The sequence below is a fragment of the Marinobacter zhejiangensis genome (assembly GCF_900114775.1).
GTDB lineage: Bacteria > Pseudomonadota > Gammaproteobacteria > Pseudomonadales > Oleiphilaceae > Marinobacter > Marinobacter zhejiangensis.
The window spans coordinates 742,103-797,317 of the sequence record NZ_FOUE01000002.1; the positions used below are offsets into that span (position 1 = coordinate 742,103).

Annotated in this window: 63 protein-coding genes (2 of these 63 only partly in view); 20 read left to right on the plus strand and 43 right to left on the minus strand. The window is 52.3% G+C overall.

The window, feature by feature from the left end; all coding sequences use genetic code 11:
* The 3 genes from BMZ67_RS08750 to BMZ67_RS08760 all read right to left on the minus strand — a co-directional run.
* Window positions 1–218: the 5' end (the start) of an endonuclease V gene (locus BMZ67_RS08750; RefSeq protein ID WP_092021695.1), read on the minus strand. Its footprint begins 307 nt before the window's first position; only the first 218 of its 525 coding nucleotides appear in the window; its start codon is at window positions 216–218; its stop codon lies off the left edge, out of view.
* Window positions 219–335: 117 nt separating this feature from the next.
* Window positions 336–671, minus strand: a complete 336-nt coding sequence (locus tag BMZ67_RS08755) for a 3-methyl-2-oxobutanoate hydroxymethyltransferase (protein ID WP_342713250.1) — start codon at window positions 669–671, stop codon at window positions 336–338.
* A gap of 37 nt (window positions 672–708) precedes the next feature.
* The gene (locus BMZ67_RS08760; RefSeq protein WP_092021697.1) at window positions 709–1,827 is read right to left on the minus strand and encodes an FAD-dependent monooxygenase; all 1,119 of its coding nucleotides are present in this window, start codon (window positions 1,825–1,827) and stop codon (window positions 709–711) included.
* Window positions 1,828–1,931: 104 nt separating this feature from the next.
* Here BMZ67_RS08760 and BMZ67_RS08765 point away from each other — a divergent pair, with 104 nt between their 5' ends.
* Complete coding sequence (locus BMZ67_RS08765) at window positions 1,932–2,813, plus strand: LysR family transcriptional regulator (RefSeq protein WP_092021698.1); 882 nt, start codon at window positions 1,932–1,934, stop codon at window positions 2,811–2,813.
* A 59-nt stretch (window positions 2,814–2,872) separates the two neighbouring features.
* Here BMZ67_RS08765 and BMZ67_RS08770 read toward each other — a convergent pair whose 3' ends face one another.
* The 10 genes from BMZ67_RS08770 to BMZ67_RS08810 all read right to left on the minus strand — a co-directional run bounded on the left by BMZ67_RS08770 (window position 2,873) and on the right by BMZ67_RS08810 (window position 9,460).
* The gene (locus tag BMZ67_RS08770) at window positions 2,873–3,250 is read right to left on the minus strand and encodes a nuclear transport factor 2 family protein (protein ID WP_092021699.1); all 378 of its coding nucleotides are present in this window, start codon (window positions 3,248–3,250) and stop codon (window positions 2,873–2,875) included.
* A 90-nt stretch (window positions 3,251–3,340) separates the two neighbouring features.
* Complete coding sequence (locus BMZ67_RS08775) at window positions 3,341–3,847, minus strand: GNAT family N-acetyltransferase (protein WP_092021700.1); 507 nt, start codon at window positions 3,845–3,847, stop codon at window positions 3,341–3,343.
* Window positions 3,848–3,927: 80 nt separating this feature from the next.
* Window positions 3,928–4,632, minus strand: coding sequence for a hypothetical protein (locus BMZ67_RS08780; RefSeq protein ID WP_217642473.1), 705 nt, complete (start codon window positions 4,630–4,632; stop codon window positions 3,928–3,930).
* A 239-nt stretch (window positions 4,633–4,871) separates the two neighbouring features.
* Window positions 4,872–5,285, minus strand: coding sequence for a hypothetical protein (locus BMZ67_RS08785; protein WP_139214345.1), 414 nt, complete (start codon window positions 5,283–5,285; stop codon window positions 4,872–4,874).
* The gene (locus tag BMZ67_RS08790) at window positions 5,263–5,604 is read right to left on the minus strand and encodes a hypothetical protein (protein ID WP_092021702.1); all 342 of its coding nucleotides are present in this window, start codon (window positions 5,602–5,604) and stop codon (window positions 5,263–5,265) included. Before BMZ67_RS08790 ends, BMZ67_RS08785 begins: the two co-directional genes overlap by 23 nt.
* A 76-nt stretch (window positions 5,605–5,680) precedes the next feature.
* Window positions 5,681–6,079 (minus strand): hypothetical protein, encoded by a 399-nt coding sequence (locus BMZ67_RS08795; RefSeq protein ID WP_092021703.1) that lies wholly within the window; start codon window positions 6,077–6,079, stop codon window positions 5,681–5,683.
* A gap of 65 nt (window positions 6,080–6,144) precedes the next feature.
* Window positions 6,145–6,651 carry a hypothetical protein gene (locus BMZ67_RS08800; RefSeq protein ID WP_139214346.1) on the minus strand — a complete coding sequence of 169 codons (507 nt, stop codon included), beginning with the start codon at window positions 6,649–6,651 and terminating at the stop codon, window positions 6,145–6,147.
* 264 nt (window positions 6,652–6,915) lie between these two features.
* Window positions 6,916–7,719 (minus strand): hypothetical protein, encoded by an 804-nt coding sequence (locus tag BMZ67_RS18495; RefSeq protein WP_139214347.1) that lies wholly within the window; start codon window positions 7,717–7,719, stop codon window positions 6,916–6,918.
* A gap of 101 nt (window positions 7,720–7,820) precedes the next feature.
* The gene (locus BMZ67_RS08805; RefSeq protein WP_092021705.1) at window positions 7,821–8,816 is read right to left on the minus strand and encodes a DUF4917 family protein; all 996 of its coding nucleotides are present in this window, start codon (window positions 8,814–8,816) and stop codon (window positions 7,821–7,823) included.
* A gap of 32 nt (window positions 8,817–8,848) precedes the next feature.
* Window positions 8,849–9,460, minus strand: coding sequence for a DUF1643 domain-containing protein (locus tag BMZ67_RS08810; protein WP_092021707.1), 612 nt, complete (start codon window positions 9,458–9,460; stop codon window positions 8,849–8,851).
* Window positions 9,461–10,032: 572 nt separating this feature from the next.
* Here BMZ67_RS08810 and BMZ67_RS08815 point away from each other — a divergent pair.
* Together BMZ67_RS08815 and BMZ67_RS08820 are read left to right on the plus strand one after the other, a co-directional pair.
* The gene (locus tag BMZ67_RS08815; protein ID WP_139214348.1) at window positions 10,033–10,632 is read left to right on the plus strand and encodes an imm11 family protein; all 600 of its coding nucleotides are present in this window, start codon (window positions 10,033–10,035) and stop codon (window positions 10,630–10,632) included.
* Between the two features lie 9 nt (window positions 10,633–10,641).
* Window positions 10,642–11,127, plus strand: a complete 486-nt coding sequence (locus tag BMZ67_RS08820; RefSeq protein WP_092021711.1) for a hypothetical protein — start codon at window positions 10,642–10,644, stop codon at window positions 11,125–11,127.
* 83 nt (window positions 11,128–11,210) lie between these two features.
* Here the strand turns inward: BMZ67_RS08820 and BMZ67_RS08825 are convergent, their stop codons facing one another.
* The gene (locus tag BMZ67_RS08825) at window positions 11,211–11,726 is read right to left on the minus strand and encodes a P-loop NTPase family protein (RefSeq protein ID WP_092021713.1); all 516 of its coding nucleotides are present in this window, start codon (window positions 11,724–11,726) and stop codon (window positions 11,211–11,213) included.
* Window positions 11,727–12,124: 398 nt separating this feature from the next.
* Between BMZ67_RS08825 and BMZ67_RS08835 the strand changes: the two genes are divergently transcribed.
* Window positions 12,125–13,099 (plus strand): tetratricopeptide repeat protein, encoded by a 975-nt coding sequence (locus tag BMZ67_RS08835; RefSeq protein WP_092021717.1) that lies wholly within the window; start codon window positions 12,125–12,127, stop codon window positions 13,097–13,099.
* 30 nt (window positions 13,100–13,129) lie between these two features.
* Here BMZ67_RS08835 and BMZ67_RS08840 read toward each other — a convergent pair whose 3' ends face one another.
* The 3 genes from BMZ67_RS08840 to BMZ67_RS08850 form a co-directional block, all read right to left on the minus strand.
* Window positions 13,130–13,447 carry a hypothetical protein gene (locus BMZ67_RS08840; RefSeq protein WP_092021719.1) on the minus strand — a complete coding sequence of 106 codons (318 nt, stop codon included), beginning with the start codon at window positions 13,445–13,447 and terminating at the stop codon, window positions 13,130–13,132.
* 2 nt (window positions 13,448–13,449) lie between these two features.
* Window positions 13,450–14,091 (minus strand): hypothetical protein, encoded by a 642-nt coding sequence (locus tag BMZ67_RS08845; protein ID WP_139214349.1) that lies wholly within the window; start codon window positions 14,089–14,091, stop codon window positions 13,450–13,452.
* 225 nt (window positions 14,092–14,316) lie between these two features.
* Window positions 14,317–15,306 (minus strand): hypothetical protein, encoded by a 990-nt coding sequence (locus BMZ67_RS08850; protein WP_092021723.1) that lies wholly within the window; start codon window positions 15,304–15,306, stop codon window positions 14,317–14,319.
* Between the two features lie 278 nt (window positions 15,307–15,584).
* Here BMZ67_RS08850 and BMZ67_RS08855 point away from each other — a divergent pair, with 278 nt between their 5' ends.
* Complete coding sequence (locus BMZ67_RS08855) at window positions 15,585–15,851, plus strand: Imm17 family immunity protein (RefSeq protein WP_092021725.1); 267 nt, start codon at window positions 15,585–15,587, stop codon at window positions 15,849–15,851.
* A 530-nt stretch (window positions 15,852–16,381) separates the two neighbouring features.
* Here the strand turns inward: BMZ67_RS08855 and BMZ67_RS08865 are convergent.
* From BMZ67_RS08865 to BMZ67_RS08900, 9 genes are all read right to left on the minus strand, one after another.
* Window positions 16,382–16,714 carry a hypothetical protein gene (locus BMZ67_RS08865; RefSeq protein WP_092021729.1) on the minus strand — a complete coding sequence of 111 codons (333 nt, stop codon included), beginning with the start codon at window positions 16,712–16,714 and terminating at the stop codon, window positions 16,382–16,384.
* On the minus strand, window positions 16,701–17,180 hold the full coding sequence (locus BMZ67_RS08870) for a hypothetical protein (protein WP_092021731.1): 480 nt from the start codon (window positions 17,178–17,180) through the stop codon (window positions 16,701–16,703). The genes BMZ67_RS08865 and BMZ67_RS08870 overlap by 14 nt, the downstream gene beginning before the upstream one ends.
* Before the next feature lie 129 nt (window positions 17,181–17,309).
* Window positions 17,310–17,798 (minus strand): hypothetical protein, encoded by a 489-nt coding sequence (locus BMZ67_RS08875; RefSeq protein ID WP_092021733.1) that lies wholly within the window; start codon window positions 17,796–17,798, stop codon window positions 17,310–17,312.
* A 64-nt stretch (window positions 17,799–17,862) separates the two neighbouring features.
* A complete protein-coding gene (locus BMZ67_RS08880) occupies window positions 17,863–18,582 on the minus strand; it encodes a YwqG family protein (protein WP_092021735.1) in 720 nt (239 codons plus the stop codon).
* Window positions 18,583–18,637: 55 nt separating this feature from the next.
* Window positions 18,638–19,096: a hypothetical protein gene (locus tag BMZ67_RS18500; RefSeq protein ID WP_139214350.1), complete on the minus strand. Its 459-nt coding sequence runs from the start codon at window positions 19,094–19,096 to the stop codon at window positions 18,638–18,640.
* 42 nt (window positions 19,097–19,138) lie between these two features.
* Window positions 19,139–19,819 (minus strand): class I SAM-dependent methyltransferase, encoded by a 681-nt coding sequence (locus BMZ67_RS08885; RefSeq protein WP_092021737.1) that lies wholly within the window; start codon window positions 19,817–19,819, stop codon window positions 19,139–19,141.
* A gap of 288 nt (window positions 19,820–20,107) precedes the next feature.
* Window positions 20,108–20,572 (minus strand): GNAT family N-acetyltransferase, encoded by a 465-nt coding sequence (locus BMZ67_RS08890; protein WP_092021739.1) that lies wholly within the window; start codon window positions 20,570–20,572, stop codon window positions 20,108–20,110.
* A gap of 8 nt (window positions 20,573–20,580) precedes the next feature.
* Window positions 20,581–20,880 carry a type II toxin-antitoxin system RelE/ParE family toxin gene (locus BMZ67_RS08895; RefSeq protein ID WP_092021741.1) on the minus strand — a complete coding sequence of 100 codons (300 nt, stop codon included), beginning with the start codon at window positions 20,878–20,880 and terminating at the stop codon, window positions 20,581–20,583.
* Entirely contained in the window at window positions 20,881–21,150 is a 270-nt protein-coding gene (locus BMZ67_RS08900) for a type II toxin-antitoxin system Phd/YefM family antitoxin (protein ID WP_092021742.1), read from the minus strand.
* 549 nt (window positions 21,151–21,699) lie between these two features.
* Here BMZ67_RS08900 and BMZ67_RS18680 point away from each other — a divergent pair.
* On the plus strand, window positions 21,700–22,260 hold the full coding sequence (locus tag BMZ67_RS18680; protein ID WP_245749937.1) for a transposase: 561 nt from the start codon (window positions 21,700–21,702) through the stop codon (window positions 22,258–22,260).
* A gap of 37 nt (window positions 22,261–22,297) precedes the next feature.
* On the opposite strand, the gene BMZ67_RS18505 is transcribed toward BMZ67_RS18680, so the two are convergent.
* The 12 genes from BMZ67_RS18505 to BMZ67_RS08955 all read right to left on the minus strand — a co-directional run bounded on the left by BMZ67_RS18505 (window position 22,298) and on the right by BMZ67_RS08955 (window position 36,159).
* Window positions 22,298–24,016 carry an RNA-directed DNA polymerase gene (locus BMZ67_RS18505; RefSeq protein WP_139214351.1) on the minus strand — a complete coding sequence of 573 codons (1,719 nt, stop codon included), beginning with the start codon at window positions 24,014–24,016 and terminating at the stop codon, window positions 22,298–22,300.
* Complete coding sequence (locus BMZ67_RS08910) at window positions 24,013–24,969, minus strand: hypothetical protein (protein ID WP_139214352.1); 957 nt, start codon at window positions 24,967–24,969, stop codon at window positions 24,013–24,015. Before BMZ67_RS08910 ends, BMZ67_RS18505 begins: the two co-directional genes overlap by 4 nt.
* 144 nt (window positions 24,970–25,113) lie before the next feature.
* Window positions 25,114–25,758: a hypothetical protein gene (locus BMZ67_RS08915; protein ID WP_092021745.1), complete on the minus strand. Its 645-nt coding sequence runs from the start codon at window positions 25,756–25,758 to the stop codon at window positions 25,114–25,116.
* Between the two features lie 130 nt (window positions 25,759–25,888).
* Entirely contained in the window at window positions 25,889–26,935 is a 1,047-nt protein-coding gene (locus tag BMZ67_RS08920; protein ID WP_092021747.1) for a DUF3800 domain-containing protein, read from the minus strand.
* 132 nt (window positions 26,936–27,067) lie between these two features.
* Entirely contained in the window at window positions 27,068–27,829 is a 762-nt protein-coding gene (locus tag BMZ67_RS08925) for a hypothetical protein (RefSeq protein ID WP_092021749.1), read from the minus strand.
* Between the two features lie 123 nt (window positions 27,830–27,952).
* Window positions 27,953–28,435 (minus strand): hypothetical protein, encoded by a 483-nt coding sequence (locus tag BMZ67_RS18510; RefSeq protein ID WP_139214353.1) that lies wholly within the window; start codon window positions 28,433–28,435, stop codon window positions 27,953–27,955.
* An 84-nt stretch (window positions 28,436–28,519) separates the two neighbouring features.
* The gene (locus tag BMZ67_RS08930; protein WP_092021751.1) at window positions 28,520–29,590 is read right to left on the minus strand and encodes a hypothetical protein; all 1,071 of its coding nucleotides are present in this window, start codon (window positions 29,588–29,590) and stop codon (window positions 28,520–28,522) included.
* A 280-nt stretch (window positions 29,591–29,870) separates the two neighbouring features.
* Window positions 29,871–30,569: a TSCPD domain-containing protein gene (locus tag BMZ67_RS08935; protein WP_092021753.1), complete on the minus strand. Its 699-nt coding sequence runs from the start codon at window positions 30,567–30,569 to the stop codon at window positions 29,871–29,873.
* Between the two features lie 28 nt (window positions 30,570–30,597).
* Window positions 30,598–32,736 carry an adenosylcobalamin-dependent ribonucleoside-diphosphate reductase gene (locus BMZ67_RS08940; protein ID WP_092021755.1) on the minus strand — a complete coding sequence of 713 codons (2,139 nt, stop codon included), beginning with the start codon at window positions 32,734–32,736 and terminating at the stop codon, window positions 30,598–30,600.
* A gap of 626 nt (window positions 32,737–33,362) precedes the next feature.
* Window positions 33,363–34,157: an ABC transporter ATP-binding protein gene (locus BMZ67_RS08945; protein WP_092021757.1), complete on the minus strand. Its 795-nt coding sequence runs from the start codon at window positions 34,155–34,157 to the stop codon at window positions 33,363–33,365.
* 12 nt (window positions 34,158–34,169) lie between these two features.
* Window positions 34,170–35,072, minus strand: coding sequence for an ABC transporter permease (locus BMZ67_RS08950; protein ID WP_092021759.1), 903 nt, complete (start codon window positions 35,070–35,072; stop codon window positions 34,170–34,172).
* A 115-nt stretch (window positions 35,073–35,187) separates the two neighbouring features.
* Complete coding sequence (locus tag BMZ67_RS08955) at window positions 35,188–36,159, minus strand: ABC transporter substrate-binding protein (RefSeq protein ID WP_092021761.1); 972 nt, start codon at window positions 36,157–36,159, stop codon at window positions 35,188–35,190.
* A gap of 408 nt (window positions 36,160–36,567) precedes the next feature.
* Between BMZ67_RS08955 and BMZ67_RS08960 the strand changes: the two genes are divergently transcribed.
* Both BMZ67_RS08960 and BMZ67_RS08965 read left to right on the plus strand, forming a co-directional pair.
* Window positions 36,568–38,235, plus strand: a complete 1,668-nt coding sequence (locus BMZ67_RS08960; protein WP_092021763.1) for an AMP-binding protein — start codon at window positions 36,568–36,570, stop codon at window positions 38,233–38,235.
* Window positions 38,236–38,361: 126 nt separating this feature from the next.
* Complete coding sequence (locus BMZ67_RS08965) at window positions 38,362–38,841, plus strand: YiiD C-terminal domain-containing protein (RefSeq protein ID WP_092021764.1); 480 nt, start codon at window positions 38,362–38,364, stop codon at window positions 38,839–38,841.
* Here BMZ67_RS08965 and BMZ67_RS08970 read toward each other — a convergent pair whose 3' ends face one another.
* Both BMZ67_RS08970 and BMZ67_RS08975 read right to left on the minus strand, forming a co-directional pair.
* Window positions 38,842–40,533: an ABC transporter permease gene (locus tag BMZ67_RS08970; RefSeq protein WP_092021765.1), complete on the minus strand. Its 1,692-nt coding sequence runs from the start codon at window positions 40,531–40,533 to the stop codon at window positions 38,842–38,844. It lies immediately after the preceding gene.
* 116 nt (window positions 40,534–40,649) lie between these two features.
* Window positions 40,650–41,669, minus strand: coding sequence for a Fe(3+) ABC transporter substrate-binding protein (locus BMZ67_RS08975; RefSeq protein ID WP_092021766.1), 1,020 nt, complete (start codon window positions 41,667–41,669; stop codon window positions 40,650–40,652).
* A gap of 194 nt (window positions 41,670–41,863) precedes the next feature.
* Between BMZ67_RS08975 and BMZ67_RS08980 the strand changes: the two genes are divergently transcribed.
* From BMZ67_RS08980 to BMZ67_RS08990, 3 genes are all read left to right on the plus strand, one after another.
* The gene (locus BMZ67_RS08980; protein ID WP_092021767.1) at window positions 41,864–42,136 is read left to right on the plus strand and encodes a PilZ domain-containing protein; all 273 of its coding nucleotides are present in this window, start codon (window positions 41,864–41,866) and stop codon (window positions 42,134–42,136) included.
* A 49-nt stretch (window positions 42,137–42,185) separates the two neighbouring features.
* On the plus strand, window positions 42,186–42,782 hold the full coding sequence (locus BMZ67_RS08985; protein ID WP_092021768.1) for a hypothetical protein: 597 nt from the start codon (window positions 42,186–42,188) through the stop codon (window positions 42,780–42,782).
* A 192-nt stretch (window positions 42,783–42,974) separates the two neighbouring features.
* Window positions 42,975–44,279, plus strand: coding sequence for an HD-GYP domain-containing protein (locus tag BMZ67_RS08990; RefSeq protein WP_092021769.1), 1,305 nt, complete (start codon window positions 42,975–42,977; stop codon window positions 44,277–44,279).
* A gap of 24 nt (window positions 44,280–44,303) precedes the next feature.
* Here BMZ67_RS08990 and BMZ67_RS08995 read toward each other — a convergent pair whose 3' ends face one another.
* Window positions 44,304–45,425: an organic solvent ABC transporter permease gene (locus tag BMZ67_RS08995; protein ID WP_092021770.1), complete on the minus strand. Its 1,122-nt coding sequence runs from the start codon at window positions 45,423–45,425 to the stop codon at window positions 44,304–44,306.
* Window positions 45,426–45,675: 250 nt separating this feature from the next.
* Between BMZ67_RS08995 and BMZ67_RS09000 the strand changes: the two genes are divergently transcribed.
* From BMZ67_RS09000 to queF, 3 genes are read left to right on the plus strand one after another with little or no spacing between them, the layout of a single operon-like run.
* Window positions 45,676–46,641, plus strand: a complete 966-nt coding sequence (locus BMZ67_RS09000) for an ABC transporter ATP-binding protein (protein ID WP_092021771.1) — start codon at window positions 45,676–45,678, stop codon at window positions 46,639–46,641.
* Window positions 46,638–47,411 (plus strand): ABC transporter permease, encoded by a 774-nt coding sequence (locus BMZ67_RS09005; protein WP_092021772.1) that lies wholly within the window; start codon window positions 46,638–46,640, stop codon window positions 47,409–47,411. The genes BMZ67_RS09000 and BMZ67_RS09005 overlap by 4 nt, the downstream gene beginning before the upstream one ends.
* 46 nt (window positions 47,412–47,457) lie before the next feature.
* Window positions 47,458–48,276 carry an NADPH-dependent 7-cyano-7-deazaguanine reductase QueF gene (gene queF / locus BMZ67_RS09010; RefSeq protein WP_092021773.1) on the plus strand — a complete coding sequence of 273 codons (819 nt, stop codon included), beginning with the start codon at window positions 47,458–47,460 and terminating at the stop codon, window positions 48,274–48,276.
* A 20-nt stretch (window positions 48,277–48,296) separates the two neighbouring features.
* On the opposite strand, the gene BMZ67_RS09015 is transcribed toward queF, so the two are convergent.
* Both BMZ67_RS09015 and BMZ67_RS09020 read right to left on the minus strand, forming a co-directional pair.
* Window positions 48,297–49,706 (minus strand): adenylate/guanylate cyclase domain-containing protein, encoded by a 1,410-nt coding sequence (locus BMZ67_RS09015; protein ID WP_092021774.1) that lies wholly within the window; start codon window positions 49,704–49,706, stop codon window positions 48,297–48,299.
* Window position 49,707: 1 nt separating this feature from the next.
* Complete coding sequence (locus BMZ67_RS09020) at window positions 49,708–50,019, minus strand: Mpo1-like protein (protein ID WP_092021775.1); 312 nt, start codon at window positions 50,017–50,019, stop codon at window positions 49,708–49,710.
* Window positions 50,020–50,178: 159 nt separating this feature from the next.
* Between BMZ67_RS09020 and BMZ67_RS09025 the strand changes: the two genes are divergently transcribed.
* From BMZ67_RS09025 to BMZ67_RS09050, 6 genes are all read left to right on the plus strand, one after another.
* Window positions 50,179–50,733 carry a nitroreductase family protein gene (locus BMZ67_RS09025; protein ID WP_092021776.1) on the plus strand — a complete coding sequence of 185 codons (555 nt, stop codon included), beginning with the start codon at window positions 50,179–50,181 and terminating at the stop codon, window positions 50,731–50,733.
* A gap of 206 nt (window positions 50,734–50,939) precedes the next feature.
* Complete coding sequence (flgB, locus tag BMZ67_RS09030) at window positions 50,940–51,335, plus strand: flagellar basal body rod protein FlgB (RefSeq protein ID WP_092021777.1); 396 nt, start codon at window positions 50,940–50,942, stop codon at window positions 51,333–51,335.
* Between the two features lie 34 nt (window positions 51,336–51,369).
* Window positions 51,370–51,807 carry a flagellar basal body rod protein FlgC gene (flgC, locus tag BMZ67_RS09035; RefSeq protein WP_092021778.1) on the plus strand — a complete coding sequence of 146 codons (438 nt, stop codon included), beginning with the start codon at window positions 51,370–51,372 and terminating at the stop codon, window positions 51,805–51,807.
* Window positions 51,808–51,826: 19 nt separating this feature from the next.
* Entirely contained in the window at window positions 51,827–52,498 is a 672-nt protein-coding gene (locus tag BMZ67_RS09040; protein ID WP_092021779.1) for a flagellar hook assembly protein FlgD, read from the plus strand.
* 27 nt (window positions 52,499–52,525) lie between these two features.
* Entirely contained in the window at window positions 52,526–54,403 is a 1,878-nt protein-coding gene (locus BMZ67_RS09045; RefSeq protein ID WP_092021780.1) for a flagellar hook protein FlgE, read from the plus strand.
* Between the two features lie 140 nt (window positions 54,404–54,543).
* Window positions 54,544–55,215 carry the 5' portion of a flagellar basal body rod protein FlgF gene (locus BMZ67_RS09050; protein ID WP_092021781.1) on the plus strand. Its footprint extends 81 nt past the window's final position, so the window shows 672 of its 753 coding nt (coding positions 1–672); the start codon lies at window positions 54,544–54,546; its stop codon lies off the right edge, out of view.

Here is a 55,215-nt window from a genome sequence, read left to right on the forward strand (position 1 = left end):
TCTATGACGATACACGCAGGCGTTAGCTTGTGCTCATCGATCAGCCTCAGGATGCAGGGCAGTTCTCGCTTGTAAAAGTTGCCAGGTACGTATTCTTCGACATCGTGCAATGTTGATACGTATTCCGCGATTGGTGTTTGTGCCTCCCAATCGCTGAACAAAACGCCACCAATAAAGGCGGATTGTTCACTATATTGGACATCAATCGCCAGTATCATGCACACAGCCCTTTATAAAACCCGTTATAAAACCCATCGTCATCTTCTCGCCCTGTGCGATAGGCTCGCTAGTTTCGGGAGCAGGCAAAAGCAGGGCTTGCCCCCGAGACTGTGACCTCAACGTTTGTTCCTTCCTGTAAACTGGATGATATTACTAGGAAATTTCATCGACTCCACCTCTTCAGAAAAACCCGTTGCAACATTCAAAACGGTCTTGCTGACCCAAGCATACTGCTTTGAAAACGGAGGCCAGTAGTCACCGAGCCCCAGTGCGTCATTAATCACCAGAACCTGTCCATCACAGTCTGGACCAGCACCGATCCCAATCGTTGGAATCGACAAAGCCCTGGTAATGTCACCGGCCAGTGCATAAGGAATGTGTTCAAGCACCACCATGAATACGCCAGCCTCTTGTATCGTTTGGGCATCCGTCCCGTAGGGCAGCAAACCCAAAGCAATAAGGACTCGGTCACGCTGTCATCAGCTCCATTTAAACCACCTCTAACCCCAGCATCCAGAATTGGCTTAATTGCTCGGGCGAGATACCTGTAGCTGGGGGCTGAGGTTCAGGGTGGTGTCCAAAAATCCTTTGTGCAACCTGCCTGCCAACCGCTTGAGCCGCAGAAGTCTTGTCAATGCGCTGCTGATAGAACTCCGTCAGGGCATCCTCGATGGTTCCCTGTTCACCCAACAGCCGGTCAAGGTGCCAGGCATCTTCCAGCGCCTGACATGCACCCTGGCCTGAGGTTGGCAAGGGGGCATGGGCTGCATCCCCAATAATAAGAACATTGTCCCGATGCCAATAGGGCAGGGCATCAAGGTCGTGAACGAAAATGCGGTTGAGAGAGGCGGTATCGTAGGTTTTCAGCACTTTCTTTACCGGGTCTGGCCAGCCCTGAAAGCGCTGATGCATTTCATCATACCAGGTGGATAGGGGGCGTTCTCTATCGATAGGCGCGTTCCATGCTCCGGCCCAAAAACACACGCCGGCTTTGGCCGGGACAATCCCAAAGCGCTCGCCGGGGCCTCGAAAATCATGAATGGCGTGATCCAAAGTGTCATCCACCCGTTCACTGATACCAATAATATTAATAAACCCCTGGTAGCGGGGGCGTACCCCGCTTGGAAACAACGTCTGACGTACCACCGAGTTCATTCGACCATCTGCGCCGACCACCAACTCGAAGTCCTGTTTCAATTCGCTGATGTCCTGCGCCGTCATTGGGCAACCAAAGTGTATTTTGACGCCCAGATCATCTAACGCGCTGGCCAGTAGGTTCATCAGGTCACGGCGCAATACGGTCACGCTGGGGAAACCGCTCAGGGCATTCACCTTACTGATATCAAACTCACCCTGCAGGGTGCCAAAGTGATCGAACTGGCGCATAGCTTGGGGCGTGCCCCCAATGCGCTCTACCTCTGTCTGTAACTCCATCTGTCGCAACACAAAAAGGGCGTTTGGCCATAAGGTCACCCCGGCGCCAATGGACGAGATCCGGTTGCCACGTTCGTACAGACTCACCTGATAGCCTCGTTTGGTGGCGAGTATCGCCAATGCTATCCCTGCAACGCCTGCACCGACGATGGCTATTCGATGGGGGTTATTCATCTGCTCTACCTCTTTCGCTGGCTTTGGTAGAGATTGTTTCAAGGCCATTATCTGGGATAAACAGGGTAGTATTGTATTGTTAATCCCATTCAGTGAGAGAAATCGTGATTGAAAACATCGAGCTTCAGTGGTTACGCAGCTTCCAGGCTGTGTATGAACAACTAAGCTTTAAGCGGGCAGCCGAGCAACTCCAGTTGCCAACATCCAATGTCAGTCGTCATGTGGCGCTACTGGAGCAGCAACTCAATTTGCGGCTATTGGAACGCACCACCCGCAAGATGATCCCAACCGCGGCAGGCAAGCAGCTATTCCAGTCCATCACGCCACTCACGCGAGCCATGGACGACACGCTGGAAGACGTGGCGCGGCACGGTGATTCGCTGTCTGGTCACCTTAAGATTGTCATGCCGGATCTGCCGTTCCTGGCGGAACTCGTCGCAGACTTTTGCTCCCAGAATCCACAGATACAACTGAGCTGTGATACCCAATTGAATCCAACGGAAGGTTTGTTAGACGGGTTCGACGTGGTGTTGCAGTTTGGCCGGGGGCCTTTGGAGGATTCTGGTTGGGTCGCCAGGGAAATCCTGCGCTGGCCAAGTTGTGTGGTTGGCGCACCACACCTCCTTGAGCATCAGCCAATGCCCCGCACTCTGGAGGAACTGAGCAACGCTCCCTGCATAACGAGCTTATCGGTACTGCAAGGCATGCCTTGGCGATTTAAACAGCATCAAACCATCCAGGTACAATCGAGCTACAAGGTCAACAGCGGCAATCTGGCGAAGGCCGCCGCGTTGAAAGGGCTTGGTTTTGCCGTCTTGCCCATTCATGCCTGCCAGGCCGAGATCGACAACGGAACACTCGTCAAGATTGACGTTAACTGCGAGCCAGAAGACCTGGTCCTATATGCGCTTTACTCGGGCAGAAGATACCCCCTGGAGAAAGTGAAAGCGTTTTTGGAGCATCTGATGGCGGGGCTGGTTGCCTAAATCCAGCCCGGTTCTTGTCATTAGCCAGGGTAAAATGCAGTGTCGGCTCAGAGTGCTTTCTAGGCAACGATGCCCGAGTGCGCCGCGATTACCTGCCATTGGCCTGAATCTTTTGACCAAACACGTGTAAACGCAAAGCGCCCACCTGCAGGGTGCCCCGAATACGTGCCCTCAATGTCAGCTTTCACGGACACAACCGCGGTGTTCTGGCCACTGACCAGGATTCTTTGGCCAGACAACTCGATTGAAGTAAGGCGGAGCAAACCCGCTTTATGGGCTTCCAGATCCATACACTTATCAACCCGCTGCCCGAGGTGGTTTGTGAAGATCAGGTTCTCGGCTAAAGCTTGATCCAGACGGGCTATGTCCGATGAAAGCATTGCCCTTCGGAGGTTGTCCTCTTGTTCCCTTATCTCAGATTCGAGAATCTCGCTCATAAAATCGTCCCTCAGTTAAATGCCAAGTGAAAAGTAATGGCCGGACGTGGGCTCGATTTCAATAACCGTTCTGATAATGCCACCGCCTTGTCAACCCTTTGCAGAAAAGGCTGCATGGTAAGTGACCGTTCCTTGAGGCGAACGTCCCTGTAATAACAAGGCTTGAAAATACTCCGGTGGGACACCTGGAAGCACCAAGCCCTCTGCAGGCTTGAAGCCAAAACGATGATAGTAGTCAGGGGCCCCAAGCAATACACAACCGTTGGCGTTTACGTTCTTTAGCTCTTGAATGGCAGCGATCATAAGCTTCGAGCCAATCCCTTGTCCCTGATGCGTGGGCAGGACCGAGATGGGGCCGAGGCCATACCAACGATCGGCATCGTCTGAAATGGCAACCGGAGAAAGCGCCACATGACCAACAATCTGGCCTTCCTCTTCAGCGACAAGGGAAACCGATAATGCCCTCGATTCACGAAGCGCCTTAACAATAAACTGCTCCGTATGGTCGGTGTGCGGTGCTTCAAGAAATGCAGCAACCGTCACCTCATGGATGCTTTGAACGTCGCCTGGTTGTTCCTTGCGGATATTAATACTCAACCGGATATCTCCCTGAGGGTTAATGCGTGCGGCATGCCAGCCTCCGTGTGGGGCCAAAGGCGCTGGGTGGCTTTGCTAGTTTACTTGAACACTCTGCTTACTTCTGAACGCAACGCGTCTTTAGCCCCTGATGTTAATGGACGGCCGTGGGCAGCGACGAGCTTGTTAAAATCCAGGGAGAGTAGTTTGAGGAAATCAGACTTCATCGAACCCCCTCTCGGCGTTACCCGCTTCAGCCATGGCGGCCCGATGTTAATGCCAATTTTGAAGCCAAGAAGTTTGAACGCAAATTTTGTGATCCTGGTGAAATAGCTCCAATCACCGTGATATTGCACGCTGTCAGTGGTAATCAGCAGTTTCTGACCTTTCAGCAGCAAAGCGGCTTCAGGGAACCTGGCCGACTCGAAGATGAAAAACTCGGAGTTCGGCACAGGGCTTTCGGTGGCGGAGGAAATTATCACGGTGGGCGTCGGCTCTTTATAGGTGCCTTGGCCCTCCTGTGCCCAGAACTCACACTTATACCGGTCGAGGTAAAAGGCATCGTCCAGCCCATGAAAATCGCCCAGCCTGAGTAGGTATTTAACGTTACCCAGTCTATCAAGATTAGAAAGGCTACCCTCGTCCAGGCGAACAGGGTTGACCAAGGTCAGCTCATTTCCATTCTGGAGAATGATCATGTTCCGATTCATTCGCATCCCAGGCCCCATCTTGATACTTCCATGTGCCAGATAAACACCAGGGTAGAGCATCTCAATCGGGTCATGGGGATAAGCTGGTGGGTACATTACTCCTCCTTGAGTAAGCTAACGTTCGCAACGACCGCTCGCAATTTATTGCGAGTTGTTTTGCTTGCGCTTGCTAGATTTAAATAGATTGACTACGAGAATAACGACTACACCATAAGTGAATATGGCCCAGCCAAATAAGTTTATCCGATTATCTGTTTCGTTAACTCGGTAATATAACGCCGAAAATAGGGGAAATTGAAGCGCACCGTAAATCTCCCGCTGCCTGCTTTAATTTCTTAGGCGATGTTTGGGTATGGGTTGTTTTCATTAGAGTTATGCCATATGGAATTCTCGGCTCTTAATAGCTCGCCCGAGTACTTGATTTTGAGTTGATTTACTGCATCAACGCCTAAATCGATACCACCTTTGCTTATAGAGTCGCCACAAAAGAGAAAGAGATACAAGGCAGATAGCTCTTCCAGTCGTACCGACTTCGACTCCACCTCAAACTCAAGAGGATTGCCAATTTCTGCGTATATCTCAACCTTTGGCTCATCGCCTTCTCTGTCTTTAAAGTACAAATCTCTCCATTCCCGACTAAAAACAGGATACGCATCTCCTTCTGAGTCTACGTTTCTTCCTTGACCAAAAAGTAAATCGAAAAATACTCGAAAGTCTGGCCTAGGTTTATCTACTATTACTTTCATCATGCTTTACACCTAATGCCTCACTATGCGTGGATTCCATCTCAATTAAGGCTTCTTTAGCTCGGAAAACCACGGTTTTATATTTTGATCTCTGTAAATTTTCGATAAGAAGCTTTTCTACCTCGGATCTTCCTTCACCCAAGAGGTATGTCAGATGCTCAAGTCGATTTTCTGGCCAGTCTTCCCATTGCTGTAATACATTGCTCATTATCAGCTCTGGGTCGCGGTCGATGATAGTCCGAGCATCACCGCAAAGTACATCGCTCCAGTAGTCATCATCTAGGTAATCTAAGAGCCGGATTAGTTCTTCGATGGTATTCATGGTTTAAACGCATCGCGCCCGCATTTGCGGCTGGTTTGGAGGGCAGCGGAAGTCCAAAGTCCGACAACAGCGCTTGTTATGAATTTTTTCTAGCGCCACCATTGCCAGCTACCTCAACCATTTTTTGATAAATATCTTCTCTCTCCAGATTGGCTTTTGCCACCAAAGGTTTGAGCTTACTGAGAACTTTGCACGCATAAGACCACGAAACATCTCTTTTGCTCTCAGATGTCTTTGGGCTTTCTATGCCGGTAACCGGGCTTTTATAGAAGTCAGGCTTGTAAGTAGTGAGAACTGGACTCTTATAGCCTACGAACTCAAGATCAATGAATTTCCCATCTTCTACTATGGCTTTATGGTCGACGGGAAAGTCTAGGCAATATTTTCGACCTCTATACCCCTCGTACTGAGCGACTAATGTGCCGCCATCTCGGCAAACATCAAACCCTATAACGTTCTTGATGAGTATGATCATGTGCTATTCATAGCGCCAAGGTAAGCCGCCGGTGCGAAGCGCAGCGGAGTACCGGTCGACTTCACCTACTGGTTAACATTGGATTTCTCTGTACGGGTATCAAGCTTTGCCTTTTCCCCGTACACCGATTGATACTCCACTATCAGATCAAAGCGATCCAGCTCTTCCTCAATCCCTGACAAATCCTCCCCATCAGACAGACCAAGAGCTAGAATAAGAATCTCTCTTCTTTCTCCTGCCGGCATGGCATAGTCGTCACCCAGCGTTGCAACCGTGCTGTTGAACTGTCTTTGGCCGAGAACTTCTTTTAAGGCTCCATCTAAATCTTGAACTCGTTTGCCATCGAGTAGGATCTCGAACGAATTGATAAAGGCCGGGCCAACGCCGTTATTCATGATTTCGAAGACAAGAACTCCATGACCAGGCTGACGGGAGCGATGAGTAAAACGCGTAAGATGGGGCTTTAGAGAAAGCCTGTTATGTGCTCTTGATAGGTATGCTTGATAAGAGGTTAGACCGAGAGCGCATAATGCGATGATTTCCGATGCGTTTTCTCCCAACAATTGCCACACGGCGGGGAATCTCCTATTTCTTCACGGATGTTAACGAGGCTGTAGAAAAACCCTCGCCCCTTTTTGCGATGGCGCTCCTACGCAAAATCTGGATGTATTTCCGATGTTGAGTACTCCAGATTTTAAGAATCGGCGCTATTTATAGCTTGTTTTTTGATCAGCTTCGGATCGGGAAAATCTCCTGACCTTTTTCTACAGCCTCAACGCCTCAATAATGGGCCGACTGAAAGGAGGTCCAGCCGTGAGGCGACATTGATTGATTTGTTAGGTGCTCTCACTCAGATTCTCGGCAAACAGGTATATTATTTCTGCCGATTTTTCTTTTGCAAACTCCAACTCCCATAATTCTCCTATGGTTTTTACCATATGAGCCACAAAAGAGGCCACATATGAGAGAACTAGACATGCAAAAGCGTGTTGCAAGCCACTGCCTTTAATTCGAGTATGAACAATGGTGCTAACGGCAGAAGGAGTCGAATGCGTATTGGTAGATAGTAATTTATAAACGCCATTAAATGTATTTATATCAATACCTCTATGCTCACATATTTCTGTTTGATTTAGATCTGAGCATTTTCTACCCTTTAAGATCTGTCGCTGAACTTCAGGCAAGAGAGCACTAAATTTTGGATGCTCCTTAATTCGGACCCTCAGATCTTCACAGCTCTTTTTAAGAATCCCCAAATCATTTTCATCAGCGCCAATGAAATTACCTATTTGTATAGTAGATTTATAATCGTGGTAGTCATAAAGAGAAAAACGAAAATCTGTTGATTCGCTATCTATAGACTCTACGCAATAATACCAGTGTAAATTTGATGCTTCTATTAAGCTTCTAGAAATTGAGCAGAATGACGGAAAATCAAAGATATCTTCAACTTTGGTAAATCTAGAGCCTGGAAGAACTTTCAAAAGAGAAATGCACTCAGGTACCACTTTAGCTAAATAGTATGTCGATACCTTTCTTTTCCTATCCTCAGTTTGAACGCCATCAAACTGCTGAGACAAGTCATAAGCGATTTCTGTTATGAAATCAAAATCATCTATAAGATCTTGAAGATCACTCATACTCTAAGTGCACCTAACGCCCTAATAACGGGCCGCAACGCAGGCGCGAAGCGCCGGAGTGGAGGTCCGAGCCAGCTTGCTGGCTGGACTTCCCCCACTTGTTACGCATTATTCCAGCAGTCTGCGCTCGCACTGTCGTAGAAGAAAACTCTACAGTCTTCGCCACAGACCTGTTTGACCAATTCATTAACCCAGTTGCAGTATCCTTGATCGTTATCGCGAACTGAAAAGGCCACTTTTCGAGGTTTTGACCGAGCAATCTGTTCTAGGATGTGCTGATCTTGCTCGCCGGCTCCCCAACCATAAAAAACAACAGAATTTGAAAAAGATGTAAGAACTTCTCTGTAAACGGTATTTAGGTAGAAGCTAGTTTTAATGGATTTCTTTTTTTGGTCCATTGTGCCTTCACTTACGAAGAGTGGCACGTAGCTACCAGCAGCCCATTTGTCCAGTATGCTCTCCAGCAAGCCGCTCCCAGAAGATGCGATTTTCCTCTCATTCTCTAGCTTATCCCTAGCGAGAATTAGGTTTCCATGGGGATAAAAAACCAATGAGCTATCTCTGTCATCCCCATATGGCTCTCTAAACCTACTCCAGTCATCATCAAAGCTCCTGCCATGGAAACAGTCTTTAAATCGGTGTCCATTTCTTAGTTTATTGCCGTGCATCATCGCCCAATAAACAATGAGGTCATAATTCAGCGAAACTATGGTTTTGAAACACTTCATAAAACTGGCAATAGCTGGAAGATGATCTTCAACTTCTCCGTACTCAGGATGAATATCCCTCACTGCATCAATCAAACAATCTCGAACGTGACGGTAGGCTTGTTCCGTTTTGTCATCCTCTATACCAAGTGCTGCGTTGACGTTGGTCGATTGCCAAACGATTCTCAGAACCAACTCAAAATCGCTGGTGCGGAAAAATTCAAAGAGGCTTTCCACATCCTCGCTGAAAAGACCATTTTCGATTGCATGCTCTTTCAAAGACCGATATCTGAATCGCTCATCGACCGCAATGCTTGCACCATTCCCCAGCAAAAGGTTATCGCCGAATTGATCAGAGATTTCTGACCAAGGGAGTATCTCAAACGACAAACCATGATCTCCTTGTATTTATGCGTAACGCCTCAAACAGCGGCGGCGTTAGCCGTCCGACTGATTTGACTTGTTACATGCTGAACCCACTCAAGTTGTTTCGCATAGACTCTCGGTAATGGGTGATAGTAAGAATATTTAGTGTTTGGTTTCAAAATTCCGAGAGGGCTGCTAATACGCAAGGTGTCTATAGCTTGTTTGGCCAAAGGAATCAAAGATTGGTTTACACCCCAGCCAAAAATAACCGGAACGCCATTAACGAATAGTTGTGCTAAATCAGATTTACGATTGGGCGAAAAGATAGAATGCTCTACTGTACTGCTTTCTTCGGACTTCAAGAAACGATACAACTCATTTGAATCCGGCGTACGGAGGTCTGACAAATTTAGAATTCTGGCGTAGTTAAATGCTGACGCATCCATGACTTTCATAATTTGTTGTTGTGTAGTGTCTGGCTCCGCCTCTGATGCTACTGAGTTATTATCGATTCCGTCCAATGGGTAAGAAGAACCAGGATTCATCATTACAACCATGAGATCAGGCTCATTGAGTTCTACGCCAACTCGCGCGATGTCTAGATACTTACGTAACTTATATCCATTGGACTCGTAAAAGAGGCCTTTAACTTCGAATTTAGTGCTCAACTTGATTCCTTTGAGGCATGTAACAGCGTATTAGATAGAACGCTTCATTATTCCAAAATGCGACGTCTCTATTATTACGCGTCGTTATTACGAAAAAATAGAATCCATGCCCAAAACCAGCCAAACTTTCAATAAGTTGCGATCTCGGTTCGCCGATTTTTGTAATATCACCGCGTATTAACGGCGCGGTCAAGCGATTACGTCTCAACCAACATAAAAGGCCCGGGTAGGCGAGGTCTCGCGCTCTTCGTATGACTTGCTGCATCCGCTGGCTTTCAAAGGGCCAGGTAGGACACGTGACCCTTCATGAAGGCTGTCTAACTGCCGTTGGTGGCGTTTCACTACTCATACCCGCCTGCAATCGTCTGGAAGCATGGAATTACACACCAGCATCTGATGGAAAAGTTGCCCGATTGGTTTCTACAAGCAATTGAACGTTCGGGAATTTACAGGGAAGATAACGCAGAACTGAGTCGAAAATAGCCCCGGGAAGTCGGCTCATGGAGTGAGGGGAAAGGGATTCCACTGTTGAGATTGAAATCGGCTAAAGAGTTCAACACGCGATGAGTAACATGAAGTTAGATAAAAACGTTAGGCTCGCGACACTTTCTGAAGACTTTTCGTCGTCTGATGCCATGTTTACTGACGTTGACGAGCGAGAGTATTTGTACTCAACAAACGAATACACACCGTGCTCGTCGTTAAACCCCTTGCTCTGGGAAGACCTGGATATTGATGTTGAAGATATACCCGACATGGTGGACAAGGGTGACAGGGTTGTTAACCGAGAGATCGCCGAACTGATCATGTCCTTCGACCCTTACGGTGTGGAGTTTTACCCTGTCGAGCTGAAAGGGGAAAACGGGGTTCTGAAGAATCGTTATCTCTTATCCGTAAAGAACATCATTGATGCTGTAGATTATTCGCGCAGCAGGATCATAGAGAATCCAAAGCCGCACCGGCCGCCTATCGTTTCACGCCTGGCAATATGCCCCGAGAAGCTTGAGCGAATTCCATTGAACAAACGATTGGTTTTCAGGGTTAGAGAATCAAACACCATTTTCTTCGATGGTCGTATCGCGGAAAAGTTTTTGGAAGGCCTGCTCGATGGGCGTCACTTCTTATGTGAAGCAACGCCGTTTGATACCTCTGAATTAGCACCTGTCAGGTAAGCGGAAAATATGGAATACCATATCTTGTCGAAAGGCCATTTAAGCGCCTTTGAATTGAAACCAACACCTGAGCCAACTGTATCAGCAGAACCTGACTTGCTGCTTGAGATGACGTTTTCTCCAAAACTGTTCATTGCTCCCGGCATCGCGGAAGAAATGGAGCAACTGGTTACATTTGGGGTCGAGTGGCTGGATGCCCGGGTTGACTGTTCTCCCAGTCAGCCCCCTGATGAACAACTTAAGGTATACGAAAACTATCGTATGCCCTATATCCATCAGGCTTACCGGCTCACCGATCAGGAAAAGCAGCACGGAAGACTTAACTGGATGGATGCAGAAAATACGGAGTTTGATTTCTCCAGGTTAGACTCCATCCCGCTGGAAGAAAGGCTGATATTCAAGCTGGAAGAAGACTACGGGCTGGTGTTTATTCACCAAAGTGTCATAGACCTGCTCAAAAAACACGTGAACGACGTTTGGGTTCGAGACGTTTAAGTAACGCTCTGAGAAGGGGCTAAGAATGGGGCAGGGCAAATTAACCCCGGCCCCTTAAATGTCTAGCCTTCAACGGCCTGCCTCTAATCGATGGTTTGACGCACAAAGTTATCCAGTTCAGAAACTGAACTAACGATGTACACCGACTTCTCGGCCGATAGCCTGTCCAGGCGGTCAATAATGCGCCCGTTCCAGAATTTCGGGCATTGCCGTAGCACCTTATAGCTTTCCAAAGTGCCTTTCAGAACAGAGCTCCCATCCGGCCATCCCTCAGGTTTGACGAAAAGCCCTTTTAACAGGCGCTTGGTCACGAACCAATAGCTCGTCCAATAGGGGAGGTCGATGTAGACCAGCGTGTCGGCGGCTTGCAGGCGTTGGTTGAATGAATCGATGGGGCCAAACCCATCAATGATCCAGCTATCCGACGACAGGATGTCCCCATGAGCCTCGTCATAAGACTGACGATCCACCAGCTCGCCATTCTTTTTATAGACGATCGAATCCAGCTGGTGCAGCGGGATGCCTGTTGCTGATGCCAGCGCTTTACTCAACGTGGATTTCCCGCTTCCTGGTTTACCAAAAACGGCGATCTTCCTCATGCTGTCTCCTTACTGTGGATTATTCCCATGAGGCAGAAACAGAAAACCCACCTCAAGGGTGGGTTTGGCAACTCAAAAGCACATCACATAGCCCACCATTCCTAAGGAATGATGGTAATTCGTGCTGTCTGCTGTTGAGTGTTCATTTTCATCTCACGATCGTTGACGATTGGGGAGTGGTTGTCAATCGGTAAGGCTATGCTCAAGCTAGTAGGTCGTCATATCGACGTCGCTGCCAAACGCCTCTTCAGCCTGCTGTTGCTGTTGCACCAGCCACTCTTTGTGTTGCTGTTCGTCTTCAATTCTGAATTGCCGTTTCTGCACAGATTTACCAAATTTGAGCCAATGGGCGGCATTGGCTCCTGTGATGGAATTGTGCAAACGGTGGAGAACCAATCATGCTGTACAAAGCCCTGTCCCTGATCCTGCTGATTATCGTGAGCCCCCAGCTTTTCGCTGGACAAAACTGGCAACCCTACCCGGAAGACCTTCAGTCCTTCCGCTACTCAGAACAGAACCTTGCTGAGCACTGGCCGGACCTGACCGACGGATTTCGTGGCCCACTGCCCACGGCTGAGAGTGTACGGGCAGATGCTGAACGTTGGCCTGAGCTATACGACTTCACCCAGAATCATCTCAGAACAACAGCCCGCTCCCACCCGGTACTGGCGCCCCTGTCAGAAGGTGAGTTGAGCCATTCCTTTGATGCCTACGCCAGAGAACTGCGCCGGGCCTGGGCGCTTCTGTTTAACGGTCAGTTCCAGGAGGCACGGGACCTGGGGCTGGCTCTGGGGCCGGCTGGCTACTTCCCGGGGCTCTATGCCCAGGCGCTTTACGCAACGCTGGTCGAAAGCGATGAGCATGTGCGAACACAGCTGCTCAACGAAGTCGTCACCCTGACGGAGGACATCATGCCCATGGCGCCTGACCATCCGATGATCCGGTTTGGTAACGCCTACGGTAAGGCACGAATACTGGAGAACCTGTCTGCCACTGAGGCCATGGGAACCGGTTATACCTCGGAAGTCATCGACACCCTGGAAGCACTGCTGGCAGACGATCCCGACAACATCTATGCCGTCACCCTGTTTGGTGGTGTTCAGTCCGGCATTATCGAAAAAGCCGGAAGCCTGGTTGCCCGAATGACCTACGGCGCAAAAGAATCTTCGATGGACGAGCTGTTTAACCGGGCGATGCGGTTATCGCCGGATTATCCGGGCGTGTACTACGAGTACGCCCGGGCAAAGCTGAAAACCGACGAGGAGCAAGAGGCACTGGACTTGTTGAACAAGACCCGGGGCATGACGCCCATCAGCGCCGAAGAGGTCCTCTTGCTGCGGGCTTCCAATCGCCTCCGGGAATCGCTGGAGTAAGAGGGTGTCGGGGGTTGCCTGGTTTTCCTCCTAGCAAGGGAGGAAGAAATACACCAACGCCAGGGACAGGCCGGCGACCCACACGAGCATCATACCGACAAACCCAAGAGCGATTACAGACGCGCGGGATAACCCGCGCATGCTGCGGGTGCGGCGGACGACGTATGAGAAAAGCAGCCCACCGACGATAATGCCCAATGCAACAAGCTGCCAGCCGAGCCCGTTGACCAGAGGGTCTTTCTGGCCGAACTCCACAGGGCATTGGGTGGTCGCGTAGGCGGGTGTGGATAATGCCAACAGCACGGCAAGAAGCGCACCGCCTCTTGCACGACCCTTTAGAATGACCATGTCTAAACCCCGGCCCCGGGTTTTTTCAGGCTCCACTCAATCAGCTTGGCCCTGACCAGCCGTTGCGAAAACTGCTGGGGATCAAGGACCCAGCTCGTGGCGATTTCCCGGACGTTTGCTTCATCCGGATACCATCCCTGTGTAGACAAACCATGGATAAGGCAGCGGTTGGCAGCTTGTACCTCCGCCTCGGTTGGTTCACCTGCCGAGATGTGGCATTGTTCATATTCTCGAATGTCGTCATGGTACACCGCGTATTTGCGGGTTATCTGGCCGTCTTCCGTAATGAACCAAAAATTGTAGATGCCTCCTTGATGGTCGCCAAAGCCATACGTTTTCCCGAACTTCTGGCTTAAGCGAGCGGCGAATCCTGCAAGGTTGCTTAGGCATTCTTCCAGCATTTCCATCGTATCCCTGAGACCATACTGCCGGAATGGCAAGCCCCAACCACCAACGTAGGTAAGCCCACCAAGATCCGCGACAACCAGGTGTGACGTTTTCCAGATAAGCCTCAGATCGTCCTCAGACTCCATGTCGGAGATGGACGTGATATCCGCTTCTTCTTTCAGGTGGTCAACGATTCCATCCAGATCGGTGCTTTCTACGACCAACCAAATCATATTGCGATACATCGAAACGTTCATTTCTATTCCCTTAAACACCTGACAAGTAAAATTCCATTAGCTAGATGGGGGTGAGACATCTGAGGCCCGTTCTCGAATGCGCACTTTATCTTTTCGAGTGGGATAGGGCAAAACGGGCTGGGATATAAAAAGGCCCGGGCGCTTTCGCATCCGGGCTTTCTATTCAGTGCAGCAGTTTGATCGGTTCGGTACCTGGGGGGCAGGCTCTCAACTTGCCACTCCCTCTCAAAGGGCCAGGCAGGATACATGCACCTTCATGTATGAGTTCTGATTGCCCTGATGTTCGTTCTTCAACATGAACTGCCACCCGTTGGGAACGGGATAGGAGCTGAACACTTTTACGGTTTGCCTGCCATTGGTGGCGTTCCACCACTGATAGCCGCCTGCGATCGCCTTGAAGCCGACAGGGCATGTCAACGATGGTGAGGCGTAGTCGTAGTGGTAGATGGTGAACGTTTCATAGTCGATACAGATACCCAGGAATTCCTCAACGCATTGAGTGTAGCTGTCCGTTGTGTTCCTCAATGAGATCACATCACTGATCACCATAATTATCTGGTTTCCGGCTCCATCGGTGGTTCCGCAGACCAGGCTGCCGTCGTTATTGACGCTCTGGACGCTGGTGCCCTCAGGGCATTGCCCGGTGATGTCGTTCTGCTTGGTCGCATCGAGCTCATCAATCTCATTTTCAATCATCGTGATCAGGGATTTGTTATCCGAAATCTCAGAAATCGCGGACACCAGCCCCGCGTCAAGGGCCGCTATGTCACCCAGAATCTGGGTCTTCTCGGACTCCAGAGTGGCAATGTCCTGGGCGTTGTCGCCCGTGGCGTTCATCAGGTAAACAATGTCCTGGTTAACCTGGGAAAGCTGCGCAAGTAGAGTGCCGATGGCGGTGCCTTGAGCCTCCAGTTCGAGAACCATTCGTTCAAGGTTTGATTGAAGTTCCAGGTCCTTTTGTTGCAGCTGGCCAATTTCTGCGTTCAGCGCATCAATCTGGCCTTGCAGGTCCAGGTTAAGCCCCGTCACATCGTCCCGCAGTGTTTCGAACTGGCGTTCCAGGCTTGCGATATCTGATTGAACTTCAATGATCTGCCCCTGCAGCTCAATGAACGGTTTTCCCATAGGGGAAGGGTTATTACCCGCCAGGGCGTTAGCACTACAAAGGCCAAAACCAACCACCAGACCGGCGGCGAAGCGTATGTGGTTATTCACGATAATCTCTCCAGTTATTATTTTTGAGATTTGTAGGGATGTCAGCGTCGCTGAAACTTAACCCTAGCAGCCGATCAAAAAACTCGCGAATGGTCGGTTTATTTATCCGTGTCGAGCCCTTTCTGGTTTCTCTGTAATGGTATTCCGATAATGAGAAAAGAATTCCGGGGAAGGCAGGTTAAGCCGTTTACTTCTGCACGAGGAAGTAAAAACGGGTTAGAGTATTCCTTAATGCCGCCTACGCATTTTTAGGCATCTCTTTTGGCTGTGAGTTAAAAATGGATGATATAAGCGTTTTTTTTGAGTCTTTGTTTGAGAGTATCCGTAATGATGGCACTTTGGCTGGCTCTGTAATTGCTGGTTTGGGCGTGCTCTTGTTGGTGGCTGTTATTGTTGATTCGGACTGGGTGCTTGAGGGCGGTAACGGATTTTTTAACATAGCGACCATCAGCCGTATGTTTGGAAGGACCGTCGCCAGGGTACTGATGGGGCTGTTGGCGATGGCTATTATTTTTGCTGGCTGCTTGATTGCGGTTGCATACTAAGCCTGGGCAGAGTGGGGGATGGTCCGGGTTTTAGTGATTGGTGACGCCGTCGTTCGATTTTAAGTTTCTGCTAGTCACTCGCCCTCAGAAAGGGAAGCGGGAACGGTAAAGGCTACTCCCATGCTTTCAGCGGCTACTTGCAAAATGGGCAAAACAGGTCCGGCATGAAGTCTAATGGGTCGATGTCAGGGCTTGGTAAAACCACCGTAAAATCGCCATGAACGTCACAGTTCATTTCCTGGAAGCCTCCTTGCGCAGATACCTTACTGATCTCCAAATCTTCCCACCCACACCAGGAACAGCACTTAATCTCTGAATCTGCCTGCGAAGCGATCAACAGTTCCCAGTTACATTCACCGCAGTGAATGCGATGGACTGGGCGAGCTTCCTTCTTCATCGTAACCTTGGGACGAACGATCATCTTAAGTCCTTAGCGTTTAAAATCGGCTATGCATCTGAATCATAAAACAACTCTTTAAACGAGCCGTATAAAGGCTTGGCGAGTCTTTCAGCCTTCTCCCGTCAGTTTGTTAACCCTGTTGCCCTTGCAGCCTTAAGCCGTCGGCTTCTGACACGTAAACGATACTCCCCACCGGTATTTGTGCTTTGTCGGCTTCAGGGAAACTAATGACGATCCGCCACCTGCAGTCAATACCCGCCTTTACGTCACGAATATTGAAATGCCAGGTGCCGACGTGAGCCTGATGAACAGACTCAGTGCCGTCAGGAGCTATTACCTTCATGGTGGTGTGAAAATCATTCCACCTCCCGGTTCCGGCAACAGATAAACTGGGAACAACGGTAAGCCCAATGTTCCCTAACTGGAAATGATCCTCAACGTTCAGTAATTCAAAGCTGTACATGCTCAGGAGTGCTTGGTGCATTATCAGGCTGCTTGTGCTGTTCTCGGCCTTGACGGGTTAGAGCGCGGGCTCTTTTCATGCCGGCAATGACCAAAGGCAGCACCCCAACAAAAATCAATGTTGAAACAGTGGTTGTTAGGGTGACGCTTAATAAATTATCGCCAGACAACTGGTTTGTGACGGCGAAATCAATATAAAGATAATAGATTGTCAGAGGTATGATCACTGCCGCGCCGGCTGTTGCCAAGGCCATACCATTTTTATGGTTTAGCCTGACAATGATCAATGCAGGAACGATCGCCGTGAGAATTTCGACGATGATGGAGTAAAACAGGTGAAATAACCAAGGGTAGTCGCTGAACACTCCTTCACTCGGTATTGAAACCTCATTTCCAACGTAACCGGTCAATCCCAGGCCAATAAAGCAATAGGCTAATCCAAGTATAAACGTTATCGACGCTACCATCTTTCAACATTCCTTTAATGATTTTAGTCCGTGTATTTCGAGGTCAGGTCTTGTTGTCAGGCCGGGGAGGGCAACAGTCAGGGTCTGCGCCTGATATGAGCCTAAAATTCGTGGGTCCTTAACGACGTGTTAGTCATGTGACGGCATAGAAACAAGCATGTCCAGCACAGATTCCGCATAGTTAACACCACCATCCTGGGCCGGCTGGTTTTTCAACTCATCCAAGACATAGGCAATGACTACGGTTGCACCTGGCCGAAATAGCTTTCGGTCGGCTTTCTCGTGGGCGTACATCGATTCAAGCAAAACGGAACCATCTTCAAGCTTTAGCTTGAAGCTGTTGGATTGGTTTCCCCATCTTGCATCTTGTCCCGCAAATGCCATCTCCTGAATAACGCCAGAAACCGTTTTTACCGCGAGGTGCCCGGAACGTATGCTTTCCCACCACTGGTCTGAACCAAAAAGCCCATGCCTTCCTTTGAGGCCAAGAAGCGGCTTATTGACGTTCAGCGTCATTTCTTGCGCAGCCTTTATGTGCTCAGGGTTCCTCCTAAGCGCTTCGGCCAAATCATAGACACGCTTCATTGGGTGCGGAAAGGATGTGAGATCAAAGTACATAAACATTCACTTTTTGATGGCTGACGCTCGGCTCTGCGGCTGGCCTGATTGGCGTGCCAGGTGGTTATCCTGCATCTGCCTTTAAATGACCAAAGTCTTGCTTTGCCAATCTTTCCTTCTCTATAAAAACCATTAGCTTATCACCGTCATGCCAACACCACTCAAGCTCATCATACGAAGTGAGGGTAATCAGGGAAATCCAACCTTCTCCCGGCGTTGGGTCGTAGGCCAGTGTGAAATAGGAGGGATAGCCGAGAAGATAATCTTCACTAAACGAACCGAGATCCTTTAAGTCATACAGTGCCTCAGTGTCAAAAGGCCAGTCATTTCTTAGGTCAGAATGCCTTGGGATTTCAACGCCGACCTCGAAACCTATCTTTTTTGCCTGAATATGATTGGCTGAATCCGGGTACATATGCAGTTGCTCAATATCTGGCCAATAAAACCCCAAAACGTAGCCGTCATCTCCCCAGAATATCTCCCCGTCCTCGTCATAGGCGTAGAACATGGAGAGCACGCCTTTCTTGGGAAGCTCATCGGGGCCGTTCTTGATATCCGCGAAGTTGATCTGACCGAGAAACCTATACTCACCGATATCATGAGAGGGCCACACAAAATCGTCTGAAACTAAAGGGGAGCCAGCGAATCGGCTATCGTGATCCTTCGGTATGTCGCTTGAAATAGTGATATCAACATTAGGGATTGTCAGTTTTTTTAGATAGTCTCTATGAACTGAAAGTTCATCATCACCATCAATAAATTCTTGAAGGATATCCTGGTTCATTCTGTAGTCCTTTACACATCGAGTCTTAATGATCCGGCCAAAACCAATTTAAAACTCACTCGCTATAAATAGTACCTATTTCACCATTCAGGAATGGAACCTGTATCAGTTGATCTTCGGTCCAAGGGGTTAAGTAGCCAATCGAAATAACATTGGTTCCTAATTCACCTTCGCCCAAGCTATAGAAATTACTTTCGTGAACTTCTATCAGCTCTGGCGTAATAAACGACCATACATTTGAGCAATCCACTGTAGTATTGGACGGGATGATACCGCATGAATTAATGAAAGCAGTTACCTTATTGGTAATCTCATCACATACAGCTAGATTCGGCTCTATTAGTTTGGAAAACGCAGTAGTTTGACTTGCCAGAGGCCCTTCAGGGGTCCCCCTGATTACAACGTCAAAATCTCCCCCCAAATGAGGTATTGTTACTGACGCTTGCCATACCTTCGATCTACCTTTAGCTTTTAAGGTTCCAAAAGGAAACAATTCAATTGTTTTGTTATACATATTTAACCTTAGAGCCTGACGCTGACCCCGTTATTGCCCCTGTTAGCACTTTCCTGACTCCGCGATGACCAGGAAAGACATGGGCGACTGCGTGTTTGGGTGGAGAGGCTCAACCAAGTCGATGATGGTGTAACCACAATCACGTAATACGGTGACCCACGAGCCGAGCGTGCGAAAGTACCAGGGCATGCGCTGCCATGAGCCTTTGAAGTTCCGGAAATCTTCTTCTCGCCAACCGTCACAATAAGCACCCTCCACCGACCAAGGATGTACAGTCTGGATCACCACTTTTCCTCGTGGAACAAGCAGTTGCCTGAGGGCTCGCAATAGCGCAGCAACGTCCTCATGGAGTATGGCAAAGTTAGCCGAGACAACATCGAAGCCGTTACCGATATGACTGCAGTCGTCGGCGAGGTCTGAATATGTGCAGACGTGAAATAGGCCGCCCCCCGCAGACCGAGCTGCATCAATTAACCTAGGTGAACCATCCACTCCAACGCAGTCAACACCTTGCCCGGCCAGCGCCCGAACCAGCCAACCTTCGCCACAGCCTAGGTCGAGCACTCGCCGTGGTTGTTGCGCGAGCACAGCGTTGATGATGGATTGGTCGGTTACGAGTCGGCGGCTTTCAATGCCGCCTTCACGTACGGTGGCTGTCCAGACGTCGGCATTCGCAATCCAGCTCTGCGCTAAATCGGTTGATTGATCAGAACGATTACTCATCCTAGAGTCCCTTCAGAGTTAGAAGACTTTCGGTACTAATGCTCGGCTCATGGCGACAGATTGATTATTCAAAAATCGATCTGACCCCTTTAACTGCCCCCATACCTCGTATCTTACCGAGTTGGCCGCTTTTCAATTCAGATCGGTGGAAGTTGCGGGTTTTCCTGTGGTTGAGGGTAAGCCACCGCCCGTCATTATCGTGGGGAGTCATATCAACGCTGATGGTAACCGGAGCGCAGCGGAGGGAACCAAAAGCGGTTGGCTTTTGGCGTCCGGTTGACCGCCTGATTACATGGTGATTCGGTAGTATCGGCCATGCTCTCCATCCTGAGCACCATTGTGCGTGGCCTGCCATCCCAATTTTTGAGCTACTCTTTGGCTAGCCACATTGTCATCCGCGATGAAAACCTGAACGGTATCGAAATCGATCTCGGAGGATAGCCTTTCAACTGCCAACTCGCATGCCTTGGCAGCTATGCCGTTGCCCCAAAACTCCGATCTGATGAAATAGCCGAAATCCGGAACACCATCTATCTGTTTAATGCCGCAGAACCCGATGAACTCGTCAGTATCAGAGTTGGCTACAGCGAAGCGGGTCGGGTTAGTAAGCGCACTCTCAAACCACGAATCTGCCTCATCTTCAGCCAGGGCGCGACGAGGCCCAAGAAACCGCATTACCTGCGGGTCTCGAAGCATAGAAATGACAGCCTCTTTATCTTGGTGACGAAGATTCCTCAGTTTCACCGAAATCATAGGCCTGGTTATGTTTCGTTTTCTGGTAATTCGAGCTGCCTCTCACTCCGCCAGACTCGGATGAGCACAACCTCTTTAGCCTGCCTGAGGTAGACAACACGAAATGGCGCGTGAATCAATTCGCGAATATGATCCAGGTTGAATTCAGGAACAACTCGGCCAGCATCAGGGTGGATTTGAGGCATTCCATAATGCTCCAGGATAGCAGCCACGAAATCATCACCGATATGTGGCACATCCTGCTCTCTGTAATGCTCCTGAATAGCCTTTAAGTCTTCAAGAGCGGACTGTGCGATGCGTAATTCCATTTACTTGATGCCCAACGTTTTCTTGGCGTCCTCCAACGATACGGTGTTGCCCTCGCGAACATCCATAAGCCCCTGCGCCACTGCCTTTACAAACTGCAATTCCTCTACGGTTCTCTCATAATCCTCGAGCCCCTGAACAACAGCTATGCCGCGGCCACGACTGGTAAGCAGGATTGGGCGATGCGTATCCTGCGCTCGACCAATCACCTTTCCGGGATTGATCTTCAGGTCTGATAAAGGAATGACATCCTCGGAAAATTTCACTTGCATAGTGATTACCTGGCCAACGATTTGGTGCCATTAATAGCACCTGTTAACAGGTGCGGTCAAGAAACACAACGCCCCAAAAAGGGGCGAGCAAAACAACGTGTAGCTTGTCCCTGCTGCTTTGGCTTGTATGGACAATCCCTTCCGTGTTCTGGGTAAATTGAGGCCCACCCCCAGTGGCCGCTGGGGGCCTTCATGAAGCAGCTCGATGCATGGCCGGCTCCTCTAACGAGAGACCGATAACAAGCGCGTAGCGTTGCATGACTCTCAAGCGATAACTCGAACAGTCATCGGGGCCTCGAGCCCTAATAGCAAGGCAGAGTCAGCTGATTATGAACAACACGGAAGTCCAAACCCCAACAGCGAAGCCCACATCCGCAGGTTCGTCAGAATCCTCAAGGGCTACGCCGTCGAACACCCTCTGGTTCAAGCCTGTCATCAGGCTGGCCTACCCATTATTGTTGCCAACCCCATCAGCGTCAGACGCTATGCGCAAGCGATCGGTGTCCTCGCCAAAACTTGACCGTATCGATGCCCAGGTCATTGCCCGGTATGCCGCCACACTCAAGCCAGAGTTCAAACCAATACCCGAAAAAACATCCCAAAACGCTCCACCGTTCCATCAACAGCATGCTCAGGATGTTAAAAAGCCAGATCGAAATGATTACCCGGCAGATCGATCAGGAGGTCGCCAAAGTCGATCACTGGCGCACCAAAACTGAGATCCTGACCAGTGTCCCTGGTGTTGGGAAAGTTCTTGCCTACACGCTCCTCAGTGAACTCCCAGAACTCGGTTCACTCAACCGAAAAGAGATTGCCGCTCTGGTTGGTGTTGCCCCCATCAATCGGGACAGTGGCAAGCTTAACGGCAAACGGCAAACGGCAAACGGCAAACGGCGAATACGAGGTGGCCGCCATAGGGTTCGCACTGTCATGTTCATGGCCATGCTTTCTTCTATTCAGTGCAACCCCATATTCAAACGCTTTTACGAACGCCTTAAAGCCCAAGGGAAGATCCCCAAAGTAGCCCTCATTGCCTGCATGAGGAAGATGATTGTGGTGCTCAATACCATGATGAAAAACCAGGAACCGTGGCGGGAAAACTTGGCTTAAATATAGTGTTTGACACCACAGTCACTTGTTAGCTCTACTAGCAATGACTAGACCTTTGCAATTGATTTAGCACATCCATAGCTAGTTCCTCATCCCTATCAAAACTACTATTCAAGAATTCTTGGTGTCTTGGTTCACTCAGCCCATGAAGACACGCAAACTCTCTAATAAAGCTATTTTTTGATTTCATGAGATCTTTCATGCCAATTGATGAAACTAGTTGAATTAACTCTGTATTTGTTGCTTTGTAATTATGCTGGATACCGTTAATTACTAAAACTGCCAAAGATTGTTCTGTGACAGGAGATAAATCAATATCACTATCAATCCTAACAGGCTCACCTCCTTCAGCACGAACAAGTTGAGCAGCAGAATGCGTGGCATTTACTCCCATAGATAAAACATGAGTAAAGTCCCTGGATGAAACGGCTTCCATAGTTTTAGCTATCAAATACATGTCAGGCCTATTTTTTAATATTTCACCCATTTCACCTAAATACTCTCTGCTAGATAAATACAGTAGCCTTCCAGACAAGTATCTAAGCTTTGGTGTCATTCTTTTTTCTGTATATGGTGACGATGAGTAATCTACCGTCAGCAAATCTGCTAATCTTGCAGAGAAAGACTCCTCGCACTTCTTTGCTTGGGCTAGCAAGCCATTTAGAGTTATTGACTTTACAGACTTAGTTGCCCACTTATACTTACGCACCCAATTTTGAAATTTCTGTAAATAATTTGAATCTTTAACGGCATCGGAATAATCAACAATAGGAATTCGAATGTTGTTTTTCTGGAAAATTTGTTGTAACGCATCCTTTTTTGATGGGTTTGCTAGCAAAAATCTCTTTACATCACTTATTAAGGAAACCCAATCATTCCCAATAGAGTTATCAAAATCAAACTCCCCCTCGAGCCATTCTTCACATGACACTTGAAAATCTTTATCTCCATCATGAAGTACTAGGTTGAGTTCATTAAATTTCACCTCAAGCCTTTCTCTCCACGAAGAAACTTGCTCAGCAGTTCCCACAAAAACAACATCGTCAACATAACGCCAGTAGTTTCCATTTGAAACCTCATTCATTTCCTGATCAATACGATCAAGTAATAAATTAGCGATCAGATGACTAAACGTCGGGCCAGTTAGTAAACCCTTTCCAGTTCCATCCTGCTCGGAGACCTTCATGTGATTTTGAAGTATTCTAAGGCCAAGCCGTTCGTAATTTTTATTTAATTCAGATTTTTGACACGCTTCTTTCCAAGCAGACACAGCATCTGCTGAAGTTATGCTTGGATAAAATTTTTTAATATCAGTATATAGGACTAATCCATTTTCAGTTTTCCAACACGAATCTGATATAGACTTGTGCCTTTCTCTGAAGCCATCAAAGTATGGCTTAAATACACCACTTTTTTCTTTCTCAGAAGATAACCGATAGCTATAAACATATGGTTTTGGGATGAAAACTTCATGCTTAGAAAGTTCATTAATTAACGCCACTTCAGCCAAAGCTTCGCTAGGTGCTGGGACATATATATCCCTGTGTATAAAATCACCTTCAGAAATATCTTTAAAATGATACATCCTTAGATACCCAAAACTCTCATTATGAGTCGCTAGCCTAGTACAGACTTCTTTAACCCAGCGGTTTTGCCGTCCAACTGAACTTTCTAAATAGTACCGAAGTGCAAGGTATGGAAATATATCCCTTCTGCGATATTGATTAAGGGCTTTGACAGCAAGTTCATTACTCATTCTTGAACCTCAACAGGAAGATCAAATCTCATAACAGTCAATCTTACAGGGAAGGTTCCTTCTTTAATTGGTTGCTTACACATAACCTCTGTCTGCGCATACCAACTAGAATCTTCTAATCCTGCTTGGCTTCCTATCAAGTTTATAAATGATTCTTTGAGCCACTTAATAGCTCTAGCAAAGAAAGTAACTACATTTTTTCTTTGAGGCTCAATCCAAATGGCAGTACTCATAGAGTCTCTGCTATGTAAGAAAATATCATCAAATTGGGGCTTGGCTTTTTTCCAGTTGCCAGAGCTCTCAAGGAAACCTGTAAAATTAGTAAGCAAGAGCATCCTTGCATGACAATCATGACTTAAAAGAGTCATTCGCTTAATTAAATCAACCGTACTTACCTTGCTTAATGTGTCCCACTTCAGTATTTCAAATTTTATCCATATTGCTTGATCTTCAAGCTTCTCTTTCAAATCCTCTAGCTGTTTTTGTAAATACCCTCTGGCAGTCTCAGATATCTCTCCAGCTATAATTTTAATTTCTAACGGATGGCGTGGAAGGACGTTACTTTTTCTAAGTTCATAAAGGGTACAAAGTATACTGATTATTGCAGCACCAGAACCACTTGGGAGATCGGCGACAAAAACCCTATTTCCTGCAAATATTGAAGCATAAGCATCAGAAACATCTGCCAGTTTTGCCTTAGGATCTAATAATGACAAAATTACTCGCGCGCACGACCCATTATAACGCCAAGCAAGATGTTTATCGGTATCCTCTTTCGATATACCACCTTCAAAACCCTCAGGAGCCTTTTCCTTAGCTAGATCCATAAGTGAATTTTCATTCAACAGTCCTTTCCATAGGTCGACAAGCTGATTTGGTAGTAAAATATTTTCTGACTTATTACACCATAAGCTGTCTGGCAGATTTTCCGTCTTTATAAATCTATTTTTCAAGTATCTACCCTTGTTCATCCTGACAAGATCACTAGCTACGACCAGTCGATCAAGCCATTTCAGAGAGCTAACGCCGAGGCTCAGCCGCCGCTTTAGCGGTCGGCTGGAGCGACTTGTTGGGCACAATAGACTGCTCGACCAGTGTCACTCTAAAGCGCCTTGAGTTCCTGTAGACGAAAATTGCTTCTCAATCTTATGTCGGGTGCCGTAATGACACTTATACTCAATATGCCCATCAATTTTTTTAACAAGTGCTTTGGCCAATTCACGCGCTTCCATGAAAGTGAGGCCCTCTTTAGGAAAGCTAACTTCCAAAAGTGTTTTTTCTTCTCCTTTATCTAGCGCGTGGCCCTTATACAGATATCCCGCCCTACAGTGAGCTTTCCCTTTCGCTGGCGTGCATTTATTAACCAACTTGACCCATTCTTCAAATACAGTGTGGGGGTCAAGATCATCCGTTCCTTCGAAAGAAATTGCATACTTGGTGATGATTGCAGGGCCTAACCCGACGTTTTTCGCTCTTAACTGATAGGTGTAATTTCCGTCTAGCGACGTATTGTTAAACTGGCTATCAAAAATCAAGTGTGGCCGAACAAGCAGCCGGTTATGCCGACGTACTGCATAAGAATGATACAAAGTTGCACACAAACCGACCGATGCGACAAAGAACGTCAACGATGTGCCTAGCGGCAACCCCCAACCAAGTTCCAACGATTGGCCAGTAACGAAGCCCAGTATAAAAACGAGTAACACTACCAAAAAGGCCGGTCCCGCAATGACAGACTGCAAAGATTGACTCCTACTTGATGATTATCTCGGCGACGCCCAACGCCAGCCAGCTTTCGCGGCTTTGACATGAGGGCGAAACCGCAATGTCGAAGCCGTCGCCGTGACTGGCTTTGTTGGGCGGCCCCTTCGCTTAGACATAGAACTGCGAAAAGTAGTCAATTACCTCTGCAGCCTGTGTCCCTTTCCGAAAACGTCGTTGCTCATCGAAATCAAGCGAGGGAAACATATGTATGATCTGCTCATCCTTATATAGATCTAATAATGCATCTGGCTCTAAGCCTCCAGCTTTCTGGCCCCTCAAGATTTTTGTCACTTCAATGGCTGCACCGATCATAACGTCCGCCAACTGGACAGCCGGACTGTCCTTTGAATCGACTTGAGTGACTGACGTGAGCTTGAGCGGGAATTTAATACTTGCGATTTCTGACTGCCGAAACTCAATCTGGTCGTTATGATTGATGTAGCGCTCCAATAAGTTGTGGTAAGTGGCCAGGTTTTTTGATTGATCGTGCTCAACCCGATATGGCCCATCCGCCATAACCTCCATTCGGCTTATCAGGGATTGAAGAACGACCAAGGCAGCATCAGTGCTGACACCAGGTGTTGCTATCGCCGATAAGCACTCCGGAGCTCCATAACCCGCCAGAGGCCCTAGGGCTTCTGGTAGCTGATTCCACGTTGTCTTGCGTGCCGCTGTGACAAGATCTTCCAGAGCTTTCTTGGTCTTCTCCTTCATTGCAGCTTGAAAGGCGGCCAACAGAGCATCGAACGCCCCCTTGCCCAAAAGGGTGGGGCCAGCAAAATATAGCAGGGACGCTAGCGAGTAGTTCTGGCCATCCGCATAGAAATCGACCCCTCTCTCGAAGTAAAACGGCTCGACTGCATAGTCCAAGAACATCAGCAACAGCAGAAAGCGCTTGTCACAGACATAGGTCACACACTTGTAGTTAGCATGGATATCACCAAGCAAAGCGAGCAGTCTTGGGTGGTTCTTTGGCCGACGGGACAGCGCTTGGTACTTGAGCTCAGTCGCCTGCAAGCTGGGAAAGTGCTCCTTGATCAATCGCTCGGCTTCTTGATCGCTTATGGAAACGGCTGCTGCCCCTTGGAAGGGTTGCTCAGAGTTTAATAGGTCGAATCCTGTATAACCGCTCTCATCAATCCGGAAGCATTCCATGAAAGACCTCTTGTTTAGAACGGTGGCAAATCTTTAGATCAGCACCTCAGGCAATACCTACGCAATAATTTTATCTCTATGACTGGATTTAGTCATACAGATCTTGAACAATCATGCCGCCCAACGCCGCTATCACGCGCTTGTCGCGTGCATAGCTTTGTTGGGTTTTTTTGCTAAGTTGTTCGGGTTTGGAATTCCCAGATTATCATAGTGCGACTGAACTAAGGGAGTAATCACCTTTTCTATATAGGCATCAAAAATTTCGCTGGGCATACTATCTAGCTTATTTTTCAATCTATTTACAGTTGCCTTTGTTGCTTTTTTATTTCGATAACCTGATGAGGAGGCCAGAACAATTAAATCAGATTCCAATTCCTCAAGGGATTCGCTTAGCATGAAGTCTTGCGCGTTCTCTAAAGCTTCCAAATCTCCCTCATTCATGGGAGCCTCTGAGGCCAGCTTATCAAGAGCCCCAAGGAACTGAATCAGCATCTGATTACGATTAAGATTGAAGGCAAGCAAAGGGTAAATTTTTGCTAACTCAATCACTGATTTCTGATACTTATCAATAAAACGGCTATCAAATCTGCTTTCTTCCATGCCAGTAAGCAAAGGTAATGCTTTTACCATTCCATCTTTAATGGAATCCTCTTCTTTTTTGCCAATATTCTCATATGGAAAGTTAGCCTTAATCCGACTAATAAGCATTGAATGAAATTTGTCAGAGCCAATGACTCTAATCATAGCAATTAGAGACCAAACTTCGAGAAGCTGAAAAAGGGCTTCGTTTATCTTTTCTCTAACTTCTTTTCTGTTTTTTAAGTAGAAACTTGCGGCGCTTATCGCACCGCCGAGCAGAGCGCCGATTACTACCGCGACTATTTTTACGTCCATAGCAATTTATCCATAAAAACCTAACGCCAAAATTTAGCGGCAGCCTTTACGCAGCGAAGCGGAGAAAAGGCTGTCCGGTGGAGGCCTTTCATGGCCGTAACGAACTGCATGACTTCTTGGGTGTCATTTGGCCTCAGCTCCGCGCGCGGATCGAGATATAGCGCCCGCAAAGAAGGCACCAGCTAGTGATGTGTAAGCTTCTAGCACTTCCCTCTCTCCGTTAGGAACTCCACCTTCGTCCTTGGATACTTTCCGCAAAAATTCTCGGAGAGGCAGCAGGTCATCCATCGACAGGGTCGCAGAAATGTTGTGAGCAAATTTGTTTCGGAGTTTATTCAGGTGCTTAAGCGACGGCACTGGATTCCAGGGCTCTGGAAATTGTTCACCCGATAACAAAGATAATTTTTGGCCAAACGTCAGTTTTGCTTTTCCCCATGAAAAGGGTCGGTCGGAGTAACCTTGAAGAAAGTGGTCAACGTAATGCTCCAAAATCAAGTGGCACGAAAGGAAGTAGCCGAGTAACTCATAATCGATATTGTCCAGGCGCTTCCAAGTAACACCTCCTCCCTCAACACTCTCAACTAAAGGTGGAATCCTATGTTTCATATGACACCCAACGCCCGCATTTGCGGCTGGTTTGGAGCGCAGCGGAAAACCAGTCCGACAACATGCGTTTGTTACATGCTTTCTTCAAGACTTTGCCGCCTTTATCAATTTTCCTATTTTATCCATGCCGTCAAATGTTGATGGCAGGCTCCCATCATCAGTTACTATCCCTGAAAATACGATACTCTCGAATTTATCTAAAGAGCCTGTATCCTTTTTCTTCATTTCGATCGAATACTCTGAGTAGTTTTGAATAAATCGACAAAGAGTTTTTCTAAGATCTATCTGTAAAAGCTGTGATTTCACAGACTTATAATTAAACAAAAGAACTCGAAAGTAGTAGACGGAAATTGCAACCAAGGACACCGTTGGGAAAATTGAAACCAAAAGCCCGTCCTTAACAGCAGCAATATTATCTAGGTGCATGTAAACAAAGATCAGCTCTGCAACTATTGGGGATACTATCAGAACCGATAAGACCCGAAGCCAAAGCAATATCCCATCTCGCTCTTCTTTCTTTTCAGTCGAAAGCTCATCGAACCCTTGATACAAACCAACAAAATTGAACGCATTTTCATATTTTGACAAGGATTCTTTAAGTGAATTAACCCTAGCTTCTCTTTCCGACAGCTCAGAATCCCAATCATCTTTTAGCTTTTCTGCTTTAGCAGAAACCGCATTGAAATTTTTCAGGCTATCTATAGCGTCGCTATTGGCTATAGCCTTGAAAATATTAATTGGCATATCACGAATCGCATATTCGATTTGTTCTTTTGCGTTGTGTTCAAATGAATCAACGTTGTTAAAAACAAATCGTCTGGCTGCTTCAAACTCCATAGCCAAATCGTTTTTCATGGAAAGATATAGCTCGAACAGAAAGCGGAAGCACATCGAACAAATATCATCCAGCCTTTCCTTGGAGAGTTCTTTTTCTTCATCAGCCAGACGATTAATGAATTGGTCACCAATCCATTGAATGTTTATCTGACAAAGCTCATCCCATTGTTCGGGCTTATTTTCCATTGAGCCTATTACTAACCGAATCAGGCTATTCCTTTGTTTTTCAAAATCGTCGGCAGGAGCCAAGCCATCAACCTTGTGTTTGAACTTAGCTAGAACCGTTTTGCTTTGATTCGTATTAAAGAGTTCTGCCATGTGGCTCCCTATTTATGATGCATGTAACAGCGTATTAGATAGAACGCTTCATTATTCCAAAACGCGACGTCTCTATTATTACGCGTCGTTATTACGCAGAAATAGAGAATCCATGCCTAAAACTAACCCAACATTCAACAAGTTGCGATCAGGATTCGTCAATTTACGTAATATCACCGCGTAATAACGACGCGGTCAAGCGATTACATCTCACCCAAAACAAAAAGGCCCGGGAGCGTTCGCTTCCGGGCCTTCTGTTCAGCGCATCAGGTTGTACACCTTAGCCGCACTTGCTGTCTCCGCAGGAGAGGCAGGTGGCGCAGCCGTCCATCACGATCACCGCTTTGGTGCTGCACTTGCCGCACATGGTGGCGTTGGCTGGGTACTCGCTGGCGGAGCTGTCGTCGTTGGTGGCGGCTTTCTGGCTGGATTCGAATTCCGCACGCTTTTCCGCGAGGATGCGTTTGGTGGTTTCGCTCATTTCTTCGCTTTCCAGCAGGCCGATGGCTTTCAGGTGCTTCTCGATCACCGCGCCGATTTCCGCCACCAGGGAGGGCATGAACACGCCGCCTTTCTTGAAGTAGCCGCCGTTGGGGTCGTACACCGAGCGCAGCTCTTCCACCAGGAAGGTCAGGTCGCCACCCTTGCGGAATACCGCAGAGATAACGCGGGTGAGGGCGATAACCCACTGGAAGTGTTCCATCGACTTGGAGTTGATGAACACTTCATAGGGCTGACGGCTTTCGTGGTCAGTGTCTTCGTTGAGCAGGATGTCATTGATGGTGATGTACATCGCGTGCTCCGCCACTGGCGGTTTGATCTTGTAGGTGGTGCCCAACAGGAAGTCCGGACGCTCAATGGTCTCGTTCATCTTGACCGGCGTGGGGCTGTTGTCCTGTGCCGGGGCTTCCTGCTTGGCTTGCTCGTCGGCCTTGGTCACCCGGTAACCGACGATGTTCTTGGTGATTTTTACAGTCATGCTCGTAGTCCTGTGTCGGTTGTCCGGATTAGTACTTGCCGTAGGTGCCTTCTTTGAGGGCGTCAAACAGGTTGGCGGCTGTGTGGATTTCACCGTCGTATTCTACCTCTTCGTTGCCCTTCAGGGTTACCTTGCTGCCATCGTCCAGGGTGAATTCGTACAGGGTGTTCTCCAGGTCTTTCTCTTTAACCAGTACGCCCTGGAACGCTTCCGGGTTGAAGCGGAAGGTGGTGCAGCCTTTCAGGCCCTGTTCGTAGGCGTACATGTAGATGCCCTTGAAGTCCTGGTACGGGAAGTCCTGCGGTACGTTGGCGGTCTTGGAGATGGATGAATCCACCCATTTCTGCGCGGCGGCCTGGATGTCCACGTGCTGGGTCGGGGTGACGTCGTCAGAGGTGGTGAAGTAGCTGGGCAGCTTCTTGTCTTCCTCGTCGGAGAACGGCATGGCGTTCGGGTTCACCAGCTGGCGGTAGGCCAGCAGCTCGAACGAGAACACGTCGACCTTTTCTTTGGTCTTGCGGCCTTCACGGATGATGTTCCGGGAATAGTGGTGCGAGAAGCTCGGCTCAATGCCGTTACTGGCGTTGTTGGCCAGTGACAGGCTGATGGTGCCGGTCGGAGCGATGGAGGTGTGGTGGGTAAAACGGCCACCTTTCTCGGCCAGCTGCTCAACCAGTTCCGGCTCCATTTCGGCAATGCGCTGCATGTAGCGGCTGTACTTGGCGTGCAGGACACGGCCTTTAACGGTGTCGCCGAGCTTGAAGCCATCAGCCGCCAGTTCCGGACGCTGGGCCAGCATTTTCGGGGTAACTTCAAAGTCCTGGTCCATGATCGGCGCCGGGCCCTTTTCTTCAGCCAGGGCCAGGGACTGGCGCCAGCCTTCCACGGCCATTTCACGAACCACTTCTTCGGTGAACTGTACGGACTCGTCAGAACCGTACGGCATACGCAGCATGGCGAGGGTGGAGCCCAGGCCGAGGATGCCCATGCCGTGGCGGCGCTTGTGAGTGATCTCGTGACGCTGCTCCGGCAGGGGCAGGCCGTTGATCTCAACCACGTTGTCCAGCATGCGGGTGAAGGTGCCCACCACCTTGCGGTATTTTTCGTAGTTGAAGCTGGCTTTGTCGGTGAACGGATAGTCAACGAACTTGGTCAGGTTCACGGAGCCCAGCAGGCAGCTACCGTAAGGGGGCAGGGGCTGCTCACCGCAGGGGTTGGTGGCACGGATGTCCTCGCAGAACCAGTTGTTGTTCATCTGGTTGACCTTGTCGATCAGGATGAAACCTGGCTCGGCGTAGTCGTAGGTGGAGGTCATGATGGTGTCCCAGATCAGCTGCGCCTTCAGGGTGCGGTAGATCCGGCAGGCCACTTTGCCTTCGTCGTTCACAACGTAGCCTTCGGTGACCGGGAAGTCACGGTAAACGAAGCTGCTGGTGTCGGTCAGGTCGAGGCCTTCCTCGTCCACTTCTTTCTGGGTGACCGGGAACGACAGCTTCCAGTCGTCGCCGTTCTTGACGGCTTCGATGAAGTCTTCGGTGATCAGGAGGGACAGGTTGAACTGGCGCAGGCGGCCATCTTCACGCTTGGCCTGAATGAAATCGATGATGTCGGGGTGGTGAACATCAAAGGTGGCCATCTGGGCACCGCGGCGGCCACCGGCAGAGGACACGGTGAAGCACATGCGGTCGAAGATATCCATGAACGACAGCGGGCCGGAGGTGGTGGCACCCGCGCCAGCTACGTACGCGCCCTTGGGGCGCAGGGTGGAGAATTCATAACCGATACCGCAACCGGCTTTCAGGGTCAGGCCGGCTTCGTGGTTTTTCTCCAGGATGTCGTTCATGGAGTCGTCAATGGTGCCAGACACAGTACAGTTGATGGTGGACGTGGCTGGCTTGTGGGCTTCGGCACCGGCGTTGGAGGTGATGCGACCGGCCGGGATGGCCCCGTTCTGCAGAGCCCAGACGAATTCTTTCTGGTACTTGGCGCGAACGTTTTTGTTCTCAACCTGGGAAAGGGCTTCGGCAACACGCTGGTAGGTGGCTTCGATATTCTTATCAACAGGCTCGCCGGTCTTGGTCTTGAGCTGGTATTTGCTGCTCCAGATATCCAGCGAAGCGTCCTGCATCGGAATTGTTGTTATCACTGCCTGTGCCTTAGCGTTCATGTTTGCCCTCTGACTTCCCATATAGTGCTTACTTGAAGGCGGCCATACCCAACAGGAACTCCTGTCAGTATACGCCGCCTTACCCCTGAAACCTGTGTTGCCAAGTGTTCCGGCTGCTTTTTTATTAACCACTATATGTGGTGGTTATGATTTCGCCGTTGCCGGATTGCCGATGCTCTTTGGCTCTTAGCCTTTGGTCGAAAGGAAGCGGGTGCTCCCGATCGCCTGCGAATCGGCCAGTTTGGTCAATAATGACCCAACATCTTGGTGAATTTTCCGAAAGTATAACAGGATGTAGTGGTCTGTGAAGAAGAAGACGCCTATTAAACTTTCCGGCATCAGTTAGAAAATTCATTGAAAAACCACTTGAAAATCCGGGAGCCCGCACCTCGTCTGGGGTTGGGGTTAATGATGGTTTAACACAATATCTTGTGCCCAAAAAATAGTCGATATATGTGCGTAGAAGGTCGGTTTGAGTGATTCGGGGGCATGGCTATGTCAAGTGCGGGGTCGTGCTTATGGCATCACGCGGGGCGAGCAGAGGGTGTGGGAAGAGCGAGCAAAAAAGAGGGGGTGAGGGCAAGGGGTGTTTGGCCAGGAGGCGAGGCCTCCCGGCCAGTAGTGGGTCAGCCCAGCAACAGGCTGTCGTCGTCGATCTCGAGTCCGCGCTGTTTCTCGAAGAGGCCAAGCAGGTCTTTCACCTCAAGGCCTTCCCGTTCGGGGCCGGCGATATCAAACACCACCTGGCCCTGGTGCAGCATCACTGTGCGGCTGCCGACTTCCAGTGCCTGTTTCATGCTGTGGGTGACCATCAGTGCGGTGAGCTTCTGCTCCGCGATGATGTTCTGGGTCAGCTCAAGGACAAAGTCCGCAGTCTTGGGGTCCAGGGCAGCGGTGTGCTCGTCCAGCAGCAGAATGGCAGATGGCGTCAGGCTTGCCATCAGCAGGCTGACGGCCTGGCGCTGGCCACCGGAGAGCAGGCCCATTTTGTCGCCGAGGCGGTTTTCCAGTCCGAGCTTGAGGGTTGAGAGGCTGCTGCGGAACTGGTCCAGGTAACGAGCCTTAACGGCTGCGCCCAGTCCGCGGCGTTGACCACGCTTGATGGCCAGTGCCAGGTTTTCCTCAATGGTCAGCCCCTCACAGGTGCCGGCGAGGGGGTCCTGGAATACCCGTGCAACCCGGTGCGCCCGTTTGTGGGTGGGGAGCTTGGTGACGTCCTGGTTATCAACAATGATGGTGCCGCTGTCTACCATCACTTCGCCGGCAAGGGCGTTGAGGAAGGTAGATTTACCGGCGCCGTTACTGCCGATCACGGTGACGAATTCACCCTGGTTAACCGTCAGGCTCATTCCACGCAGGGCTGGGTTTTCAAGGGGTGTGCCTTTGCCGAAGGTCAGCTTGAGGTCGCTTGCACTGATCATGGTTAACCTCCGTTAGGCCTTGTTGCGGGACAGGCGGGAAACGAGCGAATTGCGCGCGCCCGGCAGGACAATCGCCAGGGTCACCAGAACCGCCGTAATCAGGTTCAGGTCCTGGGCCTGGAGCCCCATGAAATTGGCGTTCAAAGCGAACGCGATGGCCAGACGGTACAGGATGGCTCCCACAACGCAGGCGAGCAGGGCGCGGAATACGCTTGAGGGGGTGATCATTGCCTCACCACCAATCAACGACGCCAGGCCAATAACGATAACGCCAACACCCATGGTGACGTCAGCTGCGCCCTGACTTTGGGCGAACAGGGCTCCGGCCAGGCCGACCAGGCCGTTGGACAGGGCAACGCCAAGTACCACCATGGCGCCGGTGGCAATGCCCTGGGCACGGGCCATCCGGGCGTTGGCACCGGTGGCTCGCATGGCCAGCCCGGTTTCTGATTTCATAAAGCGCCACAACAGGAACAGGCAAACCACCGTTATGATCGCGAACAGCACCACCGGTACCAGGTGGTATTTCATGCCCAGGTCATACCAGGGCGTCAATACGGTTTCTTCGCCCAGCAGCGCCACGTTCGGACGTCCCATGATGCGCAGGTTAACCGAGTAGAGCGCGATCATGGTGAGAATGGACGCCAGCAGGTTCAGGATGTTGAGCTTGACGTTCAGCAGGGCGGTGACAGCCCCGGCGGCCATGCCAGCGAGGATGGCGGCGCCGGTGGCCAGCCACGGGTTGACGCCGTTGATGATCAAAATGGCGGCAACGGCAGCACCAAGCGGGAAGCTGCCGTCCACAGTCAGGTCTGGAAAGTCCAGCACCCGGAAAGAAAGGTAGATGCCGAAAGCGACAAGGCCGTAAATCAGGCCGGTTTCGATGGCGCCGTATAGAGCGATTTCACTGAGCATGGGTAGGTATTCGCTGTGAGGTGTTATTCGCTAAGAAATAGGTATTCGCTAAGAAACACTCATTGCTTAAAGAAAGAGGCGGACCGGCCCTCGTGAGGCCAGTCCGCAGTGTGTCTCACTGGTTATTGGAGACAACTTCCTGGGCAGAACCGATCAGGTCATCAGACAGGGTGATGCCCATGCGTTCTGCGGCTTCCGGGTTAACAAACAGGTTCAGGCTGTCAACGCTTTCAACCGGCATTTCACCGGGGTTGGCGCCTTCAAGAATGCGGGCAACCATGGCGCCGGTCTGGCGGCCGTGGTCGTAGTAGTCAAAGCCCAGGGCGGCAACGGCGCCGCGGCTAACGGTTGCGGTGTCAGCGGCAAAGACCGGGATTTTAGCGAGCTCGCCAACGGAAACCACGGCTTCAGCCGCGCTGACCACGGTGTTATCAGTGGTCAGGTAGATGGCGTCGGCTTTACCGACCAGTGAACGGGCAGCGCCGAGAACTTCAGAGGTTTTGGTGGCCGGTGCTTTTACCAGTTCCAGGCCGCGGGCGGCCAGGCGCTCTTCCAGCAGTTCAATCAGGGATACCGCATTGGCTTCGCCAGGGTTGTAGACCGTACCGATGCGACGGGCGTCTGGCATGATGCGCTGCAGCAGGTCGATATGACGCTCGATCGGCAGCATGTCGGTTACACCGGTGATGTTGGCGCCGGGCTGTTCAAGGCTGGCGACCAGTTTGGCGCCTACCGGGTCGGTCACGGCGGCAAAGACGACCGGCAGCTCACGGGCAGCTGCGGCAACGGTCTGGGCGGACGGAGTGGCAATGGCAACAATCACGTCGGGGCTTTCGCCAACAAACTTGCGGGCAATCTGGCTGGCAATGGCGGCGTTGCCTTGAGCGCTCTCGTGCATGATTTGCAGGTTGTCGCCGTCGGTGTAGCCGCGCTCACCCAATTCGTCCCGTACACCCTGGTAAACAGAATCAAGTGCCGGGTGTTCTACGATCTGGGTAATTGCTACTACTTTCTGGTCGGCCTGGGCCAGACCAGCTGCTGCCATTATCATCGCGCCGACTAGTGTGCGCAAAGTCCGCTTGGCCATACGCCGAGTCTCCTGGTGTTTGTTTTTTTGAGGAACGACCAACTAACGTCCGCGCTGTTGGAAGCGCACGCCCTTGGGGCGACTTAGGGGTTAATTTGGGGTTCCCAGGGTTATAAAGCGGGAAAGTTTATCACAGCAATTCGGGAATGGCTGTTGCTTGGTCGATCATTAGCCATCAGCAAGGGGTGGGGATTTTCCGTATAGACGAGTGGACGAATTTGTGTCGATCAGGCCAATATAGTTGTGATTGCGTCACGTTTTAACGTAATGGCCTGTGGTGAAATATACTACGAAAGTCGAAAGGGGCTGGAAGGGCAACGTTGGCTCGCCAGAATCCGCGGAAAGCATCTTATAAGAAAACACCCTACAGAATACCTATAAGCAGAATAAACGAAACAAGGAAGCGTCATGGACACGAATCAAAAACTCCCCCTGGAGCTGGTCTATCACTGGGAAACCGCTCGGGCAGAATCCGTTTACCTTACCCAGCCGATGGGCAACGGCCAGGTGGCCGAATACACCTGGCGCCGTGCGGTTGGCGAGGCTCGTCGCATGGCGGCGTACCTGAAGTCCCTGAACCTGCCGGAGAAGAGCCGCATTGGTATCCTTTCCAAGAACTGTGCCCAATGGATCATGTCGGACTGGGCGATCTGGATGGCCGGGCACGTATCGGTGCCGCTTTATCCAACCCTGAACGCCGACACTGTGGGTTACATCCTGGAGCACAGCGGCTGTGAAGTGCTGTTTGTCGGCAAGCTTGACGACTGGGACAGCATGAAGCCCGGCGTACCCGAAAGCATGCATTGCATTTCCTACCCGCTGAGCCCTCCCAACGACTACAAAACCTGGGACGATATCGTTGCCAAGTTCCCGCCGCTGGAAGAAAACGTCAGCCGCGACCCGAAGGAAATGGCCACCATCGTGTATACCTCGGGCAGTACCGGCAAGCCGAAAGGGGTGATGCTGAGCTTTGAGAACATGGCCTACGCCGCCGCCGGTGGTGTGGACGCCCTGGATATCGGCTGCAACGAGCGCATGCTGTCTTACCTGCCGCTGTCTCACGTGTTTGAGCGGTTCGTGGTCGAGCTGGGCTCCATGAACAAGGGCTTCCAGCTGTTCTTTGCGGAATCCCTGGACACCTTCGTTAATGACCTGAAGCGTGCACAGCCGACGCTGTTCCTGGCAGTGCCGCGGATCTGGACCAAGTTCCAGCACGGTGTGTTCCAGAAGATGCCGAAGCAGAAGCTCGATAAGCTGTTGCGGGTGCCGTTGGTGCGCAGGGTCATCAAGAAGAAGATTCTGACCAACCTTGGCCTGCAGCACGTCAAGTTTGCCGGTAGCGGATCTGCGCCGCTGTCTCACGACATCCTGGAGTGGTATCGCGGGCTTGGGTTGGAGCTTCTGGAAGGCTACGGCATGTCTGAGAACTTCGCGTATTCGCACATGACCAAGCCGGGTCGAGCCCGTACCGGGTACGTGGGCGAGGGGCTGCCGGGCGTTGAGGTGAAAATCAGCGAGCAGGGCGAGGTGCTGGTACGCAGCCCTGCCACCATGATGGGTTACTACAAGGATGACGAGAAGACCCAGGAGACCATGACCGAGGAAGGCTTCCTGAAGACCGGCGACAAGGGCGAAATCGACGACCTCGGACGCCTCAAGCTGACCGGTCGTATCAAGGAAATCTTCAAGACCAGTAAGGGCAAGTACGTCGCGCCGGCGCCGATCGAGAACAAGCTGATGAGCCATCCCGACATCGAGATGGTGTGTGTGTCTGGCGAAAACTACCCTCAGCCTCACTGTCTGGTCATGCTGTCCGAGGATGCGAGTCGGCGTAAGGCGGATGAAGCCTTCCGTCAGGAGCTGGAAAGCAGCTTCTCGTCACTGCTGAAGGAAGTGAACCAGAGCGTTGATCCCCATGAGCAGCTGCAGTTCATCACGGTGGTCAGGGATGAGTGGAGCATTGAAAACAACTTCCTGACGCCCACAATGAAGCTCAAGCGCAACGTGGTGGAAGACGCCTACAAGGTGGACCTGGATAGCTGGTACGCCAAGCGACAGCCGGTTATCTGGCAGTAAGCCTGAAGCGCTGAACGAAAAGGCCTGGTACTCCAGGCCTTTTTTGTTTCCCCGTCCGTCCGACTTTCCGTCTATTGGGTAATGTATCGTCAGTGCTTAGACTAGGTCGATCAAGAGGGAGAGAGCATGGACCTGACGCAATTCCAGAAACGAATAAACGACACCATTCCACTAACCCGGGCATTGGCGGTGACCGTTGACCACTATGATGGTGAGCGGCTGGTGGTCAGCGCCCCGTTGGAGCCCAATCACAATCACCAGGGTACCGGGTTTGGCGGTAGCCTGTATTCGGTTGCCGTGGTTGCGGCCTGGGGCAGTGTTGAGCTGAAACTGGCGGATTTCGGATTAACCGGTAACGTGGTGGTTCAGGGCGGTGAAATGAACTATCTGGGGCCGGTGGCGGAGGATTTTGTGGCGATGGCGGAACTGCCAGGGGCTGCGGATCTCGCCCGTCTGAAGAAAAGCCTGGATCGCCATGGCAAAGGACGCCTGACGGTTAAGGCCGGAGTGTACCCGGCCTCTGCAGGCATCGATGCAGAGGGCGAGGTATTGGCCAGTTTTGAAGGCCGCTTTGTGGTACAGGATGCCCGTCCGGTTGCGGGCTGATCAGGCCACGCTGCGGGTATTGCCGATTGAGCGGCTCATCAGAATGATCGGGATGATGCCGGCGATGACGATGATCAGCGCGGGCAGGGCACTGTGGGCCAGGCGCTCGTCGGAGGCAAACTGGTACACGTAGGTCGCCAGGGTTTCAAAATTAAAGGGCCGCAGGATCAGCGTGGCCGGCAACTCTTTCATACAATCCACGAAAACCACCAGCGCCGCTGTTAGCAGGGTGCCCCGCAGCATAGGCAGGTGGATTTTTATCAGCGTGCCACTGGGGCTGTGCCCCAGGGATCGGGACGCCATATCCATGCTTGGGGTCACTTTCTGCAGGGCGCTCTCGACGCTACCAGCGGACACCGCCAGGAAGCGAACGGTGTAGGCGAAAACCAGCGCGAAAGTGGTGCCGCTCAGCAGCAGTCCGGTGCTGATGCCAAAGGTGCTGCGCATGATGGAATCCAGCCAGTTATCGAACCCGGCCAGTGGAATGATGACCCCCACCGCCAGGACTGCGCCCGGCATGGCATAGCCCAGGCTCGACAGTCGCATCAGTACCTGCATGCCCTTGGTGTTGTGCAGGCGGCGGCTGTAGGCCAGGGCAACGCCGATGATCAGGGTGGTGAGTGCGGCGGTTCCCGACAGGAACAGGCTGTTCACAGTGTTGCGGATGAACGTGGTGTTCCAGCTCTCGGCAAAGTACTCATAGGCAAAATTGGCGAGGGTCAGGGCAGGAATGACAAAGCCCAGGAATACCGGCATGAGGCAGGCCAGCAGGCACAGCAGCTGCTTGGAGCGGGACAGGTTAAAGCGGGTGATCGGGGTGCGATTGTCACGGGCGGCGAACTGGGCCTGCCGGCGGCGGGAGTAGCGCTCTAGTGTCACCAGGATCACCACAAACGTCAGCATGGTGGTGGCGATCTGTGCGGCACCGCCAAGATTGCCCAGGTTCATCCAGGTGTCGAACAGCCCGGCGGTCAGGGTTTGCACGGCAAAGAAATCGACGGTGCCAAAGTCATTGAGGGTTTCCATCAGCACCAGTGACAGACCAACCGCGAGGGCCGGACGTGCAATGGGCAGCACCACGCGGAAGAAGGTGCTCAGCGCTGAATGCCCGAGGCTCCGGCTGACTGCAAACAGGGAGGGTGACTGTTCCAGGAACGCGGCCCTGGCCAGCAGGTAGACATAGGGGTAGAGGACCAGCCCGATCATCAGGGTGGCCCCGCCAAGGCTGCGGATTTCCGGGAACCAGTAATCCTGGGCGCTGGTCCAGCCAAACACTTCCCGCAGGGCGATCTGCACAGGGCCGGCGTAGTCCAGCAGGCTGGTGTACACATAGGCAATCACGTAGGCCGGAACGGCAAAGGGCAGCAACATGGCCCATTCAAAGAATCGGCGCCCCGGGAAATTGCACATGGTGATTACCCACGCGGTAATGATCCCGATGGTCAACGTGATGGCGGTCACCCCAAGCATCAGCTTGAAGGTGGTGGTCAGGTAGCGTGGCAGGGTGGTATCGACCAGGTGTGGCCAGATGTTCTCGTCCGGAAAAAACGCCAGATAGATGACGGACAGTATCGGGAGCGCGACGATGGCGGTTGTCAGGATGGCAGACAACAACCAGCGTTTTGAGGTGCGTCGGGCCAGCAAGGGCTGATGGTGTGGCTGATCAGCGCTGATTGTGGGTTGCTGGCTCATGGTCGTCCCTATGAATAAAAGAACGGGAGTTTAGTCAGAGCAGGCAATGTCTGCAATGGTGCGTCTGTCGTAATGCAATGACAGGGCCAGCCGTGGCCCTGTCATTATCGGGTGGATTAGTTGTCGTAATCGACCCGGTCAACCATCTTCACAGCGGCTTCGCGGTTGTCGGCGATGGTCTGCAGCGGCAGGGAGTCAGCATGCATCTCGCCCCAGCTGGCCACGAGCCCGGAAGGCTGAACGTTCGGGTTGGCCGGGTACTCGGTGTTGGCTTCAGCGTAAATCTGCTGGGCCTTCTCCTGCGAGAGGAACTCCATCAGGCGGATGGCATTTTCCTGGTTGGGTGCGCTGTTGGTCAGTGCAATGCCGCTGATGTTGATGTGAGTGCCACGGTCATCGGCGTTGGGGAACACGATGCGGACCGCTTCTGCGGCTTCACGCTGGTTCTCGTCTTCGAGCATGTTGCCGTAGTAGTAGCTGTTGCCCAGGGATACGTCACAGACGCCTTCGGCAATGGCTTTGATCTGGTCACGGTCGCCGCCTTGAGGTTTGCGGGCGAGGTTGTTCTTCAGGCCGGCCAGCCACTGTTCGGCTTCCTGCTCGCCGTGATGGGCAATCATTGAAGAGAACAGGGCAATGTTGTAAGGGTGTTTGCCGCTACGGGTGCAGATACGGCCTTCCCATTTGGGGTCGGCAAGGTCTTCGTAGGTGCTGATTTCGCCTTCCTCGACCCGGTCAACAGACGCGTAGATCATACGGCCGCGGGTGGTCAGGGCGAACCATTTGCCATCAGGGTGGCGCAGGTGTGCCGGAATGTTCTGTTCCAGTACATCGTTTTGCAGCGGCTGGGTCAGGCCCCGCTCAACCAGTTCGTTGATCCGGGAAATGTCGACGGTCATCACCAGGTCGGCCGGGCTGTTCTGGCCTTCGCGTTCCAGGCGCTCGGCAAGACCGCTGCGGGCAAATACGACGTTGGTTTCGATGCCGGTTTCTTCGGTGAAGGCTTCAAGCAGGGGCTCAAGGAGGTAAGCCTGGCGGTAGGAGTATATGTTGACCTCTTCACCAGCGTTTGCCCAGACACTGGCAGTGGATGCGGCAATAGCCATTGCTGCGGATGCGATGAGCTTGAGTTGCATAGTTAACCTTCCTGAAGTCGGCGTGGGTTATAGGTGATGGTTGTAGGTGATAGTAATATTTAAAACCAAACGCCAACCATTCTCATTACAATTTGTGTCAGTGTCAACTGTGTCGGGTATTTTGCGGTAAAACAATGCTATGCTTGCGATAAATAACAATCTACGTTATGGACGCAGAAGTAGGTAGTCGCCCCATGGCAGCACAAAACCGCAGAGAACACCTCCGAACAGCGTTTAGCGCCAAAGTCAGTGTAGAACATGCTCGTCTGGGCAGTTTGCTCCTGTCCACGAGGGATGTATCCGATGGCGGGGTGTTTATCGTCGTGACCAACGCTGAAATTACCCTGGAACTGGGCGATTGCGTGAAGGTTCAGGTTCAGGGGCTGCCCGTTCCGGCACCTGTCCGCGAAATGGTGGTGGTGCGAAAGTCTGCGGATGGCTACGGACTTCAGTTCTCGGATAGCTGACCTGAAGCGATGGCGTAGTGGTCAATGAGTGTATGGAGGCACTTCTGGCGTGTTCACACAAAAACGTTCTCTATTCCTTCTCTTACGAATTCCTGCCGTTTGCCTGCCCGCTTTGATGGCTGGCTGCGCCTCTTATTACAGTCATTACGCGGTGTTTCCGGCTGCCAACTCGAGCGGCGAGCCGCGGCAGGTCCGGGTCAGTTGGCAGTCGGCGGAATATCCGGGTTGGGCCTTGTTCGACGACAAAGCCACGCCGGTTTCTGTGGTTACCCAGTGCAGCCAGCGAGCCTGGCGGCTGACGGATGCCACCCATTCTGATTCCCGGGGGGCGTGTGGTGATGGTATCCGGGCCTGTGGCGAGCCGGGCCTGGACCGACTGGGAGACCGTGCAGCTGATGCCAATACTGTGTGCATGGCCATTTCTGGAGGGCCCCAGGCTGCCCAGGTAGCAGAGCTTGGAGGGCGCATTGAGCTGACCGTTTCCTGTCACCCGGAGCAGCCGCAGAGGGCGGTTCAGGGTGAGACTGAAAACGTCGACTACATCCGTCCGTCGTCGGTGCCTTATGTCATTGATGTGCGCAAGGCGCCGCGAGGCAGTCTGGCAGGGCGGTTGCCTGAGCTGGACGATGCAATCTGTAAGCAGTAACGGGCGTTTGTTGCAGTAGAAGTGTGATGCACAGCACATTGCTACACTTTGTATCCTGCGGATAACTTTGGTAACGCCTAGTATCCCGCCGGTAACGAGGCGATACGGAATTGTAATGGACTCTGGCGGGTTACCGGGCAAAATAGTAACCATCATTAATAGGTTTATGCAGTAATAGGTAGGGGTGAAACGGTGGGCGTCGCACAGAAAAAAGTCCCGTCACAAAATCTCGAAATCGGTATGTTTGTGTCCGACCTTGACCGGCCGTGGCATCAAACGCCGTTTCCCATTCAGGGCTTCTACATTCGCCGTCAGGAAGATATTGAGGCGGTAGTGTCTCATTGTCGCTGGGTTATGGTGGATGTTGCCGAGATTCGGGATCTCTCCGAGTTCCAATCCGATGCCCCGGCGGCCATATTCCGCCGCAGGCGCACGGCCTCATCCCAGCAAACCCTGGAACTGCCGCCTATCAGTCTCAAGAACCCTGTTCGCTACGAGGAAATTGTCAATTTCCGGAAGGAAGTGAAGGTTGGGGTGAAAGTCTTGCGTGACGTCGAACTGTCGTTCGAGCGTGTCATGAAGAGTGTGAAGGCTGGAGAGGCCGTTGACCTTAAAGCGCTCTCTGCGTCGGTTCAGAAGATGACCGACAGCGTGGTTCGGAATGCCGACGCGCTGCTGTGGCTCAGCCGGGTCAGGGAACACGATGATTATACTTACCAGCATGCGATGAATGTTGCCGTATGGGGGCTGGTTTGCGGCCGTCATATGGGGCTTGAACCTGGGTTGCTGAATCATTTGGCGCTGGGTTGTCTGCTGGCTCAGGTGGGTAAGGCCGAACTGCCGGTTGCGCTGGTTCGCAATGAGCACAGCCTGTCTGCTGAAGATTTCAAACTGCACCGGACTTACGTAGAGAAGGGTGTCGCGCTGCTTGAGGCTTCCGGGCTGTCCAGGGCGGTGATCAGCGTGGTACAGAATCACCGTGAACGGCATAACGGTACTGGGTTCCCTGCGGGTGTTCGCGGCGATCGGATTCCGTTGCTGGCGAAGATCGCCGGTCTCGTGGATTACTACGAAACGCTGATTGAACCCAGAGACGGCTGCATTCCGATGACGCCGGCACAGGCGGTCAGCCACCTGTACGATGTACGCAACATCGAGTTTCAGGAAGACCTGGTTGAGAAGTTTATCCAGTCTATCGGGGTTTACCCGGTTGGTACGCTGGTGGAGTTGTCCGATGGGCAGTGCGGCGTGGTGGTGTCTCACTCTTCGGCGCGGCGCCTGTTGCCCAAGGTCATGGTGATGACCGATCGGGAGAAAAGGCCACTGAAGTCTGCCAAGGTGGTCAATCTGGCCGATTACAATGCGGGTGCCGGTGAAAACCGCAGGCTCATTGTTGAAGGCTGCCTGCCCCATGGGGTGGAAGGGCTTAACCCCAGTTATTACGATGTGACCGGTGCGGAAGCCAAGTGGCGGCTGACCCGGTTGATCAGCCGCTAATAGAGGAAGACAGCGAGCGGGTGGTTATTGGATAACCACCCGCAGCTGCTTCTTGATCCAGCGATAGTTATCTTCCGGCCGGAAGTTGATCAAAAGGTCGGACTCGCCTCCTGATTCCCCGGCAATGAAGTACTCCACCGTCGCTGACTGCCAGTCGTACGAATGCACGACCACGTCATTGTCCCGCAGGCTTACGGCCTCCATTGCGGCTAGCGCAGGGGATGATCCGATCTGGCGAACCTGGGTGCGATGAATGCTTGTGTCGGTAGCCGGGTACGAGGCCGTTTCGGAATCCAGGAAATAGCGATTGGCAAAAATCCGTGTGACTTCATCCAGCTCGCGGGTCAGGAACTCTTCAGCCCGGTTGATCGAAAACTTGGCAAGGTCCCGTCGGGAGTTGCTAATGCGGTCGCGTTTGGAGATGAGGTCTTCCCGATACACAACATCGGGGTCAATCTCCTCCTCGTCGGCTGGCCGCTCTGGGGCTGCCTCAATTTCTTCCAGCGTTGGCGGATCTTCGCAGCGCTCGTCGTTTTCTTCATAGAAACAGATTTCCCACAGCAACGCATTCGCCGGGGACCGGTTCTCGCCGGTCTGGGCGAAGGCGATGGTGCCAACTGAAAAATCTATAGGCTGCTCAAGGTTGGGCAGGGCAGCGTTCAGCTGGTCGATCACCCGTTGCCGTATTTCGATGCCTTCGTCGTCCTGAATGGTATCTCGCCAGTTGAGCGCCATCAGGAATCGGGTCATGTTGATCAGTGTCGGGTCCTGGAGCAGGAGTTGTTCGGTCAGCCGGTGATCCAGAAGCCCTTCGCTGTTGACGGGAGAGGTTTCCAGCCGGGTTCTCAGCTCGGCAAAGAACTCCAGTGGCGTGACGAACTCACCCGCGGGAACGTCGGAAACCAGGGGCAAGTCACCCACGCTGAGTTGCAGCGTTTCGCCTTCGTAATAGTCGAAGCGACCACCGGCGCCGGTGACACCGGTGGTGCTTGCGGTCCGGTAGTTGAGGCCTTCGATGCCGCTGGGGAGTAGCTGACCCTTGAGGTGGTCGTTGCCGCCGGAGCCACCGTCATCCAGGCAGCCGGACAACAGCCCGGCAAGGAGGCAGGCAGCAAGTGGTTTCTTATAGAATAGGTACTGTTTCATAGCGAGATGACACTGGCCCGGCCATATAATCGGCCACATTGTAAATTGTTGTAACCCGCATTATAGGGGGGGCGAAAAGCCGTTATCGGGATGCCGGTCGCAGTTTGACCCTTTTGCGCTGGCCATAAAAAGCCATGTCGGAAGACGCTCTGTTGATCCGGGGTGACTTGAAATTCATACGGTTCATCACAACTTACTGAGGCTGGGCGGGGGCTTTGTACCCGGTCATTCATTCATGCCAGGACCTGCAATGACTTACGCACTGGAAATTCAGGGGCTCACCAAGACCTACGGCAGTGGGTTTGAGGCCCTTAAAGGAATCGACCTGAACGTCGCCAAGGGAGATTTCTTCGCTTTGCTGGGGCCCAATGGGGCCGGCAAATCGACGACCCTGGGGATCGTCAGCTCACTCGTGAATAAGTCGTCAGGCAAGGTCCGGGTGTTCGGTCACGACATCGACACCGACCTTTCTGCGGCAAAGCTGAACCTCGGGGTTGTTCCCCAGGAGTTCAACTTTAATCAGTTCGAAAAAGTATTCGATATTGTCACGACGCAGGCCGGCTACTATGGCATCCCGCTGCGCCGTGCCCGTGAGTCAGCGGAGAAGTACCTGCGGAAACTCGGGCTTTGGGACAAGCGGGACACTCCGGCACGGATGTTGTCTGGTGGCATGAAGCGGCGGTTGATGATTGCCCGGGCGCTGGTTCACGAACCCGGTCTGCTGATCCTGGATGAGCCCACGGCCGGTGTTGATATTGAGCTGCGTCGTTCGATGTGGGCATTCCTTGAGGAGATGAACCGCCAGGGCACCACGATCATCCTGACCACTCATTACCTGGAAGAAGCGGAAGCGTTGTGCCGCAACATTGCCATTATTGACCATGGCCGGATCCTCCGTCACACCAGCAAGCGGGATCTTTTGCAGCAGCTTCATCTGGAAACCTTCGTCCTTGATATCAGCGAACCCCTGGCATCGGCCCCGGAGTTGGAGGGCTTTTCCACAAGACTGAGTGGAGACGGTGAGCTGGAGGTTGATGTTGAAAAATCCCAAAGCCTCAACGAGGTGTTTGTTCAGCTGGAGGCCAAAGGTATCCGCGTACTCAGCATGAGAACCAAAGCCAACCGGCTTGAGGAACTGTTTATCCGCATGGTTGCAGAGAACAGCGAGCAGGCCAGCGAAGAAGGCAGCACGCAGAAAGGGGAGGCACGCCAGTGACAGCAAGCGCCATCTGGACCGCCTACCTGACCATTGTTATCCGTGAAGTGCGGCGATTTACCCGTATCTGGGCGCAGACCCTGTTGCCCCCGGCGATGACGATGACGCTGTACTTCATTATTTTTGGCAACCTGATTGGTTCCCGCATTGGGGAGATGGGCGGCTTCGACTACATGTCCTATATCGTGCCCGGGTTGATCATGATGTCGGTGATCACCAATTCCTACGCCAATGTTGTCTCGTCGTTCTTCTCCATGAAGTTCCAGCGCAGCATTGAGGAGTTGCTTGTGTCCCCGGTCCCCAACTGGGTGATACTGGCCGGCTACGTGTCTGGGGGCATGGTGCGGGGGCTTGGCACGGGTGTTATCGTAACCCTGGTGTCGCTGGCGTTCACCAGTCTGCAGATTCACCACTTGGGGGTTATGGTCGTGACGTTGTTGCTGACCTCTGCGCTGTTCGCCCTGGGGGGCTTTATCAACGCCATGCTGGCCACCAAGTTTGATGATATTTCCATTGTACCCACGTTCGTACTGACGCCACTGACCTACCTGGGGGGCGTGTTCTACTCGATACAGCTGTTGCCGGAGTTCTGGCAGGGCGTGTCCATGGTGAACCCGATCCTGTATATGGTGAATGCCTTCCGCTATGGCATTCTCGGGGTGTCGGACGTCAATGTGGGTGTGGCCTTGTCCATGGTAACGATGTTTATCGTACTGCTGGCAGTCGTCGCGCTGACCATGCTGAAGCGCGGTAAAGGTATCCGCCATTGATGTTGAACGGCGCCGGGCGTCGATTCATTGAAGTTGAGGATTGATCATGGGTTTGCATAACGCCCCGCTGGGAAAAAGTAGCGAATACCCAGAGAGCTACAGTCCGGATCTGCTGTTTCCAGTAGTCCGTGACGACAACCGTCGCCGGATCGGGCTTTCAGATGGCCGCTGGCCGTGGTTTGGCGAGGATCTCTGGCAGGCTTGGGAAGTGTCCTGGTTGCGGCCTTCTGGTGTACCTGCAGTGGCCTGGGTGGAGTTTCGTGTCCCTGCGGCGTCACCGGCATTGATTGAGTCCAAGTCCTGGAAGCTGTACCTGAACTCCCTGAATCAGGCGACGTTCTCCTCGGCTGAGCAGATGCTGTCGGTGGTTGAGAAGGATCTGTCCAGCGCCTGTGGGGCGGCTGTAAAGGCCCGCCTCCACAGTGTGGATGACAGTGGTGATGCGATCGGGCGCCCGGAAGGGTTCATACTGATTGACGATGAGCCAGTGGATTCGGTCAGCTACGAGTACGACCCATCGAGCCTGACGACGGAAGGGCCGGTGGTGACGGAAAAGCTGTGTTCCCATTTGCTCAAGAGCAACTGCCCGGTCACCGGTCAGCCTGACTGGGGAACCCTGACCGTCGAGTACACCGGGCCAGCTATCTCAAAGGCGGGCTTGCTGAAATACGTGGTGGGTTTCCGGCAGAAGCAGGATTTTCATGAGCACTGTGTTGAAACGGTGTTTACCGACATTATGGCTCACTGCAAGCCGGAGTCGCTGACCGTGTGCGCGCGCTATACGCGGAGGGGTGGTCTTGATATCAATCCCTGGCGCAGTACCGAGCCTGGCGCAGCGCCGTCACTTCGTCTGGTGCGCCAGTAACCTGGTGGCAGGGGGAGGAGTTAAACCTCTTCCTGTCTTAGTCTGTCTGCTGCATCTTCAAGGGCGGCCAGAATGCAGGTCCGCTCTTTTTCGGTGATCTTGTCGGAATCCAGATACATGGCAAACCCGCTGTGCTCATGTTCCATGAAGCTGCGGTTGGGGCCCATGTCGCGACGGAAGTCGACCACTTCATAGATGGGGACGGGGCGGCCAAACCCTTTCACTGTAATTTCGCCCTTGTCCCGGCACATGATCTTGTCTTTGATCAGCGAGAAGGTTTCGTAGGACACCAGGATTTCACCGGGTTCTGCCAGGGACTCAAGGCGGCTGGCGAGGTTAACTTCCTTGCCGATAATGGTGTAGTCCATTCGGTTTTCGGCGCCGAAGTTTCCGACGGTGGTGTAGCCGGTGCTGATCCCCATGCGTATTTCCAGCGGTGTCTTGATCCCCTGGCTACGCCACTTCTGGCGCATGATCTTCATATGCTTGCGCATTTCGACCGCCATGGATACACAGGCAAAGGCATCCTCCCTCGATCCCCTGCTGGTGGGGTCACCAAAGAACACCATGATGGAGTCGCCAACGAACTTGTCGATGGTGCCGCCGTATTTCAGGGCCACTTCTGACATTTCGTTGAAGTAGTGGTTCAGCAGTTCCGTCAGGGCTTCCGGTTCCATTTCCTCAGACAGCTCGGTAAACCCTTTGATGTCTGAAAAGAAAATCGACAACTTTTTGCGCTGAGTCTCCAGCCGCACATCCCGCTCGCCGGTAAAAATAGACTGCCAAACCTGGGGTGACAGGTACTTGGAGAGTTTGTGGGACAGGGCGATGGATTGCTCTCGTTGGTTTTGAATCTGGGTCTTGGCCTGCATCAGGGAGCGGGCCTGCTGGTGGGCATAGTAGGCGGTGACGCAAATGTAGACACCGGCAGCCGCCACCGAAACAACGCTGGTGAGGAGAGGGGACTGAAACGAATCCGCAGTGCCCAGGGTGGCAACAGAAATGATGGCGGTGGTGGTCATCAGCACCGTGCCGGCCAGCCAGAGCCGTATGCCGCCCACAATCAGGCAGCTGAACATGGCGGTGATAATGACCGCCACTGACGGAATCGCCACCAGCCCAAGAAGGCCAATGAGGCCGCCTGCAAAGGCGCAGTCCATCGCCAGCATTTTCTGGCGAATGCGCGGCGATTTGCGGAGTATCGTTCGTCGGCTGAGGTAATGGATGATGTGGGGCCAGATCACGAAGCCGGCAAGCAGCCAGTACATGTAATTGGGCACAACGGACTGGTACAGGCAGGTTGCTACGATGGCCGCTGTTGCCGTGTAAGCCAAAACACGGCCGTTATAGTCCGGCATAGGGGGAACCGCCACAGGTTTGCTGCTGTCGAGGGTCAGCGATTTGGCGACCTTTAAGGGAGCATTCATCATTTCAGAACCGGATTCGGCCGATCAGCATGTCTTTTAACATGACCCAATCACCCATCAGGCTATAGAAGGGATACTGGAATGTCGCAGGACGATTTTTCTCGAACTTGAAATGCCCCAGCCACGCAAATCCGTAGCCGATGACGGGAAGTAACCAGAGAAGGGCCAGGCGACCCGAGAACAGTGCATACCCACCAACCAAAAGCACCAACACGCTGCCGAGGTAATGAAGCCGACGGCAGGTAACGTCACTGTGCTCCTCCAGATAGAACGGATAGAACTCGCCGAAACTGTTGAAGGTCTTGGTGTCACTCATGCACGCGCTACCCGTGTTATCAGTTTTTTAGAGGTAGACTATTCTACCGGTAAAGACTAGCAGCATTGCCTGCACTTAACAATTCTGGCAAGTTTGTTGTCCGGCAATTCGGGCCAGATGACACTGGCACCTAAATCGATCTTCCAGGACCCTTAATCTATGACCGATCTTATTCGCGCCATCCTGAATCGTTCCTCAGAACCCAGGTTGGAGGCACCGGCCCCGGAAGGGGAGACTCTTGATCGTATCCTGCAGTGTGCTGCCATGGCCCCGGATCATGCTTTGCTGAGACCGTGGCGTTATCTGGTGATTGAGGGCGAGGGGCTTGACCGTTTGGGTGGCGTGTTTGCACAAACCGGGGAAACGGATGCAGAGCGGGAAAAATTCCGGAAAATGCCCCACCGGGCACCGATGGTTATTGTCGCTATTACATCGTTCAAACCACACCCCAAGGTGCCGGACATTGAGCAGTCGATGTCCACTGCGGCTGGTGTGGGGTATATGCTGTTGGCGCTAGAGTCGGCGGGTTTTGGCGGTATGTGGCGAACCGGTGCCATGGCCTATGCGCCCCAGGTGCATGCCGGACTTGGCCTGTCAGACGATGAAGCCATCGCCGGCTTCCTGTATGTCGGTAGCGTCAGCAATCCCAAGCCGCATGTGCCTCGCCCTGAAGTCGGTCACTTCGTCCAACGCTGGCCGTCGCAGGCTGACTGACCTCCACCGTTGTTTTGCGGCAGGAGGAACGCTCTTGCCGCTTATCCCTTCCCATTGCCGCCTTTCTTCCTCCGGAACCCACCTTGTTACACCCTGAACTGCCTGCCTGGCCCAGTATTAGCGGCTTTTAAGGTAACTGGCATCACTCTTGCTGTAGACCTGGAAACAGCGCCCTGGCGGCGCACGGATCGGTTTCCGGAGGTGGTATGGCAATTAACTTCAGCAACGCATTAGGCATTCATGAGCAGGCCCTGCACGCCAGGGTGAAGCGTGCCGAAGTGCTGGCCAACAACCTGGCGAACGCCGATACCCCCGGTTACAAGGCTCGGGATGTGGATTTCCAGGCCATGATGGCCAGGGCCCAGGGTGAGATGCAGGGTGTACAGATGGCCCGGACTCACCAGGGCCATATGGATACCTCCGGCGGTGTTGAGGGTGACCTGATGTACCGCAACCCGGATCAGCCGTCCATTGATGGCAACACCGTAGACAGTCAGCAGGAGCAGGCCCGGTTCATGCGTAATGCCATGGACTATCAGGCCAGTTTCCAGTTCCTGAACAGCAAATTTACCGGTCTCACCAAAGCCATCAAGGGTGAGTAAGCCGGAAGTGGCAGATTGAAGCAGGAGAGAAGTGATGTCCTTGGGAAGCATTTTTGATATTGCCGGTTCCGGAATGAACGCCCAGTCGCTGAGGTTGAATACCACCGCCTCCAACATTGCGAATGCGGAGACCGCCAGTTCCAGTGTTGAGACCACCTATCGGGCCCGCAAGCCGGTGTTTGCGGCCATCCAGCAGGAAATGCTGGCGGCGCAGGGTTTTGGTGGGGCCAGCGGTCCCGGTGCCGGTGTCCGGGTCGAGGGGGTTGTTGAGAGTGAGGCGGAGTTGCAGATGCGCTACGAGCCTAATCACCCGGCCGCCAACGAAGATGGCTATGTGTTCTATCCCAACGTCAATGTGGTTGAGGAAATGGCCGACATGATGTCGTCGTCCCGCAGCTTTCAGATGAATATCGATGTGATGAACACCGCCAAGTCCATGATGCAGCGCATCCTGACCCTGGGCCAGCAGTAACCGATCGAGGAACCTGAACATGAGTACGGTTAACGGCGCAACCAACGATGTCTTGAGCCAATACCAGCTGCAAGGCAACGCTTCCGGTAAAAACAGTGAGCTTGGGAAGAATGAGTTCCTGGAGCTTATGCTGGCGCAGCTAGAGAATCAGAACCCTCTGGAGCCTCAGGATAATGGCGAGTTCATCTCTCAGTTGGCGCAATTCAGCTCGTTGGAAGAGATGCAGGGGGTATCGAACTCCATTGGCGACCTTGTGGGCGAATTTCGTTCGTCCCAGGCCTTGCAGGCGTCGGCCATGGTTGGTCGATCGGTACTGGTTCCTGGCACGGCCAGCCGCCTGGTTGCTGGCGGCGAAATTGGCGGTAGCGTCGCGGTTCAGTCTGCAACGTCCAGCCTGACAATTTCCATCAAGAACAGTGCCGGTGAGCTGGTTCACCAGATCGATATGGGGGCGGTTGAAGCCGGCTACCAGACATTCAGCTGGGATGGGCTGGACAGTGACGGCGAAGCTTTGCCGCCCGGCAAATATGAAATTGTCGCCCAGGGCAGTTATGGCGGCGGTACCGAACAGCTTGGAACGCTGATCAGTGCGAACGTTGACAGTGTTTCGTTGGGCAGTGAAGGGAGCATCACCCTGAACCTGGCCAACATGGGATCCATCCGGTTGTCTGACGTTTACCAGATCAACTAATCCAGCGACTGAACTACGAGGTGTAACATGGCTTTCAATACAGGGCTTAGCGGGTTACGGGCTGCATCAGTCGATCTGGATGTCACCGGCAACAACATCGCCAATGCCAGTACGGTTGGTTTCAAAAGCAGCCGTGCTCAGTTCGGCGACCTTTATGCCAGCGGATTCCTCAGCGCTGGTACCAATCCCATCGGCGACGGCGTGCGAGTACAGGATATCCGCCAGAACTTTGGTCAGGGCAATATCAGCTTCACCGACAACGGGCTTGACCTGGCGATCAATGGCGACGGTTTCTTCGTGCTGAATAATGGCGGTGAGATTCGCTATTCCAGGGCGGGTCAGTTCGGAGTTGATGTGGATGGCTATGTCGTCAACAACCAGAATATGCGGGTTCAGGGTTTCCAGGCCGATGACGACGGCAACCTGTCCGGCATACGGGGCGACCTGCGGATTGACACCGCCAACCTCGCGCCACGGCGGACTACCAGTCTGGAAACCGACGTAAACCTGGACTCCCGTGAAGAGGTGCTGGAAAGCCAGGTGTCGGTGTTGGCGGATGTGGGGCAGGCGGAAGTCGGGGGTACGTCGTTTCCGGCGGAACTGGTTACCGTGACCTACAGCGACGGCTCTACCCAGAGTGTGCAGATTCCTGCCGGGTCATCCGCGGCTGAGGTGGTGGACATACTGGGTCAGATGGAAGGCGTGAGCGCGTCTGCAACCACCGAAGTCACTCTGACTGGGCTGGATGATGCGTTCATTGCCGTGGGTGGCTTTGATTTCCAGCTGGAACTCGAAGGGGTATCGATACCGGTTGATACCACCGGCGTGACCGACTTGGCGTCGCTGGCTGATGCGATCAACAACTCAGCGGCGAGCACCGTATCCGCGTCCATTGTGGGCGGAGCATTGCGTGTGGTTGATAACCGTGGCAACACCATCACCACCACTTACTCCAACACTGCCACGACGGTTGGACCGCAGACGCAGTTGGGGACGGTCAGGCTTCAGACCGAGCGTACCGTCACGGACCTGAGCTCAGACACCGGCACCTTTGGAACCGCGTGGGATGGCCGGACCTTGCAGGTCACCAACTCGTTTAACCCGCTGGATCAGCGAACCTATAACCACGCAACGTCTACCACCATCTACGACAGCCTGGGTAACCCTCATGTGTTGACCCAGTTCTACGTCAAGGATCCGGCACCGGGGAACGGTGTCGGACAAAGTCAGTGGTCCATCTACCTGCAGATTGATGGGGAGTACGTGGGCGGCACAGACCTGAGCCCGTACGAGGCCCGGTTTGACCAGGACGGCACCCTGCAGACCGTCAACGGTGACCCTGCCGGTGAGATTGTCATTGCGGACTGGACGCCGAAAGACCCCAGCGGTGCGCCCAATGGTGCGGATGGCCCGCCTCCGGCGGGGGCGACGGTGGTCACTCCGATTCCTGAACCTCCTACAAGCTCCGCGTTCGTGCTCAATCTGGCGGACACCACCCAGTACGGCAGCGCCTTCGGGGTCAATGATCAGCGCCAGAATGGCTACACCACCGGGCGACTTTCGGGTCTGGACGTGTCGGATGAAGGAGTTCTGTTCGCCCGCTACACCAATGGCCAGTCCCAGGCGCTGGGGCAGGTTGCCCTGGCTAGCTTCAACAATACCGACGGTTTGAGTCCGGTCGGGGAAACCACCTGGGTGGAAACCTTCGAGTCCGGCCAGCCGATTGTTGGTCAGCCGGGTACCGGTACCCTCGGCTCCATTAAAGCCAGTTCGGTGGAAGAGTCCAACGTGGACCTGTCGGAGGAGTTGGTTAACCTGATCATTGCCCAGCGCAATTACCAGGCCAACGCCAAGACCATCGAAACCTCGGACACCATCACCCAGACCATCATCAATCTCCGCTGATTCGCGCCGCTCTGTTTCCTCGTCCACCGAGTAAGGGTGTGGGCGGGGAAGGCATTGCATCAATGGCGTTGTCTGACTAAGTGGCACGACTCCTGCATCTAGGCTGTTAACAGTCAAAATTCCGGCAGGAGTTTTCCGTTATGGATAAGTCGATCTACATCGGGATGTCCGGTGCCACGCAGAACATGCTGGCACAGCGTGCCCATGCCAATAACCTGGCCAACGTCAACACCACAGGCTTCAAGCGGGACTTTGCCCAGGCCCGCAGCATGCCAGTGTTTGGCGAGCATTACCCGACTAGAGCCTATGCCATGACCGAGCGCCCGGGGACCGACCTGAGTGCCGGCTCGCTGATGGACACTGGCCGGAAGCTCGACGTTTCCGTCGAGGGCGAGGGTTGGCTGAGTATCCAGAATGCCCAGGGGCAGGAAGTGTTTTCCCGCTCTGGCAGTCTTCAGATCGACGTCAATGGCCTGCTGCGCAATGCCAACGGTGACCTGGTGCTCGGCAATGGCGGCCCGGTGGCGCTGCCTCCCTTTGACAATGTGGAAGTGGGGGCCGATGGCACGATTTCCATTGTTCCCGTAGGCAGCCCTCCCGATCAGCTGGTGGTTGTTGACCGCCTGAAGCTGGTTAACCCGCCGCAAGAGGCCCTGGAGAAGGGAGAAGACGGGTATATCCGGCGCAAACCAGGGCAGGCCATCGGTGGCGTGGAGCCGCCAGATGCGACGCTGAGGGTGGCTACCGGCTTTCTCGAAAGCTCCAACGTTAATGCTGTCGAAGAGATGATTGCCAACCTGGAGCTATCCCGT

Excerpts from the sequence above, each read along its gene's own strand:
- BMZ67_RS08760 (WP_092021697.1), bottom strand. The coding sequence starts at position 1,827 with ATGAATAACCCCCATCGAATAGCCATCGTCGGTGCAGGCGTTGCAGGG.
- BMZ67_RS08770 (WP_092021699.1), bottom strand. The coding sequence starts at position 3,250 with ATGAGCGAGATTCTCGAATCTGAGATAAGGGAACAAGAGGACAACCTC.
- BMZ67_RS08780 (WP_217642473.1), bottom strand. The coding sequence starts at position 4,632 with ATGTACCCACCAGCTTATCCCCATGACCCGATTGAGATGCTCTACCCT.
- BMZ67_RS08785 (WP_139214345.1), bottom strand. The coding sequence starts at position 5,285 with ATGATGAAAGTAATAGTAGATAAACCTAGGCCAGACTTTCGAGTATTT.
- BMZ67_RS08790 (WP_092021702.1), bottom strand. The coding sequence starts at position 5,604 with ATGAATACCATCGAAGAACTAATCCGGCTCTTAGATTACCTAGATGAT.
- BMZ67_RS08795 (WP_092021703.1), bottom strand. The coding sequence starts at position 6,079 with ATGATCATACTCATCAAGAACGTTATAGGGTTTGATGTTTGCCGAGAT.
- BMZ67_RS18495 (WP_139214347.1), bottom strand. The coding sequence starts at position 7,719 with ATGAGTGATCTTCAAGATCTTATAGATGATTTTGATTTCATAACAGAA.
- BMZ67_RS08815 (WP_139214348.1), top strand. The coding sequence starts at position 10,033 with ATGAAGTTAGATAAAAACGTTAGGCTCGCGACACTTTCTGAAGACTTT.
- BMZ67_RS08820 (WP_092021711.1), top strand. The coding sequence starts at position 10,642 with ATGGAATACCATATCTTGTCGAAAGGCCATTTAAGCGCCTTTGAATTG.
- BMZ67_RS08825 (WP_092021713.1), bottom strand. The coding sequence starts at position 11,726 with ATGAGGAAGATCGCCGTTTTTGGTAAACCAGGAAGCGGGAAATCCACG.
- BMZ67_RS08835 (WP_092021717.1), top strand. The coding sequence starts at position 12,125 with ATGCTGTACAAAGCCCTGTCCCTGATCCTGCTGATTATCGTGAGCCCC.
- BMZ67_RS08840 (WP_092021719.1), bottom strand. The coding sequence starts at position 13,447 with ATGGTCATTCTAAAGGGTCGTGCAAGAGGCGGTGCGCTTCTTGCCGTG.
- BMZ67_RS08845 (WP_139214349.1), bottom strand. The coding sequence starts at position 14,091 with ATGAACGTTTCGATGTATCGCAATATGATTTGGTTGGTCGTAGAAAGC.
- BMZ67_RS08855 (WP_092021725.1), top strand. The coding sequence starts at position 15,585 with ATGGATGATATAAGCGTTTTTTTTGAGTCTTTGTTTGAGAGTATCCGT.
- BMZ67_RS08865 (WP_092021729.1), bottom strand. The coding sequence starts at position 16,714 with ATGTACAGCTTTGAATTACTGAACGTTGAGGATCATTTCCAGTTAGGG.
- BMZ67_RS08870 (WP_092021731.1), bottom strand. The coding sequence starts at position 17,180 with ATGGTAGCGTCGATAACGTTTATACTTGGATTAGCCTATTGCTTTATT.
- BMZ67_RS08875 (WP_092021733.1), bottom strand. The coding sequence starts at position 17,798 with ATGTACTTTGATCTCACATCCTTTCCGCACCCAATGAAGCGTGTCTAT.
- BMZ67_RS08880 (WP_092021735.1), bottom strand. The coding sequence starts at position 18,582 with ATGAACCAGGATATCCTTCAAGAATTTATTGATGGTGATGATGAACTT.
- BMZ67_RS18500 (WP_139214350.1), bottom strand. The coding sequence starts at position 19,096 with ATGTATAACAAAACAATTGAATTGTTTCCTTTTGGAACCTTAAAAGCT.
- BMZ67_RS08885 (WP_092021737.1), bottom strand. The coding sequence starts at position 19,819 with ATGAGTAATCGTTCTGATCAATCAACCGATTTAGCGCAGAGCTGGATT.
- BMZ67_RS08890 (WP_092021739.1), bottom strand. The coding sequence starts at position 20,572 with ATGATTTCGGTGAAACTGAGGAATCTTCGTCACCAAGATAAAGAGGCT.
- BMZ67_RS08895 (WP_092021741.1), bottom strand. The coding sequence starts at position 20,880 with ATGGAATTACGCATCGCACAGTCCGCTCTTGAAGACTTAAAGGCTATT.
- BMZ67_RS08900 (WP_092021742.1), bottom strand. The coding sequence starts at position 21,150 with ATGCAAGTGAAATTTTCCGAGGATGTCATTCCTTTATCAGACCTGAAG.
- BMZ67_RS18680 (WP_245749937.1), top strand. The coding sequence starts at position 21,700 with ATGCCGCCACACTCAAGCCAGAGTTCAAACCAATACCCGAAAAAACAT.
- BMZ67_RS18505 (WP_139214351.1), bottom strand. The coding sequence starts at position 24,016 with ATGAGTAATGAACTTGCTGTCAAAGCCCTTAATCAATATCGCAGAAGG.
- BMZ67_RS08920 (WP_092021747.1), bottom strand. The coding sequence starts at position 26,935 with ATGGAATGCTTCCGGATTGATGAGAGCGGTTATACAGGATTCGACCTA.
- BMZ67_RS08925 (WP_092021749.1), bottom strand. The coding sequence starts at position 27,829 with ATGGACGTAAAAATAGTCGCGGTAGTAATCGGCGCTCTGCTCGGCGGT.
- BMZ67_RS18510 (WP_139214353.1), bottom strand. The coding sequence starts at position 28,435 with ATGAAACATAGGATTCCACCTTTAGTTGAGAGTGTTGAGGGAGGAGGT.
- BMZ67_RS08930 (WP_092021751.1), bottom strand. The coding sequence starts at position 29,590 with ATGGCAGAACTCTTTAATACGAATCAAAGCAAAACGGTTCTAGCTAAG.
- BMZ67_RS08935 (WP_092021753.1), bottom strand. The coding sequence starts at position 30,569 with ATGACTGTAAAAATCACCAAGAACATCGTCGGTTACCGGGTGACCAAG.
- BMZ67_RS08940 (WP_092021755.1), bottom strand. The coding sequence starts at position 32,736 with ATGAACGCTAAGGCACAGGCAGTGATAACAACAATTCCGATGCAGGAC.
- BMZ67_RS08945 (WP_092021757.1), bottom strand. The coding sequence starts at position 34,157 with ATGATCAGTGCAAGCGACCTCAAGCTGACCTTCGGCAAAGGCACACCC.
- BMZ67_RS08950 (WP_092021759.1), bottom strand. The coding sequence starts at position 35,072 with ATGCTCAGTGAAATCGCTCTATACGGCGCCATCGAAACCGGCCTGATT.
- BMZ67_RS08955 (WP_092021761.1), bottom strand. The coding sequence starts at position 36,159 with ATGGCCAAGCGGACTTTGCGCACACTAGTCGGCGCGATGATAATGGCA.
- BMZ67_RS08960 (WP_092021763.1), top strand. The coding sequence starts at position 36,568 with ATGGACACGAATCAAAAACTCCCCCTGGAGCTGGTCTATCACTGGGAA.
- BMZ67_RS08965 (WP_092021764.1), top strand. The coding sequence starts at position 38,362 with ATGGACCTGACGCAATTCCAGAAACGAATAAACGACACCATTCCACTA.
- BMZ67_RS08970 (WP_092021765.1), bottom strand. The coding sequence starts at position 40,533 with ATGAGCCAGCAACCCACAATCAGCGCTGATCAGCCACACCATCAGCCC.
- BMZ67_RS08975 (WP_092021766.1), bottom strand. The coding sequence starts at position 41,669 with ATGCAACTCAAGCTCATCGCATCCGCAGCAATGGCTATTGCCGCATCC.
- BMZ67_RS08980 (WP_092021767.1), top strand. The coding sequence starts at position 41,864 with ATGGCAGCACAAAACCGCAGAGAACACCTCCGAACAGCGTTTAGCGCC.
- BMZ67_RS08995 (WP_092021770.1), bottom strand. The coding sequence starts at position 45,425 with ATGAAACAGTACCTATTCTATAAGAAACCACTTGCTGCCTGCCTCCTT.
- BMZ67_RS09000 (WP_092021771.1), top strand. The coding sequence starts at position 45,676 with ATGACTTACGCACTGGAAATTCAGGGGCTCACCAAGACCTACGGCAGT.
- queF (WP_092021773.1), top strand. The coding sequence starts at position 47,458 with ATGGGTTTGCATAACGCCCCGCTGGGAAAAAGTAGCGAATACCCAGAG.
- BMZ67_RS09015 (WP_092021774.1), bottom strand. The coding sequence starts at position 49,706 with ATGATGAATGCTCCCTTAAAGGTCGCCAAATCGCTGACCCTCGACAGC.
- BMZ67_RS09020 (WP_092021775.1), bottom strand. The coding sequence starts at position 50,019 with ATGAGTGACACCAAGACCTTCAACAGTTTCGGCGAGTTCTATCCGTTC.
- BMZ67_RS09025 (WP_092021776.1), top strand. The coding sequence starts at position 50,179 with ATGACCGATCTTATTCGCGCCATCCTGAATCGTTCCTCAGAACCCAGG.
- flgB (WP_092021777.1), top strand. The coding sequence starts at position 50,940 with ATGGCAATTAACTTCAGCAACGCATTAGGCATTCATGAGCAGGCCCTG.
- flgC (WP_092021778.1), top strand. The coding sequence starts at position 51,370 with ATGTCCTTGGGAAGCATTTTTGATATTGCCGGTTCCGGAATGAACGCC.
- BMZ67_RS09040 (WP_092021779.1), top strand. The coding sequence starts at position 51,827 with ATGAGTACGGTTAACGGCGCAACCAACGATGTCTTGAGCCAATACCAG.
- BMZ67_RS09045 (WP_092021780.1), top strand. The coding sequence starts at position 52,526 with ATGGCTTTCAATACAGGGCTTAGCGGGTTACGGGCTGCATCAGTCGAT.